This is a genomic window from Pseudoalteromonas sp. S3785 (assembly GCF_005887365.1).
Lineage (GTDB): Bacteria > Pseudomonadota > Gammaproteobacteria > Enterobacterales > Alteromonadaceae > Pseudoalteromonas.
On the sequence record NZ_PNCT01000005.1, the window covers coordinates 57,069 to 114,739 of the forward strand.

The 57,671-nt window shown below is 41.6% G+C and carries 54 protein-coding genes, 1 other RNA gene and 1 pseudogene (2 of these 56 cut by a window edge); 32 read left to right on the forward strand and 24 right to left on the reverse strand.

Annotated features, from left to right (window positions below):
• On the forward strand, positions 1 to 709 hold the 3' portion of the coding sequence (gene murA, locus CWC17_RS01760) for a UDP-N-acetylglucosamine 1-carboxyvinyltransferase (protein ID WP_138611927.1). 551 nt of this gene lie to the left of the window's left edge; the window shows 709 of its 1,260 coding nt (coding positions 552-1,260); the start codon falls outside the window, past its left edge; the stop codon is at positions 707 to 709.
• A 147-nt stretch (positions 710 to 856) separates the two neighbouring features.
• Here murA and CWC17_RS01765 read toward each other — a convergent pair whose 3' ends face one another.
• From CWC17_RS01765 to CWC17_RS01775, 3 genes are all read right to left on the reverse strand, one after another.
• Complete coding sequence (locus CWC17_RS01765; RefSeq protein ID WP_138611928.1) at positions 857 to 1,939, reverse strand: trypsin-like peptidase domain-containing protein; 1,083 nt, start codon at positions 1,937 to 1,939, stop codon at positions 857 to 859.
• Positions 1,940 to 2,039: 100 nt separating this feature from the next.
• The gene (locus tag CWC17_RS01770; RefSeq protein WP_055014201.1) at positions 2,040 to 3,392 is read right to left on the reverse strand and encodes a Do family serine endopeptidase; all 1,353 of its coding nucleotides are present in this window, start codon (positions 3,390 to 3,392) and stop codon (positions 2,040 to 2,042) included.
• A gap of 149 nt (positions 3,393 to 3,541) precedes the next feature.
• The gene (locus tag CWC17_RS01775) at positions 3,542 to 3,985 is read right to left on the reverse strand and encodes a Z-ring associated ZapG family protein (RefSeq protein WP_138611929.1); all 444 of its coding nucleotides are present in this window, start codon (positions 3,983 to 3,985) and stop codon (positions 3,542 to 3,544) included.
• Positions 3,986 to 4,120: 135 nt separating this feature from the next.
• On the opposite strand from CWC17_RS01775, the gene zapE reads away from it, so the two are divergent.
• The 8 genes from zapE to CWC17_RS01815 all read left to right on the forward strand — a co-directional run bounded on the left by zapE (position 4,121) and on the right by CWC17_RS01815 (position 10,631).
• The gene (gene zapE, locus CWC17_RS01780; protein WP_138541398.1) at positions 4,121 to 5,209 is read left to right on the forward strand and encodes a cell division protein ZapE; all 1,089 of its coding nucleotides are present in this window, start codon (positions 4,121 to 4,123) and stop codon (positions 5,207 to 5,209) included.
• Positions 5,210 to 5,497: 288 nt separating this feature from the next.
• Positions 5,498 to 5,926, forward strand: a complete 429-nt coding sequence (rplM, locus tag CWC17_RS01785; protein WP_004589103.1) for a 50S ribosomal protein L13 — start codon at positions 5,498 to 5,500, stop codon at positions 5,924 to 5,926.
• 8 nt (positions 5,927 to 5,934) lie between these two features.
• A complete protein-coding gene (rpsI, locus tag CWC17_RS01790; protein WP_024600778.1) occupies positions 5,935 to 6,327 on the forward strand; it encodes a 30S ribosomal protein S9 in 393 nt (130 codons plus the stop codon).
• Positions 6,328 to 6,882: 555 nt separating this feature from the next.
• Complete coding sequence (gene petA / locus CWC17_RS01795; RefSeq protein ID WP_138611930.1) at positions 6,883 to 7,473, forward strand: ubiquinol-cytochrome c reductase iron-sulfur subunit; 591 nt, start codon at positions 6,883 to 6,885, stop codon at positions 7,471 to 7,473.
• Positions 7,473 to 8,738, forward strand: a complete 1,266-nt coding sequence (locus CWC17_RS01800) for a cytochrome b (RefSeq protein WP_138541397.1) — start codon at positions 7,473 to 7,475, stop codon at positions 8,736 to 8,738. The genes petA and CWC17_RS01800 overlap by 1 nt, the downstream gene beginning before the upstream one ends.
• Positions 8,735 to 9,484 (forward strand): cytochrome c1, encoded by a 750-nt coding sequence (locus CWC17_RS01805; protein ID WP_138541396.1) that lies wholly within the window; start codon positions 8,735 to 8,737, stop codon positions 9,482 to 9,484. Before CWC17_RS01800 ends, CWC17_RS01805 begins: the two co-directional genes overlap by 4 nt.
• Positions 9,485 to 9,564: 80 nt before the next feature.
• Positions 9,565 to 10,191, forward strand: coding sequence for a stringent starvation protein SspA (gene sspA, locus CWC17_RS01810; RefSeq protein WP_055014195.1), 627 nt, complete (start codon positions 9,565 to 9,567; stop codon positions 10,189 to 10,191).
• Positions 10,191 to 10,631 carry a ClpXP protease specificity-enhancing factor gene (locus tag CWC17_RS01815; RefSeq protein ID WP_138611931.1) on the forward strand — a complete coding sequence of 147 codons (441 nt, stop codon included), beginning with the start codon at positions 10,191 to 10,193 and terminating at the stop codon, positions 10,629 to 10,631. Before sspA ends, CWC17_RS01815 begins: the two co-directional genes overlap by 1 nt.
• A gap of 48 nt (positions 10,632 to 10,679) precedes the next feature.
• Here the strand turns inward: CWC17_RS01815 and dolP are convergent, their stop codons facing one another.
• From dolP to CWC17_RS01835, 4 genes are all read right to left on the reverse strand, one after another.
• Positions 10,680 to 11,246 carry a division/outer membrane stress-associated lipid-binding lipoprotein gene (gene dolP, locus CWC17_RS01820; protein ID WP_004589110.1) on the reverse strand — a complete coding sequence of 189 codons (567 nt, stop codon included), beginning with the start codon at positions 11,244 to 11,246 and terminating at the stop codon, positions 10,680 to 10,682.
• The gene (locus CWC17_RS01825; RefSeq protein ID WP_138541395.1) at positions 11,239 to 11,832 is read right to left on the reverse strand and encodes an SIS domain-containing protein; all 594 of its coding nucleotides are present in this window, start codon (positions 11,830 to 11,832) and stop codon (positions 11,239 to 11,241) included. Before CWC17_RS01825 ends, dolP begins: the two co-directional genes overlap by 8 nt.
• Positions 11,833 to 11,902: 70 nt before the next feature.
• Positions 11,903 to 12,274 (reverse strand): YraN family protein, encoded by a 372-nt coding sequence (locus CWC17_RS01830; RefSeq protein WP_138611932.1) that lies wholly within the window; start codon positions 12,272 to 12,274, stop codon positions 11,903 to 11,905.
• A gap of 12 nt (positions 12,275 to 12,286) precedes the next feature.
• A complete protein-coding gene (locus CWC17_RS01835) occupies positions 12,287 to 14,170 on the reverse strand; it encodes a penicillin-binding protein activator (RefSeq protein WP_138611933.1) in 1,884 nt (627 codons plus the stop codon).
• A gap of 61 nt (positions 14,171 to 14,231) precedes the next feature.
• Between CWC17_RS01835 and rsmI the strand changes: the two genes are divergently transcribed.
• Positions 14,232 to 15,089, forward strand: coding sequence for a 16S rRNA (cytidine(1402)-2'-O)-methyltransferase (gene rsmI / locus CWC17_RS01840; protein WP_138611934.1), 858 nt, complete (start codon positions 14,232 to 14,234; stop codon positions 15,087 to 15,089).
• Between the two features lie 43 nt (positions 15,090 to 15,132).
• Positions 15,133 to 15,511, forward strand: an RNA gene (rnpB, locus tag CWC17_RS01845) — RNase P RNA component class A.
• 74 nt (positions 15,512 to 15,585) lie between these two features.
• Here the strand turns inward: rnpB and CWC17_RS01850 are convergent.
• From CWC17_RS01850 to CWC17_RS01870, 5 genes are all read right to left on the reverse strand, one after another.
• Complete coding sequence (locus tag CWC17_RS01850; protein ID WP_138611935.1) at positions 15,586 to 16,998, reverse strand: sigma-54-dependent transcriptional regulator; 1,413 nt, start codon at positions 16,996 to 16,998, stop codon at positions 15,586 to 15,588.
• Complete coding sequence (locus tag CWC17_RS01855) at positions 16,995 to 18,701, reverse strand: transporter substrate-binding domain-containing protein (RefSeq protein ID WP_171042063.1); 1,707 nt, start codon at positions 18,699 to 18,701, stop codon at positions 16,995 to 16,997. Before CWC17_RS01855 ends, CWC17_RS01850 begins: the two co-directional genes overlap by 4 nt.
• A gap of 335 nt (positions 18,702 to 19,036) precedes the next feature.
• The gene (locus tag CWC17_RS01860; protein ID WP_138611937.1) at positions 19,037 to 20,098 is read right to left on the reverse strand and encodes a putative porin; all 1,062 of its coding nucleotides are present in this window, start codon (positions 20,096 to 20,098) and stop codon (positions 19,037 to 19,039) included.
• A gap of 33 nt (positions 20,099 to 20,131) precedes the next feature.
• Positions 20,132 to 21,403 carry a dicarboxylate/amino acid:cation symporter gene (locus tag CWC17_RS01865; RefSeq protein WP_138611938.1) on the reverse strand — a complete coding sequence of 424 codons (1,272 nt, stop codon included), beginning with the start codon at positions 21,401 to 21,403 and terminating at the stop codon, positions 20,132 to 20,134.
• 526 nt (positions 21,404 to 21,929) lie between these two features.
• Complete coding sequence (locus tag CWC17_RS01870) at positions 21,930 to 23,000, reverse strand: mechanosensitive ion channel family protein (protein ID WP_138611975.1); 1,071 nt, start codon at positions 22,998 to 23,000, stop codon at positions 21,930 to 21,932.
• 130 nt (positions 23,001 to 23,130) lie between these two features.
• Here CWC17_RS01870 and CWC17_RS01875 point away from each other — a divergent pair, with 130 nt between their 5' ends.
• Entirely contained in the window at positions 23,131 to 24,093 is a 963-nt protein-coding gene (locus CWC17_RS01875; protein WP_055014185.1) for a YihY/virulence factor BrkB family protein, read from the forward strand.
• On the opposite strand, the gene CWC17_RS01880 is transcribed toward CWC17_RS01875, so the two are convergent.
• Together CWC17_RS01880 and CWC17_RS01885 are read right to left on the reverse strand one after the other, a co-directional pair.
• Positions 24,090 to 24,980, reverse strand: a complete 891-nt coding sequence (locus tag CWC17_RS01880) for a LysR family transcriptional regulator (RefSeq protein ID WP_138611939.1) — start codon at positions 24,978 to 24,980, stop codon at positions 24,090 to 24,092. The two genes, CWC17_RS01875 and CWC17_RS01880, sit on opposite strands and share 4 nt — an antisense overlap.
• A 73-nt stretch (positions 24,981 to 25,053) precedes the next feature.
• Entirely contained in the window at positions 25,054 to 28,074 is a 3,021-nt protein-coding gene (locus CWC17_RS01885; RefSeq protein WP_138611940.1) for a bifunctional diguanylate cyclase/phosphodiesterase, read from the reverse strand.
• Between the two features lie 345 nt (positions 28,075 to 28,419).
• On the opposite strand from CWC17_RS01885, the pseudogene CWC17_RS01890 reads away from it, so the two are divergent.
• A pseudogene (locus CWC17_RS01890) lies at positions 28,420 to 29,262 on the forward strand (pirin family protein).
• 21 nt (positions 29,263 to 29,283) lie between these two features.
• On the forward strand, positions 29,284 to 30,264 hold the full coding sequence (locus tag CWC17_RS01895; RefSeq protein WP_138611941.1) for a glutathione S-transferase family protein: 981 nt from the start codon (positions 29,284 to 29,286) through the stop codon (positions 30,262 to 30,264).
• Positions 30,265 to 30,334: 70 nt separating this feature from the next.
• On the opposite strand, the gene CWC17_RS01900 is transcribed toward CWC17_RS01895, so the two are convergent.
• The 3 genes from CWC17_RS01900 to CWC17_RS01910 are packed head-to-tail and all read right to left on the reverse strand — an operon-like array spanning position 30,335 to position 31,378.
• A complete protein-coding gene (locus CWC17_RS01900; protein WP_055017502.1) occupies positions 30,335 to 30,577 on the reverse strand; it encodes a hypothetical protein in 243 nt (80 codons plus the stop codon).
• A gap of 10 nt (positions 30,578 to 30,587) precedes the next feature.
• Positions 30,588 to 31,034 (reverse strand): threonine/serine exporter family protein, encoded by a 447-nt coding sequence (locus CWC17_RS01905; RefSeq protein WP_138611942.1) that lies wholly within the window; start codon positions 31,032 to 31,034, stop codon positions 30,588 to 30,590.
• A gap of 5 nt (positions 31,035 to 31,039) precedes the next feature.
• A complete protein-coding gene (locus CWC17_RS01910) occupies positions 31,040 to 31,378 on the reverse strand; it encodes a DUF883 domain-containing protein (RefSeq protein WP_082422669.1) in 339 nt (112 codons plus the stop codon).
• Between the two features lie 862 nt (positions 31,379 to 32,240).
• Here CWC17_RS01910 and mraZ point away from each other — a divergent pair.
• From mraZ to lpxC, 16 genes are all read left to right on the forward strand, one after another.
• Positions 32,241 to 32,699, forward strand: a complete 459-nt coding sequence (mraZ, locus tag CWC17_RS01915) for a division/cell wall cluster transcriptional repressor MraZ (protein ID WP_004589407.1) — start codon at positions 32,241 to 32,243, stop codon at positions 32,697 to 32,699.
• Between the two features lie 28 nt (positions 32,700 to 32,727).
• Positions 32,728 to 33,666 carry a 16S rRNA (cytosine(1402)-N(4))-methyltransferase RsmH gene (rsmH, locus tag CWC17_RS01920; RefSeq protein WP_055014178.1) on the forward strand — a complete coding sequence of 313 codons (939 nt, stop codon included), beginning with the start codon at positions 32,728 to 32,730 and terminating at the stop codon, positions 33,664 to 33,666.
• On the forward strand, positions 33,663 to 33,989 hold the full coding sequence (ftsL, locus tag CWC17_RS01925; RefSeq protein WP_055014177.1) for a cell division protein FtsL: 327 nt from the start codon (positions 33,663 to 33,665) through the stop codon (positions 33,987 to 33,989). Before rsmH ends, ftsL begins: the two co-directional genes overlap by 4 nt.
• Positions 33,986 to 35,803, forward strand: coding sequence for a penicillin-binding transpeptidase domain-containing protein (locus CWC17_RS01930; RefSeq protein ID WP_138611943.1), 1,818 nt, complete (start codon positions 33,986 to 33,988; stop codon positions 35,801 to 35,803). The genes ftsL and CWC17_RS01930 overlap by 4 nt, the downstream gene beginning before the upstream one ends.
• The gene (gene murE / locus CWC17_RS01935) at positions 35,796 to 37,274 is read left to right on the forward strand and encodes a UDP-N-acetylmuramoyl-L-alanyl-D-glutamate--2,6-diaminopimelate ligase (protein ID WP_138611944.1); all 1,479 of its coding nucleotides are present in this window, start codon (positions 35,796 to 35,798) and stop codon (positions 37,272 to 37,274) included. The genes CWC17_RS01930 and murE overlap by 8 nt, the downstream gene beginning before the upstream one ends.
• Complete coding sequence (locus tag CWC17_RS01940) at positions 37,271 to 38,653, forward strand: UDP-N-acetylmuramoyl-tripeptide--D-alanyl-D-alanine ligase (protein ID WP_138611945.1); 1,383 nt, start codon at positions 37,271 to 37,273, stop codon at positions 38,651 to 38,653. Before murE ends, CWC17_RS01940 begins: the two co-directional genes overlap by 4 nt.
• Entirely contained in the window at positions 38,653 to 39,735 is a 1,083-nt protein-coding gene (gene mraY / locus CWC17_RS01945) for a phospho-N-acetylmuramoyl-pentapeptide-transferase (RefSeq protein ID WP_138541374.1), read from the forward strand. Before CWC17_RS01940 ends, mraY begins: the two co-directional genes overlap by 1 nt.
• Positions 39,736 to 41,070, forward strand: coding sequence for a UDP-N-acetylmuramoyl-L-alanine--D-glutamate ligase (murD, locus tag CWC17_RS01950; RefSeq protein WP_138611946.1), 1,335 nt, complete (start codon positions 39,736 to 39,738; stop codon positions 41,068 to 41,070).
• Entirely contained in the window at positions 41,067 to 42,242 is a 1,176-nt protein-coding gene (ftsW, locus tag CWC17_RS01955) for a cell division protein FtsW (RefSeq protein WP_138611947.1), read from the forward strand. Before murD ends, ftsW begins: the two co-directional genes overlap by 4 nt.
• Positions 42,239 to 43,315: an undecaprenyldiphospho-muramoylpentapeptide beta-N-acetylglucosaminyltransferase gene (gene murG, locus CWC17_RS01960; protein WP_138611948.1), complete on the forward strand. Its 1,077-nt coding sequence runs from the start codon at positions 42,239 to 42,241 to the stop codon at positions 43,313 to 43,315. The genes ftsW and murG overlap by 4 nt, the downstream gene beginning before the upstream one ends.
• 42 nt (positions 43,316 to 43,357) lie before the next feature.
• Positions 43,358 to 44,767: a UDP-N-acetylmuramate--L-alanine ligase gene (gene murC / locus CWC17_RS01965; protein ID WP_502704905.1), complete on the forward strand. Its 1,410-nt coding sequence runs from the start codon at positions 43,358 to 43,360 to the stop codon at positions 44,765 to 44,767.
• Positions 44,764 to 45,684, forward strand: coding sequence for a D-alanine--D-alanine ligase (locus CWC17_RS01970; RefSeq protein WP_138611949.1), 921 nt, complete (start codon positions 44,764 to 44,766; stop codon positions 45,682 to 45,684). The genes murC and CWC17_RS01970 overlap by 4 nt, the downstream gene beginning before the upstream one ends.
• Before the next feature lies 1 nt (position 45,685).
• Complete coding sequence (locus tag CWC17_RS01975) at positions 45,686 to 46,471, forward strand: cell division protein FtsQ/DivIB (protein WP_138541369.1); 786 nt, start codon at positions 45,686 to 45,688, stop codon at positions 46,469 to 46,471.
• Positions 46,468 to 47,700, forward strand: a complete 1,233-nt coding sequence (ftsA, locus tag CWC17_RS01980) for a cell division protein FtsA (protein WP_004589420.1) — start codon at positions 46,468 to 46,470, stop codon at positions 47,698 to 47,700. Before CWC17_RS01975 ends, ftsA begins: the two co-directional genes overlap by 4 nt.
• 23 nt (positions 47,701 to 47,723) lie before the next feature.
• Positions 47,724 to 48,971, forward strand: a complete 1,248-nt coding sequence (ftsZ, locus tag CWC17_RS01985; protein ID WP_138541368.1) for a cell division protein FtsZ — start codon at positions 47,724 to 47,726, stop codon at positions 48,969 to 48,971.
• Positions 48,972 to 49,077: 106 nt separating this feature from the next.
• Positions 49,078 to 49,989, forward strand: coding sequence for a UDP-3-O-acyl-N-acetylglucosamine deacetylase (gene lpxC, locus CWC17_RS01990; RefSeq protein WP_004589422.1), 912 nt, complete (start codon positions 49,078 to 49,080; stop codon positions 49,987 to 49,989).
• 82 nt (positions 49,990 to 50,071) lie between these two features.
• Here the strand turns inward: lpxC and yjjG are convergent, their stop codons facing one another.
• The 3 genes from yjjG to CWC17_RS02005 all read right to left on the reverse strand — a co-directional run bounded on the left by yjjG (position 50,072) and on the right by CWC17_RS02005 (position 52,251).
• Entirely contained in the window at positions 50,072 to 50,746 is a 675-nt protein-coding gene (yjjG, locus tag CWC17_RS01995) for a pyrimidine 5'-nucleotidase (RefSeq protein WP_138541367.1), read from the reverse strand.
• The gene (gene yjjX / locus CWC17_RS02000; protein ID WP_138541366.1) at positions 50,746 to 51,288 is read right to left on the reverse strand and encodes an inosine/xanthosine triphosphatase; all 543 of its coding nucleotides are present in this window, start codon (positions 51,286 to 51,288) and stop codon (positions 50,746 to 50,748) included. The genes yjjG and yjjX overlap by 1 nt, the downstream gene beginning before the upstream one ends.
• Before the next feature lie 63 nt (positions 51,289 to 51,351).
• The gene (locus CWC17_RS02005; RefSeq protein ID WP_055017496.1) at positions 51,352 to 52,251 is read right to left on the reverse strand and encodes a phosphoribulokinase; all 900 of its coding nucleotides are present in this window, start codon (positions 52,249 to 52,251) and stop codon (positions 51,352 to 51,354) included.
• A gap of 116 nt (positions 52,252 to 52,367) precedes the next feature.
• Here CWC17_RS02005 and CWC17_RS02010 point away from each other — a divergent pair, with 116 nt between their 5' ends.
• On the forward strand, positions 52,368 to 53,240 hold the full coding sequence (locus CWC17_RS02010; RefSeq protein WP_138611950.1) for a TolB-like translocation protein: 873 nt from the start codon (positions 52,368 to 52,370) through the stop codon (positions 53,238 to 53,240).
• Positions 53,241 to 53,303: 63 nt separating this feature from the next.
• Positions 53,304 to 53,669, forward strand: a complete 366-nt coding sequence (locus CWC17_RS02015; RefSeq protein WP_138541364.1) for a hypothetical protein — start codon at positions 53,304 to 53,306, stop codon at positions 53,667 to 53,669.
• 65 nt (positions 53,670 to 53,734) lie between these two features.
• On the opposite strand, the gene CWC17_RS02020 is transcribed toward CWC17_RS02015, so the two are convergent.
• From CWC17_RS02020 to CWC17_RS02035, 4 genes are all read right to left on the reverse strand, one after another.
• Entirely contained in the window at positions 53,735 to 56,308 is a 2,574-nt protein-coding gene (locus CWC17_RS02020) for a M1 family metallopeptidase (RefSeq protein ID WP_138611951.1), read from the reverse strand.
• 148 nt (positions 56,309 to 56,456) lie between these two features.
• Positions 56,457 to 57,137 (reverse strand): site-specific integrase, encoded by a 681-nt coding sequence (locus tag CWC17_RS02025; protein ID WP_138541362.1) that lies wholly within the window; start codon positions 57,135 to 57,137, stop codon positions 56,457 to 56,459.
• Between the two features lie 153 nt (positions 57,138 to 57,290).
• Positions 57,291 to 57,641 (reverse strand): DUF2750 domain-containing protein, encoded by a 351-nt coding sequence (locus CWC17_RS02030; RefSeq protein WP_055014159.1) that lies wholly within the window; start codon positions 57,639 to 57,641, stop codon positions 57,291 to 57,293.
• 17 nt (positions 57,642 to 57,658) lie between these two features.
• Positions 57,659 to 57,671, reverse strand: partial view of a glutathione S-transferase family protein gene (locus tag CWC17_RS02035; protein WP_138611952.1) — the final stretch only. 566 nt of this gene lie beyond the right edge of the window; 13 of the gene's 579 nt are visible here — the last part of the coding sequence; the start codon falls outside the window, past its right edge; it ends in the stop codon at positions 57,659 to 57,661.

A 57,671-nucleotide genomic window follows, 5' to 3' on the forward strand; every position in this document is an offset into this window, starting at 1 on the left:
AAACGCAGCATGCGAGCCCGAAATTATTGACCTTGCCAATTGCCTAATAGCAATGGGTGCAAAAATTACTGGTGCAGGTACAAGCCGTATAGAAATTGATGGCGTAGAGCGTTTAGACGGCTGTGAGCACAGTATTTTACCTGACCGCATTGAAACGGGCACTTTTTTAGTTGCAGCAGCAATGGCTGCAGGCGAAGTACTGTGTAAAAAAACAGATTATCATTCACTTGAGCCTGTTATTGAAAAATTACGTGCCGCGAATGCATTAGTTGAAGTAAACGATGACAGCATTTATTTAGATATGCGCAATCGTGAGCTTAAAGCCGTTAATATTAAAACCATGCCTCACCCTGGTTTTCCAACCGACATGCAAGCGCAGTTTACCGCGTTAAATGTAGTGGCCAATGGCAGTGCAACAATTACCGAAACCATTTTTGAAAACCGTTTTATGCATGTACCTGAGCTACAACGCATGGGCGCTAATATTCGTTTAGAAGGGCACACGGCTATTTGTGGTGAAACGCAAAGTTTAAGTGGTGCACAGGTAATGGCAACCGATTTACGTGCCTCTGCAAGCTTAATTTTAACCGGTATTGTGGCGCAAGGTGAAACGGTCGTCGATCGTATTTACCACGTAGACCGAGGCTATCAACGCATTGAAGACAAACTCAGTGGCTTAGGCGCTAATATTAAGCGCAGAAGTAGCTAATACCCATTCGCGATAATATTTATTTGCTTTGAGGTGAGGGCAAACTTGCTCGCTAAATTAAGTACACTGGGTTAAAGACAGTTTACTTTAGACATAAAAAAGGTCGGATACGCGTATTGCTATCCGACCTTTTTATTGTCACTTTGGTTAGAGTTTAGTCTCGAGTTCTGCAACTCTAACCATTATTTTTTTTATTTTACCGTTTCGATACAGCTCAAATTCTATTTCTTTACCGGGCTGTGTATTGCCTATTTTTTCGAGTACTTTTTGCGGTTTGGCAACGCTTAATCCTGCAATTTTAATAACAATATCTTGCTCTTCAATGCCAGCTTGCCATGCAGGGCCTAATGGGTCTAAATTGGTGATTCGCATGCCTGCAACCGGTGTTAGACTGTCGTTTACTTCTTTGCCTGTGCTATCAACAGCCGTGCCTTCAAACCCTAAATAACCACGTACTACACGGCCATGGCGTATCAGCTTTGCCATTACTTCTTTAGCCAGCGAATAGGGAACAGCAAAAAATATTCCTTGGATATTTAGGTTTTCACGGGTTTTAAACTGCGCAGAAGTAATTCCCACTAAATCACCATTAGAATTAACTAAGGCGCCACCAGAGTTACCTACATTTATAGCGGCATCCATTTGTAATAGGTTGTTGTAAGGGCTATCGGTAATTTTTTGTTTACCGGTGGCGCTGATAATACCTTGAGTGATGGTTTGCCCTAAATTGAGTGGGTTACCTATGGCTAGTACTACATCGCCTACACTTGTGGTGTAATTGTCGTTTACCGGAATAACGGGCAGGTGATCGGCGTTAATTTTTAATAAGGCTAAGTCGGTAATAGTGTCAAAGCCAATTAACTGCACATCAAAAAAGCGTCGGCCATCGGTTAATATAACCAAAATTTGATCTGCATTATTTATGACGTGGTAGTTAGTTAAAATGTAACCATCTTGGGTCATAATAACCCCAGAGCCCAGCTCTTGAACGGTGTTTTGTTGCTTATACCTAGGCTCTTTAGAAATACTTTCTGAAAAAATAGTCACCACCGACGGTGCAGCACGTTTAACCGCGTCAGCAAAACTAAGATGATTTGAGCTCATAGCACTGGGCAAGGGAACATTAGGGAGTAAAGAGGCGCGCATATTAGGGCTGAAAAAAACCACTAAAAAAGCGATACCTAAACCGACAAACAAGGGGGGAAGTACAAATTTTAGTAATTTCAGCACGAGATTCTTATTGTTAGTGAGCAATTCTTTATGATGGCACAAAAAAAATAACAGCGGCAAGTGCTGCTGTTATTTTTATTGCTTATTTATAGTGTGTTACTTATTGAATAAGTACAAAGATAGACTCTCTACCACGTTTAACGCCAAGTACAATATTACCTTGGGTATCTTCGATAATTTTGTTCATTTGACGAATGTTTTCTACACGTTGGCGGTTAACTTGTACAATAATATCACCTTCTTCAAGACCTACGCGTGCCGAAGGAGAGCGCGGATCTACTGTGGCGACTTCAATACCTTTAGTGCCATTTTTTTGCACGTTTTCAAGCGTTGCACCTTGGAATGCAGGATGCAGTTCATCGCCTGCAGCTGTTACACCCGATGCGCCATCAAGGGTCACTTTAATGGTTTTTACTTTGCCATCGCGGTAAATACCTAATTTAACTTCACGGCCTTCACCTAAAGTCGCTATTTTGCTACGCAGCTCGTGGAAGCCACTAATATCGCTACCATTAATACTAATAATAACATCGCCTGCTTTAATACCTGCTTTACTTGCTGCGGTATCATCCATTACTTGCATAACGTAAGCCCCTTGTTTAACGTCAAGTTGCTGTGCTTTTGCAAGGCCTGCATCAAGTGGGCGGCCAGAAATACCCAGGGAGCCACGGCGAACTTCGCCATGTTCAATAATTTGGTCAACTAGGTTTTTCATCATATTTGATGGAATAGCAAAGCCAATACCTACATTTCCACCCGAGGCACCTAAAATAGCAGTATTAATACCAATGAGTTCACCATTTAGGTTTACTAAGGCGCCTCCTGAGTTACCTTGGTTAATAGCCGCATCGGTTTGAATAAAGTCTTCGTAGCCTTCAATATTTAAACCACTACGCCCTAATGCACTTACAATACCTGAGGTTACGGTATGGCTTAAACCAAATGGATTACCGATGGCCACTGCAAAGTCGCCGACACGCAATTTATCTGAATTGGCTAATTTAACCGCGGTTAAGTCATCTGCATCTATTTGTAATAATGCAATATCAGACTCTTTGTCTGTGCCTATTTTAGTCGCTTCAAATTCACGGCCATCTTCTAGCGTCACCACCATTTTTTCGGCATCTTGAATTACGTGATTATTTGTTACGACATAACCTTCATCGGCATCAATAATAACCCCTGAACCCAACCCGCTAAATTGACGTTTTTGGCTACGTGGTTGAGGGTTGCCAAAAAAGTATTCAAGGGGGTCTGCACGACGACGTACTTCTTTTGACCCAGAAACCTGAATGCTCACAACGCCTGGAGTAATTTGCTCAAGCATAGGCGCCAGTGTAGGTAATTGTTGGCCGTTAACAGCAATAGGTAGTTTTGCATAAGAGGCCATAGGGCTTAATAATAAGCTTGTAGATAAGATTGCAGCACTAATAAGTGATAATTTCATTTTCATAGTCAGGGTGTACTCCACATCACAGGAAAAGCAAAAAGGCTGCATAAGCAGCCTCTTCGAATTTAAATATAAAGCTGTTACATTTAAAGACTATGGGGTCAAAAAAAAGTTCCTCAAGATAGCACTAACATTTTAGCGTGCATCGTATGTTAAGAGGCTTTTGCTGTTTTTGAATCGCTATCTTGCCCTGCAAACAAACCAGACTCGCCCGATACGTAATCGGCAGGTTGTGCCTGTGCAGATGAACGGTCAACTTCGCGTTCTTTTAAAGACGCTTGTAATTGCTCGGTTGTTTCTTTAGAGAAAAACGGCTCACTAGGGGCTTTGTTTTTATCATCAAGTAATAGTTGATTAGTTTCTTCAACATGGCTGAGTAGTTGGTCGTAATTTTCTTTCATTTTATTCACAAGCTTACCGGTGCTTGCTAAATGATCAGCCACATCTTGGCGATACTGCTCAAGCGCGTTTTGTGCTTGCTCGGCTTGTTCTTTTAATTCATCTTGCTTAAATTGTTTTTTAGTAACGAATGCACCAACAAAAAATGCCACTACAGCAGTAATAACAATTAAACCTACCCACGTAACTGTGCCCATAACTTTACCCCTTTGGGAAAAAATATCTAATAATGCCTGATTCAAATATAAATCATCCTGTAGGTAATATACCCCGAGTTAAGATGCGTGTTAATATGCTGAGCAAATTAAACTGTGTTTAAAATGTAATTAGATATGACTCCTTGGCAAACTTACCAGCAAGATCTTAAGCGCGATGACTTTGTACATGACCAAGCACAAGAAAATGCAGTGCGCCATTTACAACGTTTATACGATGACCTGACAAATAAAAAACCGCAGCAGCAAGGTTTTTTTGCAAAGTTGTTTAATAAAAACAAACCTGAGCCAATAAAAGGGCTTTATTTTTGGGGCGGTGTAGGGCGTGGTAAAACCTACCTAGTCGATACCTTTTATGAAGCACTGCCAGGTGAGCGTAAAATGCGCGTGCATTTTCATCGCTTTATGCATCGAGTTCACGATGAACTAAAAAAACTCAATAATAAAAGTAACCCGCTAGAAATTGTTGCCGACATATTTAAAGCCGAAACTGACATTATCTGTTTTGATGAATTTTTTGTGCAAGATATAACCGATGCCATGTTACTCGGCGGCTTAATGCAGGCATTATTTGCACGCAATATCGTATTAGTCGCTACCTCTAATATAGTACCTGATGATTTATATAAAAATGGCCTGCAACGTGCGCGTTTTATTCCGGCCATTGAACTGGTAAAAGCGAACACAGAAATAGTAAATGTAGACTCTGGTATTGATTATCGCTTGCGTACACTTGAGCAAGCCGAAATATTTCACAGCCCGCTAGATGAGCAAGCCGATAAAAACTTATTTGAATATTTTGATAAACTCTCGCCAGAGGCGGGGGAGCTTGATCAACCCATAGAAATAGAAGGGCGCTTAATCAACACGCGTAAAGTAGCTAAGTGCGTAGTGATGTTTGAATTTAGCGAACTGTGCGAAACCGCACGTAGCCAAGTCGATTACATGGAAATTAGCCGTTTATATAACACCGTTATACTTTCTAATGTAAAGCAGCTTGGGCAAAATAATGACGATGCAGCTAGGCGCTTTATAGCCTTAGTGGATGAATTTTACGAGCGCCATGTCACCTTAATTATTTCGGCTGAAAAGCCGATTACTGAGCTATATACGCAGGGCAACCTTAACTTTGAATTTAAACGTTGTATTAGTCGCCTTCAAGAAATGCAGTCATTAGAGTATTTAGCAAAAGAGCATTTATCGTAGCGCCAGTTAATAAGCGCGTAATAACTCTTTTTACTGGCCTTATTATGTTTTTATATCAATACATAATTTTTTGTAATTTTCTTGTGGAAAAAACAACCGCTCGGTAGCAATGTGTTTTAAGTGCTGGTATACTCCCGCGTCTGCCACGTTGCGTTCTATGTCCTCATATAGTTTAGCCACTTGTGAGCGGCGCTAAAGTCTAAAACTCGAAGGGGTTATAGCATACTTAGAGCGGTAGTTAATAATAACTGCCTGTGGTTTTAATTGAAAAACATTGGATTTTTATAAATGAAAACGTTTGTTGCTAAACCAGAAACAGTAAAACGTGACTGGTACGTAGTTGACGCTGAAGGTAAAACTTTAGGTCGCATCGCTACTGAAATCGCTCATCGCCTACGCGGTAAGCATAAAGCTGAATACACTCCACACGTAGATACTGGTGATTACATCATCGTTATCAACGCTGAGAAAGTTACTGTAACTGGTAACAAATTCAAAGATAAAGTGTACTACGCTCATACTGGTTTCCCAGGTGGTCTTAAGTCTACTACTTTTGATAAACTTCAAGCTGCAAAGCCTGAAATGATCATCGAAAAAGCTGTTAAAGGCATGTTGCCACGTGGTCCTTTAGGCCGCGCAATGTACCGTAAACTTAAAGTTTACGCAGGTACTGAGCACAACCATGCTGCACAACAGCCTCAGGTTCTAGACATTTAAGGAGCACTATCATGGCAAATCAATACTACGGTACAGGTCGTCGTAAAAGTTCAAGTGCTCGCGTATTCTTACGCCCAGGCACTGGTAACATCGTAATCAACAAGCGCTCTTTAGAAGAGTACTTTGGTCGCGAAACAGCACGCATGGTTGTTCGTCAAGCTCTTGAGCTTGTTGACATGACTGAAAAATTTGACCTTCACATCACCGTTGCCGGTGGTGGTACAACTGGTCAAGCTGGTGCTATCCGTCACGGTATCACTCGTGCACTTATGGAGTTTGACGAGTCATTACGTCCACAACTTCGTAAAGCAGGTTTTGTTACACGTGATGCACGTAAAGTTGAACGTAAGAAAGTGGGCCTTAAGAAAGCGCGTAAGCGTCCACAGTTCTCAAAACGTTAATTTTTACGTTATCAAGAATTCAAAAACCCAGCTTATGCTGGGTTTTTTGTCTTTGGCATTTAAATTTAAGTACTTACCTACCTCCAGCCGCCTTTTTTAAGGCCAGGCGCTGATCATATTTTGTATTTACCGCGTATTTAATGTACGAAAGTTAAAAAATACCCATTTCACTGCAAAAAAGTTAAATAATTATCGTAATTAGTGTAAATCCATCAGTTAATTGGTGGAATTTTTTGCTACAATTGGCTGGCAAGTAGTATGAGCAAGTTCAACATCACCATGTACAGTTTATCTGTTTCCTCTTAGTGGGGTTGATCTTGGTCAGTATATTGTTTTTACAGAAGCGCTATTATAGTCATTCGGCTTTATTCTCGAGCTTACTTTATCAACCTGTTGATCAAGTCGGGTTATTCGAGCGTGAGGCTGTGAATAACCTTGTTTTAATCAAGGGTTTTAATTATGATCGCTTCTATTTTAAAAATTTCGAAAAATTAACCTGCTGTAACTGATGTTCTCAATATAGCAAGTGTTGAGAATCATAGTGGAGATAAGTGGATGAGCAATGCGCCTGTAGACAATGGCCGACGTCGCTTTTTAACCATAGCTACCTCTGTTGTAGGTGGTGTTGGTGCGGCTGGGGCTGCTGTTCCTTTTATTGCGTCTTGGAATCCAAGTGAGCGAGCTAAATCTGCGGGTGCGCCTGTAGAAGTAGATATCAGCAAACTTGAGCCAGGGCAATTAATACGTGTCGAGTGGCGTGGTAAACCTGTATGGGTTGTATCACGTACCCCTAAAATGCTTGAGCAGATGAAAGAACATGAAGGTCAACTTCGTGATCCGCAATCGCAAGAGCCACAACAACTAGAATCATCAACAAATGATTACCGTTCATTACGCCCAGAGGTTTTTGTCGCTGTGGGTATTTGTACGCATTTAGGGTGTTCTCCAGGCTTTTTCCAAGGTAACTTTAGTGAAAAAGTTGAAGGGACAGATGATGGTTTTTACTGTCCATGTCACGGTTCTAAATTTGATATGGCTGGGCGAGTATTTCAATCAGTTCCTGCACCATTGAACTTAGAAGTACCACCTTATACTTTTCTTGATGAAACCACTATTTTAGTGGGCGAAGAAAAAGGGGTAGCCTAATGTTTGGTAAAATTGTTAGTTGGATTGACGACCGTATCCCAATGACACGTGTTTGGAACATGCACATTGCACAGTATCCAGCACCTAAAAACTTTAACTTCTGGTACTTTTTTGGCTCGCTAGCCATGTTAGTACTAGTAAACCAAATACTTACTGGTATTTGGTTAACGATGAACTTTGTTCCCTCTTCTGAAGGCGCTTTCGCATCAGTAGAGTACATCATGCGTGATGTTGAATACGGTTGGTTATTGCGTTATTTACACTCAACGGGTGCATCTGCGTTCTTCATCGTTGTTTATATGCATATGTTCCGTGGCATGATCTACGGCTCTTACCAAAAACCACGTGAATTACTGTGGTTGTTCGGTATGTTTATTTTCTTAGCATTAATGGCTGAAGCCTTCATGGGTTACTTACTACCATGGGGTCAAATGTCGTTCTGGGGTGCGCAGGTAATCATTTCGTTATTCGGGGCTATTCCGGTAATTGGTGATGACTTAACACTTTGGATCCGTGGTGACTACGTAATATCGGGTGCAACGCTTAACCGCTTCTTTGCATTACACGTTATTGCACTACCATTGGTTATTGTAATTTTAGTGTTCTTACACATTGTTGCGCTACACGAAGTGGGCTCTAACAACCCTGACGGTGTTGAAATAAAACGCAAAAAAGGCACTGTGGCTGAAGAAGATAAGCCTAAATTTAAATTCCATGAGTATTACACCAACAAAAAAGACATTGTTGATGCGATACCGTTCCACCCGTACTACACAGTAAAAGATATTGTGGGTGTGGTTGGTTTCTTAATCTTGTTCTGTTGGGTTGTATTCTTTATGCCTGCGATGAATGGTTTCTTCCTAGAAGCGCCAAACTTTGAAGCAGCAAACCCACTTAAAACGCCAGAACACATTTTCCCAGTTTGGTACTTTACGCCATTCTATGCAATCTTACGTGCAATCCCTGATAAGCTTATCGGTGTTGCGGCAATGGGTGCGTCAATTGTGGTACTCGCATTGTTACCGTGGATTGACCGTGGTCGTGTTAAATCGGTTCGTTACCGTTGTGGTTTCCACAAATGGAACATTGCAGGTTTTGTTGTAACTTTCGTTCTTTTAGGTTGGGTGGGTGCAACTCCACAAACTGATATGAAAACGATAATTTCTCAAATCTGTACTGTGACTTACTTTATGTTCTTCGTACTGTTGTTTATATACAGTAAGAATGAAAAAACTAAGCCATTGCCTGAGAGGTTAACGAAATGATGAAAAAGCTACTTATTGGTGTATTTGCTTTATCAGTAAACTTGCTGCCTAATATGGTTATGGCTGCGGGTCCTTCGGTTCCTCTTATGGAAGCAGGTAACGATATATCTGATCAGCCTTCTTTACAGCGCGGCGCAAAGTTGTTCATGAACTACTGTCTTGGTTGTCACCAAATGCAGTATCAACGTTATGAACGTACTTTCCGCGATATTGGTATTCCGACAGAGCTTGGTAAAGAGCAACTAATTTTTGACGGTTCAAAAGTAGGTGGTCATATCCTTAACGCTATCGCAAAAGACGATGCTGCAAAATGGTTTGGTGCGGCTCCGCCGGATCTAACAAATGTGGCACGTGTGCGTGGTAGTGATTGGATTTATACTTACTTAAAATCGTTTTACAAAGACGAATCACGTCCGTTTGGTGTTAATAATACGTTATTTCCATCAGTAGGTATGCCGCATGTTCTTCAAGAGCTACAAGGTTTACCTACACCTATTACTGAAGAAGTAGAACAACATGGTGAAACAGTCATCAAGGTTGTTGGTACTGAAACAGATGGTAAGGGCGAGCTAAGCGTTGATGAATACGATCAAGCTGTTCGTGATTTAACGAATTTCTTAGAGTATGTAGGTGAGCCTACACGCCTTGAGTCAGAAGCGTTAGGTATTAAGGTAATCGGGTTTTTAGTTATCCTGTTTATCTTGGCATTTATGCTTAAGAAAGAATACTGGAGAGATGTTCATTAATTTGAGCATTTTACAAGGTAATTTTGCAATAGGGGCTTAAGCCCCTATTGCTGTTTTAGTTATTTAATGGAGGTATAGGCATGGCCGTAGCTGCCAATAAGCGCCCTGTAATGACCCTTTTTTCTGGTGCTAACTGTATGTATAGCCACCAAGTACGTATTGTACTTGCAGAAAAAGGTGTAAGTGTAGATATTCATTTGGCTGAAAAGGATAACTTGCCAGAGGCACTTCACGAAATTAACCCTTATGGTACAGTACCAACACTGATTGACCGTGAGCTTGGCTTATATCAGGCAAACATCATCATGGAATACCTTGATGAACGTTTCCCTCATCCTCCACTAATGCCTGTTTATCCGGTAATGCGTGGTCGTAGCCGTTTAATGATGCACCGTATTGATACTGATTGGTACAGCTTAGCTGAAAAAATCAATAACAATACTGCAGATGCTGAACAAGCTCGTAAAGAGCTAACAGAAGCACTACTTGCAATTGCACCAATCTTTAACGAAGCACCTTACTTTATGAGTGAAGAGTTTAGCTTAGTAGATTGTTACCTAGCACCGCTATTATGGCGTTTACCAGAGCTTGGTATTGAGCTGAATGGCTCTGGCGCTAAAGAGCTTAAAGAGTACATGATACGCTTATTCGAGCGTGAGTCATTCCAAGCTTCTTTAACTGAAGCAGAGCGTGAGATCCGTTTATAATGACGCCTAATCGTCCTTATTTATTACGTGCTTTTTTTGATTGGATCGTAGATAACGAGTGCACACCGCATTTAGTAGTGGAAGCAGATTATCCAGCAGTGCAAGTGCCTACGCAGTTTGTACAAGATGGCCAAATAGTGCTTAATATTAGCCCTTCAGCCGTAACTGGGTTTTCGTTAGATATGGAGCAGCTAAGCTTTAATGCGCGCTTTGGTGGGCAGCCAATGCAGGTATATGTGCCTTTAGGTGCAGTTCTTGCTATTTATGCGCGTGAAAATGGCGAAGGAACAGTCTTTACCGCAGAAGAGTTTTTAGAGGACGAAGACGATTTTGCACCTGAGCTTGAAAGTGTAGAGACATCAGATGAACTTATTGATGAGACTCCGCCGCCAGAAAAGCCAGAAAAGAAAAAAGGTTCGCATTTACGCGTTATTAAGTAACGTTTAAATACAAAAAAACCGCTAATTTAGCGGTTTTTTTATGTGCTTTTATAAATATTCAAACACTTTAATAACGCGCTCTACACCCGATACATTGCGTGCAATATTAACCGCTTGGTTAGACTCAGATTCAGATACTAAGCCCATTAAAAATACTTCAGCGTTTTCTGTTACCACTTTAATATTATTACTTGGAATATCTTTCGCTGTTAGAAGCTGCGCTTTTACTTTAGAAGTTAGCCATGAGTCGTGTGTTTGTGTGGTAATACCAATATTAGAGCCAATCCTAATTTGATTGTGTATTTTACGTATACCTGAAAGCCCCTCAATGCTTTGTTGAGCTTGGTTTTTCATTTCTTGATTGGCAACTTGCCCAACTAATAAAACAATGCCATTTACGCTTATAGCGTCTACATTAGCAAACTTTTCTAATCGTTCAACTTCACTCAGCGCAATACTGGCTTTAATTTCTATATTATTATCATCTATTTGAGAGCCGATTGTGCGGCGGTCATTTGCTGCAGTTACTGCACCAGCTGTTCCTGCAACCACTGCGGCTGCACAGCCTTGCAGTAAAACAACAGTACCTAAAACAATAAGAGAGCGTTTAAACATAATTTTCATCCTGCGGGAAAAGAGTTAAATCAACCAGTTCACTTAAACAATGTAAGTTAACTAAGTGAGATTCAATAATGCGGCTAGGTCGCTTAGAAGGCGTACGAATTTCTACATCATTAGGGCCTAATAAGCCAACAAGTTCTCCACCGTCATCACCTACCATCACTATGACCTTCATATCTTTAGTAAGTGCAGCCTCTACAGCAGAAATAATATGTTTTTCGTTACCATTAATGGCAAGCGCAAGTAGTAAGTCGCCTTGTTGTGCAAAGGCGCGTACTTGGCGAGCAAAGGTATCATGCTCATCCACCTGGCTATTTTGTCCTAAATTAATGTTTTCTTGAGATAGTGCAATAGCAGGCAAACAGGGGCGCTCTGTTTCGTAATGATTAACTAATACGCCGGCCATGTGCTGCGCTAACATATGGCAGTTTGTTGTGCCGCAGCAAAGAAGTTTATTCCCATTAATTAAACTTTGTGCAATGGTAAATGCAGCAGACTCTAGTGCACTTGGCAGTACTTCGCCTGCCGCTATTTGTACTTGTATGCTCTCTGTAAAAATTTCTTTAATTGTATCTTGCATAGACTACCAATAATTTATTCGTCATTTTTGTTTGTTGCTGGGCGTTTTATTTACTTGTTTGTGGATGATTCTAAAGTACGTTTTTAATCCAGTTTATATTGCCAGCCCGTTCACCAGTAATGGCTACATAGTCGACCCTGATAGGCTGATTAGTTAAGCTTTTTACTGCCAAGTAGTGATAAATAGTGCGTTTTAACCGTGCTTGTTTTTGTGCGCCAAGAGCATAATTTGCACCGCCTCTGGCATTGTTTTTACGAAACTTAACTTCTACAAATACCAGTGTATCGCCGTGTTTCATAATCACATCAAGCTCACCAAAGGGGCAATAATAATTACGCTCAATAGGCGTTAGACCCTCACTGATTAAGTATTTTTCTGCTTGGCGTTCATAGTACTGGCCTTTTTCTCGGCTATTTTGCCACAGCGCTTTAAACCACGACATAGCCGCTCCAGATTAATCAAACGTAAGCGTATTGCTTTCGTTGGCTGATTGCATAAATAAAGGCACGGGCTGCTTTGTTTCTAGCTGTACAGCTTTTATGCGTCTATTTGTGTATTGTGCCCAATCAAGCGTACGCTCTATGTGCCCACTGGTATTAACCGAAAGCTTTCCACTTAAACCGGTAAACTTATTACCGGGCATTAGACTCAGTTGCCTAATGTCGCTTAGCACCGACACGGCATCGTAAGCCATGGCAAATAAGCGTTGGCTTATATCGGCATTTTCAGGCCACAGGGTGTTGTATTGGTTGCGTAAATTATGTTGTTTAACTGTTGAATTGAGCATCCACGGCAGCTCTGTAAAGTAAAGTCCTTCTAAATCGCCTTTGTCGGTACGATCGATTTGTTTACTGTGGCTTTTTGAGCTGGCGTATAATGGAATACGCTCTGCAAAAGTACTGACATTTACATCTAAATAAGGTTTGATCAGGCGTGTTTCTATGGCATCACCTAAAATGTAAATAGCATCGATATCGCTACGTGAGCGGGTTTCACTTTCTACTTCTTGTTTAAATAAAGACTTAACCGTTTTAATACGCTGTTTAGACTTATCAACTTCCAATAAACTGGTGATTGTGTTTGGCATGTCTTTGTTATCGTTGTAAAAACCAATTTGCGGTTTGGTTTCGCTATAGCGTTGCCACTGAATATTAAAGTAATCAACCAAGCGTTGGCCATTAGCATTATTAGGCGCTAATAGCATGGGCTTTTGATAACCTTTAGCTAAAAAGTGCTCCAGCGCTTGCTGTACTTCATGTTCAGGATTTAAAGCAAAAAAGTAGTGTTGCAACGAGAGTCGTTCGCCATCAAACGTATTTAAGTGTAATGTTGGCGTATCGATAAGTGTTTTAGCTTGCGCAAGTTTATCAATATTCGCTTTTAATAATGGCCCAATCACAAAGTCTGGATTAAATTGGCTTAGCTGTTCGTTTAACGCTTGAGTTGAAAGGTTTTCATCAATAAAAACGGTATCATTAATAGTTTGCTTATCAAGCCCTGCTAAAATGCCTGCTTTAAGGGCGTCACCTAAACGCTCATTGGCGCCTGATTGCGGTAAAAGTACAGCTAAACGCTCAATGTTAACTGGGGCTAGGTTGGCTAGTGCTTCATCTTGCTCTGGTAAAATAGCCACTGCAGGGTGCCCTGGGTAACGGCGACGCCAGTTATTAATGGCTTGGTCAAGCTCTACACCGCTATTTGCATAGACTTGATGATACAAAGCTAAATTAGTCCAACCTTGTTGAATAGCAGAGCCACGATTAAAGCGCTCTAGCGCATAAGAAGACAGCTTAGTTAAGTTATCCCAAAGCGCTTGTTGCAATGAAGGAATTTCAATATTGTTTTTATTCGCTGTTTCTGAGGCCCTAAAAAAGTAAGGTGCAGCGCGCTTAGGAAAGTTTTGTGATGCATAAATGCTAGCAGTTAAATATTGATGCCAAGCAAAGTGCTCAGGCTGTTTAAGTTGGCCATCGAGCGATTGTAAAATAACGAGTGCTTGATCGTTTTTATTTTGCTGCTTTTGCGCATAAGCAATGTATAAGCGGTTTTGAATTTTATCAACGCTTGGGGTTTGCTCAAGCTCATTACAAATATTTTCAAGTAACGGCCAGCTTTGCTCCGAAATTGCGGCATCTCGGGCACTGTAAAGTAATTGAATTTTGTCTGCACCGGTGCGGTTTAAGGCTAATTTATAAATAGCATCGGCACTGGTTGCTTGATTTTGCAGCGCATTAGCACTGGCATTAGTACTATCGCTATTTTTAGTTGGTTTTTCGGTTGTGCTACAGGCCGATAACCCTGACAATATAATTAATAGACTAACAAGTTTAAGTCGCACAATGATTTCCCAATACGTTAACGCGATTTGCTTATATTACTGACTGACGCAGGAGACCTCAATGTTAAATGAGGAGAATTCAGAGAAAATTGGCACTCTTTACATTGTAGCCACCCCAATTGGCAATTATGACGACTTAAGCCAGCGTGCCATCGCGACATTATCGCAGGTTGACTTAATCGCTGCTGAAGACACGCGCCACACCGGTAAGCTGCTAAGCCACTTTGGTATAAAGGCTAAAACCTTTGCACTACATGACCATAACGAAAAACAAAAAGCGCAGCAGATTATTGATTGGCTAAACGAAGGCAAAAATATTGCGCTGGTGTCAGATGCCGGCACACCGCTAATAAGCGACCCAGGTTATGCCGTTGTAAACCTGTGCCGCGAGCAAGGTGCACATGTAACACCCGTGCCCGGTGCGTGTGCTGCAATTACCGCGGTATGTTGCTCGGGCCTGCCAACCGATCGATTTCAGTTTATTGGCTTTACACCGGCTAAAAGTAAAGCGAGGCAAGACTTTTTTATTGAGGCTGTTAATTCAGGCATTACCAGCATAATGTACGAAAGTACGCACCGTATTATGGCAAGCCTAGATGATTTAGAAGCGGCACTTGGTAATGAGCAACAAGTGGTATTTGCAAAAGAGCTAACCAAAACCTTTGAAACCTTTTTTAACGGCACAGTGAGTGAGCTCAAGCAATTTTTAACTGATGACCCAACTAAGCAACGTGGCGAAATTGTTTTAATGTTGCCAGGCAAACCTAAGCTTGTGGACGATATTCCACCCGAGGCACGTAAAATGCTGGCGCTACTTGAAAGCGAAATGCCGATGAAAAAAGCGTGCGGCATAGTAGCTGAATACTTTGGAATGAAGAAAAACGCCCTGTATAAAACAATTATTGACGAAAAAGCGTAAATCTTTACTGCGTACAAGGCACAGCTCATGTATACTGCGCGCCGAGTTAGCCAAGATAATCGCTGCCTGTGACGAAAATGATCAGGGGGAGGAAAGTCCGGGCTCCACAGGGCAGAGTGCCAGCTAACGGCTGGGGGGCGTGAGTCCACGACAAGTGCAGCAGAGAGGAGACCGCCAGCTTTCGGGTTGGTAAGGGTGAAAGGGTGCGGTAAGAGCGCACCGGGCCGCTAGTAATAGTCGGTTGCAAGGTAAACTCCACTCGGAGCAAGACCAAATAGGGTTCTATCATTTTAAATAATGAACGCGTGGCCCACGTGAGAACCGGGTAGGTTGCTTGAGCCATAGAGCGATTTATGGCCTAGACGAATGATTATCACTTTCTTCGGAAAGGACAGAACCCGGCTTATATGGCTAACTCACTCATTCAACAAAAAAGCCCGCAGTTAACGCTGCGGGCTTTTTTGTGTCTAAAATTTGATTAAGTATTGTGTTGTTTTTAAGGTTCTGGCTGGCCTTTTTTAAGTCGCTTACTTAATGCTGGTTGCGATATACCAAGTAACTGTGCGGCAAATGATTGGTTTGAATTGGCGCGCTTCATTGCCTCGGTGACTAATAACTCTGCCGCTTGTTTTAGTGTAGGCAAAGTGGATGACGACTCAAACAGTGGTTTTGAAAGCTGGGCATGCATATCTATTGTGGGCACGGCGCTGCGCACACTTTCAAAGGCTTTCATCGATAAATCCCCTGATTGGTGGGTGCTCATTGCATCAAATGCCATAGCGCGTAGCTCTCTGATATTGCCAGGGAATGTATAGTTTTCGAGTAAAATTAATAGTTCTTTTGGAATACTTGCCACCGGTTTATTAAATTCTTGCGCAGCTAGCGTTAAAAAGTGCTCTAGCAGTAAAGGGATGTCTTGTTTGCGCTCTCTAAGCGGTGGAATATTTACATGATGAATTTTTAAACGGTAGTATAAATCGTTTCTAAATTCGCCGTTTTCTTTTTTAGTGAGTAAGTTTTGATGCGTGGCTGCAATAATGCGCGCATTGATGCGCTTTGGCGTGTCGCTACCTACGGGGTAATACTCGCCTTCTTGCAAAAGCCTTAATAACTTTACTTGTGAGGCGAGGTTTAAATCGCCAATTTCATCAAGAAATAATATCCCACCTGATGCACGCTCTATCATACCTTTACGGGCTTGCTCTGCGCCTGTAAACGCGCCTTTTTTGTGGCCAAATAAGGTATCTGAAAATAAGTTATCGTCAAGGCCGGCTACGTTTACACACACAAGCTCACCACTACAACCACTGGTTTCGTGAATAGCTCTGGCTATGAGCTCTTTGCCTACGCCACTTTCACCGGTAATTAAAATAGGTTGCTGGCTGTTTGATATAGATTGAATGTAATTAAACACCGAATGCATTTGATGATCCACACTAATAATTTTAGAAAACGCAGGATCCAGGCTTGTTTGATTTTCTAGTAGGTAGCCGCGCATGGCTTGGTTTTCTAAGTTTAGCTCTTGAAAACGCACCACCTGCATTATGCTATTACTTAGGCGTTCGGGATCTTCTGTTTTTACATGATAACCATAAGCGCCTAATTTTATACATTTTACAGCGGCTTCTACTTGATTAATGCCGCTGATGATCACCACCGAAATGTGAGGAAAAAGCTCGGTAATTTGCGCTATAAGCTCATCACCACTGATATGTGGCATGTTTAAATCAAGCAATACAACACGAATATTTCCTTGGTTTAGTTTGGCTATTACATCACGGCTATCGTTACATTGTACAATGTTGTTAATGCCGCAGTAGCGCTCTATTGCAAACGATATGCTTCGTAGAAAGCTGTTGTCGTCATCACAAATAAGGACCTCAAAACTAGGGTATAAATTAGTATTCATAGTTCACTCTCGTGTTGTAATAAGGGTAGTGAAAGCTTTACTTTTGTGCCTTTACCAAGTGTTGATTTGAAGGTGAGTTGGCCTTGGTGATCCGCCACGATCCCCGCTGATACAGAAAGCCCTAAACCGGTGCCACCCGATTGCCGTTTGGTGGTATAAAACGGATCGGTAAGCTTAATTAAGTGCTGTTGATCAATACCTACACCTTGATCTTCAATGCTCAGCACAACTTGATTGTGTTTAGTATGGAAATAGCTGGTGATAATGATTTTTTGCGATTTGTCTTCAAGCGCTTGGCAAGCATTTAAAATCAAATTAACGATTACCTGTTCGATGCGGCTGCCGCTGCCTTTAAACAAAGGTAGCGAATTGGCTAAGTTAACCTCTAAGTGGTTGGTAGCGTTTTTAATTTGGTTTGTAACTAAGCGAATAGAGCGGTTTGTTAGTAAGTTTAAATCTAATTGCTCTGTTTTTTCGTGCGATGTTTCACCTTTTACCGCAAAGCTTTTTAAATCTTCTACTATGCCTTTTACTTTGTTACTGGCGATGTGCATATCGTCTAAAATTTCTGGCAACATTTGTTTAAAACGTGGGTAGCTTACACCCGCAATAAGAAAGTCGCCTTGGCGTGCTTGGTGCTCATCGAGTATGTCTGTTGCATCTTCAAAGGCTTCTTTTATAAACGGAAAATTCAAAGTTAAAATGCTACAAGGGTTATTAATTTCGTGAGCCACTCCTGAAACCAACACCCCTAAGGAGGCCATTTTATCTGCATGAAGTAGCTGTAACTGCTGCGCTTGTAGCGCTTTGGTACGGCTTTCTACTTTTTTTCGCAGTGCTTTGTTCCATATTATCACCACGATACTAATGAGTAGCAGCACCACTACACATATACCTGCGATTACCCCAGCTTTTGACCACGGCGACACGTTTAACGGGCCAAACCATTTGTCGTAAATTTCTTGCTGGCGACCGGTATTTTTTAAAATAGCTAAACCTTGAGTAAATTGCGATAACAGTGCTTCATCTGCGGTTTTAGTGGCATAACCATAAAGCCTGTTTCTTTCTAGGCTAGAAATAGCCGTAATGTTTGATAGCCCTAGTTTTTTACTTAAATACAAACCAGGTAGGTTTGAAACTACAGCAAAATCATAGCGCCCAGAGGCAAGCAAGCGCAGAGCATCGGCGTGCGTTTCAACGGGTATTAGTGTTATTTTTAGGCCAGAGTCTTTTAGCATATCAAAGGCTGAGCCATTATTTTGAACAATCACACGAAAGCCTTCAAGCTCTGTGTAATTAGTAATTTTAGGGCTATTGTCACGCGCAAAAATAGAGTGGTTCACAAAGGTATGCGGGCTAAAGTTATACAGGTCGGTGCGCTCGGGTGTGGCGGCCATGCCTTGCAAAATATCTACATTTCCGCGGTCAAACTCAGCTCTTATTTCGGCCCAAGGCATCAGCTTTATTTTTATATTAAGCCCCATTACCGCCGCTATTTCTTGGCTAAGCTCTACGTTATAGCCTGTAAGCTCGCCATCTTCGTTAATAAACTCATAGGGTGGGTAGTTAAAATCGCCGCCCACTATAATTTGTTTAGGCTCAGTTAAATTAGCCTGCGCTAAACTGCTTACGCTATTGATCGCCACCAGGCTTAGTAGCGCTATTTTTAGTACATAAAACCAAGCGTTTTGTTTGTTGAGCAAGTGTGTAAACCTCTGCATTTTTAGTTGTGTTAGGTCCGTTAGTTAATTGTGTAAGCAATACAAAAAAATGGTGTGTATGCTCCTTTTACAGCTGCAAAATGGTTATTTTTATTTGGCGGAAGGGGACTATAGTCTGTATTTTAATTTTATATAAATTAGGTACTAACGAATTTGGCATGATTTTAGGTCTTATTTATTTGCATTATAAGGTAACTAAAAATAAGTTATCCATGAGTTTTGATGCTAACTAGGTAGGTTATGTCTTTTTACTGCTAAAAATAAAAGCGATTTAATAACAGCTATTAAATCGCTTTTATTTGGTTGGGAGAGAGCGCTTAAAACTTCATGTTTAGATTTACTTGAATGCGATCGCGGCCATTGTTGTTTGTAGGTAAATCGTTATTAATATTATCCACGCTGTACCACCTTAAATCGGCATTTAAGTTATCTGCAATTTTATAATCTAGTTGTACGCGTGTGCCTTTAATATTGGTGTACGAACCCGGCGTATTGGTTTGCGTAAACGCGCCGTTCATCGGTAATGCATAGGCTTCGGTACGTAGCACATAAAAGCGCAGGCCAAACTCTTTATTTATTTGATAGCGTGCGTGTACGGTATAGGCGGTGTTTTCAGTGTCGGCTTCACTGGTGTAGTAATCAGTTGCAAAGCGCACTGGGCCATAACGTACAACAAGGTTGTAGGTCATTACATTACCCGCCTGGTCATCATCAAGGCCTGATTCAGCACTGGCGTAGGCCGTATCGGAGGCACTTACAAAAATGCCGCCGATACCTGCTTTCACTTTTACGTTATTAAATTCAGTAGTGTATACACCTTGCAGCTGTTGCCAGCTGGCATCGCGCTTGCCTTCGCCATTATCAACGTTTTCTTCAAGAATAATATGCCCTGCATTAACGCTAAAGGTGTTGTTACTCCAATTAGCTTGTACACCTTCGAGCGCTATATCGTCACGAAAAAGTAGCTCTGATGAGTGCATATAAACGGGGGCCGCTTTACCAATATATACTTGGGTGTTACTAAGCCCTGTGTATTTCATAAAGGCGCGGTCTAATCCAAAGTCATCGTTATCGCTGGTATTGGTGATGCCAAAGGTTTGGTGGGTTGAATCGTGCTGGCTTGAGGTTGTTCTAAAGCGCATTTGTGCTGACCAGTTTTCGGTCGCTGCGTATTTTATGCCAAAACGGGCACGCAAACGAGCGCGGCTTGTTGAGTCAATTGTATCGCCTTCGGTGCGCTCAAAACGCATACGCATATCGCCAAATAGCTTAACGGCTTCAAGGCCATTTAAACCTTCAATTGTAATATCTGCATGAGCAGGCTTTGCTAAGGCAATAACACCTAGTGCAACGGGTAAATATATCAGTTTACTAGTCATGGTTTGTTCTCTATAAAATTACTAAAACGAGGGTTATTGCTTAGCGGGTTGAGCCGCAGTGGTGTTTTGGTTGTAAAGGGTTTCGTCAAGCTCGTTTTCGCTTTTGCCAATTAATAAAGTAACCATTAAGTCGCCCGTTACATTTATGGTGGTGCGTGCCATATCTAAAATTCGGTCAATACCTGCAACTATTGCAATGCCTTCAAGTGGTAGGCCAACGGTGGTCAGTACTAGCGAGAGCATGATAAGGCCAGCGCCGGGTACACCAGCGGTGCCCACAGAGGCTAAAGTAGCTGTAGCTATAATGGTTAAGTAATCTGTTGTGGTGAGGTCAATGCCAAAGGCTTGGGCAATAAACAGAGCTAGCACACCTTGGTATAAAGCGGTGCCATCCATGTTAATAGTGGCGCCTACTGGCAGTACAAAGCTTGATACAGTACGTGATACCCCTAAGTTTTGGGTGGCGCATTTAATGCTGGCAGGCAAAGTACCTGAGCTACTTGTGGTGGTAAAAGCAATAATTTGCGCTTCAATAATACCTTTATAAAAATGCTGTGGATTAAGCTTGCCTAGTAGGCCTACAAAGCCGCCACCCAACACTAAAACGTGAATAATGCAGCCTAGGTACACTAAGCCAATTACTTTTATAAGTGGCAGTAAAACATCCAGTCCGTACTTGCCAGATACCCACGCCATTAATGCAAATACACCGTATGGTGCTAGCTTCATTACAAGCTCAGTTAATTTGTACATTGCATCGGCTAGGCTTTCAAACATTTTGCTAGCGGGTTCGCCTTTTTCACCAATTAGGTTTAAAGCAATGCCTAAGCTCAACGCAAACACTATAATTTGTAATATATTACCTGAAGCGAGCGAGCCCACTGGGTTTTTTGGTACTAAACCTACAATGGTGTCTACTAGGGTAGGGCTTGGTTTAGCATCAGCCACTGTGGTTGCAACCATATTTAAGCCTGCGCCAGGTTCAAACAACAGCCCAAGGCCTAAACCAATCGAAATAGCTACTGCGGTGGTGGCTAAATAAAATACGATTGATTTAACACCAATACGACCCATTTTGGTGGTGTCTTTCATTGAGGTAACGCCAACAATTAATGAGCAAAATATAAGCGGTACAATTAACATTTTTATGGCGCTAATAAATAGCTGGCCAATTGGTTTTATATATTCAGCATTATTGCCAAGCAGCATGCCAGCAATCATACCTGCTATCATACCTATGAGTATTTTTAGCCAGAGCGCCATTTTTTTAGGCTCGTTGTTATTAATACTTGTTGTACTGGTCATAATGTTATTCCAATTATTTATAATTTTAGTGGGAGCTATTTAACTTTTGCTTAGGACGTCAACGCGTATACGCTTACCGCACAGGCAAGTGCACAGGCCATACAAGGGGCTTGCAATGATATGGGTAAGCGCTCGTTAGCCTTTTTAGATAGGGGTTGTTTGTACACGTGCATAATTAAGCTCTAAAGTTGTTAGATTATTGTTATTGCATTAATAATGCCAAGCACTGTTTTGTTAATAACGTATTGAATGTTATTGATTTTATTGTTTTTGGTTGGTGGTTTGTTAATATAACTTTTTGAATAATAATTAATAATGAAAGGCGGGTTAAAGGCGGCTTAAATGATGGTTTATAAATAACTCATTTAAAATCAAGGGGTTGATTGGAGTATAACTTTTGTTATTGATATAACAAAAGTTATACTCCCTGCATTAATTAATCATATTTCTCATTTTGAAAGAGTTTAAAACATTATTAAGTTGCAAATAGGCTATTTATGGCTGTATTTTTTCTTGTACCTTGAACTTAGATAATATTTTTACCCTGTTCAGGATCGCGCGACTTTTCAGCTTGGTCGCGAATTTCGTCGGTATCGCTACTTACATCATCAAGGGTTTCATTTTGTTGTTGCAGCTGTTTAGTGGTTTGCTGAGCAGTTGAAGGTTGCTCAGTTTTGCTGGTGGGCTTTTGTGTATCACTCTCATCGGGTGTACTGAGTAAAATACGCTCACGTGCATCATCAGGCATGCTAATGCTTTGATTAGTAAACTCGGTTACAAGCTCACGCATTAACTGCGAGGCCACTTTTAAAGGGCTATGCTGTTCGCTGTTAACCCAAAAAAATAGATTAAAGTTAATTGTTGAACTGCCTAAATTGTTAATCAGTACTTGGGCTGGTGGCTCACTAAGCACACCCGTTTGCTTGTTAGCGATTTCAAGTGCGAGTGTTTGGCAATAACGAATATCGTTATCGTAACCTATACCAATCACCACCTTTGCACGCATTTTTGGATTTGCTGTTAGGTTTTTAATGGTATTTTTGTAAACCGTGGCATTAGGTATTTGTATATGGTTGCCATCGTAATCAACTAAGGTGGTTGCGCGGGCTGTGACCTTTTTAACCACCCCTAAGCGGCCATCTACCTCTATTACATCGTCTATTTTAAATGGCCGCTGTACGCTTAATAGTAAACTAGCAATAAAGTTCTCTGCTATGTCTCTAAAGGCAAAGCCTAATATTAAGCCTATTAATCCGGTACCGCTCATAATGGCAATAGCAAATTCGGTCAGCCCTGCTAAACGTAAAAATAAATACACACCCAGTAATAAAATTAAAATACTAATACCGCGTTTGGCCACAAGATGTACAAGTTTACTGTCGGTCATATAATGAAGTGGCTTTACTAATAGTTTAGACAATGGGCTTGCAGCAAAGTAGCTAAGAGTTAAAAGAATAAAACCTAATAAAAGAGTGGGTAATATTTGCGCTGTTGCGTGAAGTAATTGCAAGCATTGGCTATATAAATACTGCCAACTTAGCACGTTTTGTTCGGTGTTTAAGGCATTAACAGCCGTGGTGTTCAGTGCAATTAGCATGGTTATAGGGCTGTTCATGGGGATTTACCTAAAATTTGTAATAATCTTACAATCAGCAATTTTAGTACCAATGTTAAGCGTGCAGCTTGGCAGACTTTTTGCTCAATAATAGGCTAAAAAGGAGTAGATGATGAGCAAAGCAAAACGAGGACAACATGCCGAGCAACCAGTACACATTCCAGTTGTCGGTTGGTGGGACATAGCCAAACGCATTTTTAAGCAAATGAGCCAAGATAACTTATCGTTGGTTGCAGCGGGCGTTGCATTTTATGCCTTGCTTGCCATTTTTCCTGCTATTGCTGCCATGGTTTCTGTGTATGCGTACTTTTCATCGCCCACCGATATTAGTGAACACTTGAGTAAAATAGTTACCTTATTACCACAAAGCACCAGCGATTTAATTTTATCGCAGGTCTCGAGCTTAGCTCAAACCTCTAACGCCAGTTTAAGCTTAAGTGCAATTGGTACACTTATTCTAACTATATGGAGTAGCTCCAAAGGCAGTCAGGCGCTGATTACGGCGTGTAATATTAGTTATCATGAATATGAAAAACGCTCATTTTTTCATGCTCAAGTTGTGCGTTTTTTATTTTCGGTAGGGGCTATTTTAGTGGCTATTTTTGCTTTGCTAATTATAGGTATTTTGCCCATAGTACTTAATTTGGTAGGCTTAAAAGAAAGTATAGACTTACTAATAAAGTTAATATCGTGGCCATTGCTCGCCTTTATGTTTAACTTTGCATTGGTGCTTTTGTATCGCTATGCACCACACAGAAAACCCGCTAAGTGGCGGTGGATCACTCTTGGCTCTTGTATTGCAACTGTATTATGGATTTTAGCCTCAATTGGTTTTTCGTTTTATGTCTCTCACTTTGCAAGCTACAACGAAACCTATGGTTCGTTAGGTGGGGTAGTGATTATGCTAATGTGGCTCTATATAAGTGCCTATATTATTACGCTTGGGGCGGTAATCAATGCGGCAACCGAACAACAAACAGCGAAAGATAGTACCAAAGGCCCCGCTAAAGAACGCGGTAAACGCGGCGCCTATGTAGCTGATCACCTTGATGTAGATGAACCAACAAACTCTTAGTTGTGTTTGTTATTACACAAGCTTATTAAATGCTGAGTAAATGCTTGGCCAACAGGACCTAAACGGTCACTGTCGTTGCACATTAAGTAAAGCTTTAGAGAGCGGGTTGTTCCTTGCTCTAAATTTAGGGGCTTAAGTGTATTGTTTTTAAGGTGGGGTTGAATCTGCGCGCTAGGCAACCACGCATAACCAAAGTTTTGGCTAACCATATCGATAGAGTTACGTAAGTGGCTTACTGTCCAGCGCATATCAGCGCCAAGCCAGCCATCGTCGTGGCTGGTGAGAGTGGCTGAATCGCGAACAACTATTTGCCTGTGTAATTTAAGCTCTCTGAAGGTTAGAGGCTCAGTGCGCTGATGTAAGGGGTGGTCAGGGTGCGCAACAGCAATAAATTCTATATCGCACAGGCTATGGCAATTAATACCATAAAGCGCAATAGAGGTTATAGCTAGGTCGACCACTGCATTTGTAAGTAATTCGTTTGCGCCGTTAAGTACGCTCTCTATTAATTCTATTTTTACCAGTGGGTATTGCTCATTAATATGGCGTAGCGCTTGATACAATAAATGCTGCGGAAACACTTCATCTACCGCTATTTTTAATGTGCTTTCAATGCCTTCGCTCAACGTTGCGGCAACCGACTCTATTTTACTGGCTTCGTCTATTAAAAACTCGGCGCGGCGTAATATAAGCTTACCGTTATCGGTTAAATACGCTTTACGGCCTTTTACTTCAAGCAATTTTACTTGCAGTGCCGACTCTAACTTTTGCACTGCATGGTGCACGGTTGATTGGCTTTTAAATACTGCGTTGCTAGCACCAGCAAATCCACCATGTTCTACAACAGCTTTAAACATTCTCCATTGCTCGAGTGTTGCCTTTGCCATTTTAAACCTTGTTACTACTTACTATTGATTACATTACCTGACCGTGTAGACACTTTATTTATTGCGTAACGACTTATTTATTATTGGCAATTACCATTTTTTTGCTGATCAGCAATGACATAAACTCTTTTTTAGGCACTGGCTTTGAGAATAAATAACCTTGTCCGTAGTCGCATCCTGCTTTTAGTAGTAGCTGCATTTGTTGCTGTGTTTCAATTCCTTCGGCAATAACTTTAAGACCAAGCTGGTGGGCCATTACAATAATGGCTTCGCATAAGGCAAGCTCTTGGCTTCCTGCTTTTATATTGTCAACAAAGCGCTTATCTATTTTTAGGTAATCGGTATCCATTTCTTGCAGGTAAGCAAGTGATGAATAGCCGGTACCAAAGTCATCTAGAGCCAGTTGCATTCCTGATTGCACTAATGTTTTTAAGCGACTTTGTGTGAGTGGCTCAGGGTTGACCATAAGGCCTTCTGTGATCTCAGCTACTATGGAAGAAGCGGGCAGTTTTGCAGCCTTTAGCATATCGCACCAATCATCAATTCCGCTGTCGGATGTCGATAGCTGCACAGGTGAGACATTGATACTAATTTGAAATTGCTCGCCCATGGTGGTGTTTATTTCTTTTAGGGTGTGTATTGCTTGTGTAAATACAAATTGACCCAGCGCATTTATTTGCCTAGTTTCCTCTGCAAGCGGTATAAATGTCGCCGGCGAGACTAACCCCTTTTTAGGGTGGTGCCAGCGAATAAGCCCTTCGGCTTTGTGAATGTGTAAATCATTTAAGGCCACAATAGGCTGATAAAATAGCTCAAATTGTTCAAGCTCTATGGCGGAGCGTAAATCTTTTAAAAGCTGCATACGCGCTTGTGCGTGAATACGCATATCTTTTGAGAAAAATTCAAAGCCGTTACGGCCGTTATTTTTAGCCTTGTACATGGCTTGGTCAGCAGCTTTTAATAGCAGCTCTGTGCTTTGGCCATCGTTAGGTGCGCATGCAATACCCATACTAGCGCTGATAAACAGCTCTTCGTCTTCAAGCTGTATGCTCGATGAAAGACTTTGCAGTACATTGCTGGCAATTTGGTTTATATGGCGAGCGCTTTTAACTTGATCGTAAACAATTACAAATTCGTCCCCGCCAATACGCGCAACAAAGCTGGCGTTTACTGCTGCTTGAATTATTCGCTGAGAAACTAATTTAAGTAGATTATCGCCATAATGATGGCCTAACGTGTCGTTAATATCTTTAAAGTGATCAATATCGAGCAACATCACGACAAGTTCGCACGTTTCATCAGTTACATTTTCAAAGCGTTTATTTAAACGCTCTTTAAGCTCTAACCTATTAGGTAGGTCGGTTAAATGATCAAAGTGAGTTTTTCGCCATATGGTTTCATCGGCTTGTTTTTTTTCTGTTAGGTCGGTAAATATAGCCACCCGGCGAGTAGGCATGTTTTTATCGTCGTAAACGGTATCTATGATCAGAAATTCGGTATAGGTGTCGCCATTCTTTTTGCGATTAATTATCTCACCCTGCCAACGGCCTGTTTCCCTGAGCTCTTCCCACATTTTTTCATAAAATGCTTTTGAATGTTTGCCCGACGCTAAAATGCGACTGGTTTTACCAATCGCTTCTTCTTTGCTGTATTGTGTTGTTTCGCAAAACGCAGGGTTTACATCATAAATAACGCCATCAGGGTCTGTAATCATCATCCCTTCACTGCTATTACTGTATACAAGCGACGCTAGATGAAGCGCTTTTTCGTTGACCTTTTTTTGGCTAATATCTCTAAGCACAATAATGTATTCATTATTAGTAAGGGTATTAATTCTTGCTTCGAAAAAGTGCTCTTTAGATTTTTTACTTAATGAAAGCTCAAGTGTTCGCGAGCTCTGTAAACTCCCTAAATGAGAAAGTAATAACTCGGCACTGGCCTTTGGCAGTACATCGGCTAATTTAAGCGCGGAGCTAGGGTCAACGCTTAGCACAGGGCTAATATGCCCGCCAATATAAAGTACTTTACCTTGGGTGTTTATACGTATGTAGGTATCGGGTAAAGCATTTAATAAGCTCATTAATTCGTTGTGCTTGTTTTTTAATTTTGCCTCTGCAGATAGTCGGGTTTGTGCCATAACAGCAAAACGGTCGTAAAGTGCTTTTAGTTCTGGGCTATTGGGCTTTTTAATATGTTTAGGCATAGCGCCATCTGCAAGCTCATCAGTGGCTTTAGTTAAATTAGCGATAGGCTTAAATATACTTTGTTTAATTAAGCGCCTAGCGAGTAACACTAATAAGGCAATAGCCGATAAAAACGCAAAAATGGTTTTAGCAAAGCTTTCATTAACCTTATTAATAAAATCCTCAACTGAAACTGCAATATGAATGTCTAAATTATTAGCATGCCCGTCTTCATATATAACTGAGCGATGAAAAATTTGGTTTTCGCCTTTTGCATTTTTAAATACGGTTAACGAGCTTTTATCGTGAAGTAAATCTACATCGGTAATTTTTTGGCCTAAATCACGTGGTTGATTAGGGTAATTGGCCAGTATTAAGCCGTTAGAGTCGGCAATAACAGCTTTAGCGTTGTTAGGTAATTTAGCTTCGCTTAGTACTATGTTCCACCAGTTCAATGCTATAACAGTAACTAGTGTGCCTTTTAGTTGGTTATTAGAGTCTATAATCGGGTAGGCAAAATTGACACTTTGCGCTTGAATACTTCGGTCGTATTGAAAATACCCCACCGAAAAGCTTTTATTATTAATAGCATTTTGAAAATAAGTACGATCGCTAATATTAATATTCTTACTACGCCCATTTGTTACACACTGAAGGTCGCCGTTTTTATCAACAATACCTATATTTGCAATATTTTTATAAAGGGCTTTTATTTCATAAAAGTAACCAGGGCAGGTCGTAGGGAGCGTGTTACTTTTTGCCGTTTTATCGGCTAGATAAATAGTCACCCGTTTAACATCATCAACCATCGTTTTTTGATGCTGTGTCAATTGCTTAGCTATATTTACTATTCTTTCTTCACTTTTTTCTATAGCAGCATCACGCTCATACCATAGCGTAAATACCGTCACTGCAGCGCCCGGAATGCTAAGTAGGATAAGTAATCTATAGAGCTGGCATTTAAGCGATGAAGTAAAGATAAGTTCTCCTTGGACTTTATGTTCCTAAAAAATGATTGTAGACATAAAAGCTGAAAATAACCATACAAAATATAGGGTTGTATTAAAAAGTTATTATAAATCAGCTCAAGCCTGAGCTTTTAATCATTAAGCCTATTATGCAACATAACCGAATTATCGCCATTATCAAGAAGGCTTCTAAAAATTAGAACGATTTACTCGATTTAAAGACATGGTTGTCTGGTTTTATCAATGTTTTAATTAGCTCATTAATTAATCTACTACAGTATTTTAAATATGAATATAGTAAAAGTGTTAACAGCTTATGCAACACAAGATGGGGATGGTGTAAATATCAGCCGAATACCTGGTTTTGATGGCAAATATCTCGACCCCTTTTTAATGATTGATGAGCTAAAGTCTAATAATGAAAGTGACTATATTGGTGGTTTTCCACCGCACCCTCATCGTGGCATAGAAACCTTTACATACATTATTAAAGGTGGTTTTGAGCACCAAGATCAAATGGGCAATAAAAAAGCGATCCGCTCTGGCGATGTACAGTGGATGAGTACAGGTAGAGGCGTTATGCACAGTGAAATGCCATTGGCAGATACAAAAGAGGGGCTGCATGGCTTTCAAATTTGGATCAATATGCCCAGCGGCGAAAAAATGCGTGCGCCACGCTATCAAGATACAACACAAAATCCAGCTCCTGTAGTAACTAACAAGCAAGGGGTTATCTTTACTGCACTTGCGGGGAATTGGGAGTTTGACAATTACACGCTAACGTCGAGTTTGCAAAGCTTAGCGGCCAATGCCGCACTGGCTAATGTTAGTCTCCCTATTAATACACGCATACAGTTAGCAGGGCTTAAACAGCGTAAAGTAATGGTTTATGTTCATACAGGCGAGCTTATTTCGGGTGATGGGCAAACCTTTAATGCTGGCAAGTTACTTATATTAAATGAAAACAGTGACATTGACGTTTCTTCAAAAAAAGGCGCGGGAATACTTATTTTAGCGGGTAACCCGCTTGAGTAGCCTATTGCACATATGGGCCCGTTTGTGATGACCACGCAAGAGGAAATTAAACAAGCGGTGCGTGATTATCAAAATGGCGAATTTGGCACCATTTAATCGTTAACTGAGGAGGTTATTATGGGTTTATTAGTTGATGGCCAATGGCAAGATAAATGGTACGACACTGACTCGAATAATGGTAAATTTAAACGTGAGGCAGCAAAGCTTCGTAATTGGATCACAAAAGATGGTAGCCCCGGCCCTACAGGAAGCGGCGGGTTTAAAGCGCAAGCAAATCGTTACCACTTATATGTTTCTTTAGCATGCCCGTGGGCGCATCGCACACTTATATTTAGACAGCTAAAAGGCCTAAGCGATATCATTAGCGTATCGGTCGTCAGCCCTGATATGTTAGATAAGGGCTGGAGCTTTGATTTAGATAAGCTAAGTAGCGGTGATGATTTATTTAATAGTGAATACTTACATCAAATTTATACTAAGCACGATGCAAATTACAGTGGGCGAGTAACTGTCCCTGTACTTTGGGATAAGCAGCAAAATAAAATTGTTAGTAATGAGTCTGAAGATATTATTCGTATGTTTAATAGTGCGTTTAACGAAATTACTCATAATACGGATGACTATTACCCGCAATCACTTCAAGCTGATATTGACGAAATTAACGACCTTGTTTATGCCAATATTAATAACGGGGTATATAAAGCGGGTTTTGCAACCACGCAAACAGCATACGAAGATGCATTTACTGCGTTATTTAAAGCACTTGATAAAGTAGAGGACATACTAAGTAAAAACCGTTACCTGACGGGGGGCAGATTAACCGAGGCAGATTGGCGTTTATTTACAACACTCATCCGGTTTGACAGCGTGTATGTAGGGCATTTTAAGTGTAATTTACGCACTATAGAAAGCTACCCAGCGCTCAGTAACTATGTTCGTGAATTATACCAAATAGAGGGAGTGGCCAGTACGGTAGACTTTAAGCATATTAAGCGACATTACTATTTTAGCCACAAAATGATTAATCCAACGCGAGTTATCCCAGAAGGTCCTGCCCTGAACTTTAGCCAAAACCATAACAGATCGTCGTTAGGCTAAGTGCTATTTGAGTACAGCACAATAAGTAGCAATTGCACTCATAAAAAAGCGTGTATGCTTGCAATTGCTGCTATGCAAATAATTTTACTAGCCAGCCGTATTTACGCACAAAACTGTTTTCACTTTTACCTGCCTGCAGCGTTGCACCAGCTAAAAAAGCAGAGGCCAATCCTACCTTAGTCGCTGCAAAACGTTTAAAGCGGTACTTTATTGCTGCATGGTGCTGGCGCTTTAATGCGTGCTGTAAATCCATTTGCTTATTTAACGTGTCAACGTTCTCATTGGGTTCTTTAATTAGAAAATTAACGAGCATGGTTATTTCCTTATAGATTTAAAAGTTGCCTCACACTTTTAATCGTTTTACTAAAACCAATTTTGTTGCTTAGGTAAACGGTATTTCGCCAAAGCCAAACTAAACAGATTATCTGCGCTAGTGCTGCCGTAGCAAAACTCAGCCAGACTGAGCCAAATAAATCGTATACACCGTAACCAATTGCACCCAGTAAGCCGGCCCACAACAAAATCAAACCACTGGCAAAACATCCTAAAAATATAGTGATCAACGCCATTGATCGTAACGACAGCTTCCACTCAGCCTTTGCAAGTTGGTGGGTAAGCTTTCCTTGCGTTTTATAATCCTCCTTGAGCTGGTCAGAGTATTCAATGATCTTTGCTATATGATCCTGCCAATCGTCCTTTTGAGTAGGGTCTTCAGTCGTTTGATTTTGAGCATTACCATCCGTGGTTGCTGTTGTTTGTGAGCTACTCATTATTTTTACTTACGACGAAATAATGACGTTACAAGCATACCAGCCGCAAAAGCAATACCTGCTGTTGCTAGAGGATTTTCTGAAGCAAAGGCACGTGTTTTAGCGCTGCACTCAGATAATTTTTCGCGGGCAATAAGTTGTTTTTCACTTAGCGCTTCTGCAGAGCTTGAAGCACCTTTGCGAACGCTAGATTCAGCAATCGAAGCCTTACTTGAAAGCGCATCTACCGCATCATGTGCCACAGAGGTTGCTTTTTCTGTAAGCGGAGCTTCACTTTCTTTTTGTTTAAGATCAGGTTTCATGTTTGTTTCAGTATTCGGTTTTGTATTTGTTGCAGTAGCCATAATCAATCCTTAATAAATAAAATAAAAAATTTAACTGGTGCTATAGCAGATGCAACGATTAAACCAACCATTAAAAATATTTTAACTGTTTGATTTAGTTGTTTTTATTGTTTTATGGCAGGGCGCGGTAGATTAAATTAAAAGCAGCATGAAGTAAGTATTGCTGCCGTGCTAAGTAAATTTTACATGGCTATAAACCTAGGGCTGTTTACCTTTCGAGATTTAATTTGCAGCAGTCTGTTTGGGATTTAGGCAAGGTAGAGCCTATGTAGTGTGGTTATTCCCCATAAATAGGCGATAACGACGTATAAATGTCAAACAGGCGCTGCCCGAAGGGTTCTGCCTAGGGGGCATTTACGCTTTGTTGCCTACATGGATGTAGGTAAGAGGCGTGAGCAGGACGCGGAAGCTTTACTCGGTTTTTACTTATTCTTACATGGATGTAAGTCATTAGAATAACGCAGGAGCAGTTATCGAGCCCACTAGGTTACAAACCTCACGCCGCGATTAAATGCCCCCTAGATTGAACAAATTATAATCCTTAAAGGTCAACAGGCCCTAGATTCATTTTTTTGTAATTATTCATCGATTATTCAGTAAGCAAATTATGTAAACCAAACGTTATTAGTAACGCTTAAAGAAAATTTTATCTACTACCTCCACTTTTTCCCACGTAATTCAATCGCTTTGCATAAAGCCTTATTTTTTCTAGCTTAGCGAGACGTTAAAGCTGGTCAGCTTACTTGACAAAAAGGCTTGTCAAGCCCTAAACTGGAGCACTGTGGTAAAAAGTGGTTTTTAGTGGATCTAACTGGATCAAATTAATCGAAACGCGATTACACAATTTAAAAGTAGGCTTTTTATGTTTCGTGGCGCTAGTTCACTGAGCTTGGATGATAAAGGACGTTTTGCGGTACCGACTAAGTACCGAGACGCTTTGCTGTCTGAAGATCAAGGAACGGTAATATGTACCATTGCGCTAAACGAACCGTGTTTATGGTTGTATCCTCTTGCACAGTGGCAAGAAATAGAAAGCCGCTTGTCTAAAATCTCTAATATGAATCCACGTGCTCGCCGAATGCAACGTATGTTGTTAGGTAATGCCACAGAGTATCAACTTGATAAAAATGGTCGGATTTTGCTGGCGCCTTCATTGCGTAGCCACGCAGAACTTGGCAAAAAGATCATGCTAGTTGGTTTAATGAATAAATTTGAAATTTGGGATGAAGCGCGTTGGCACGAACAAATGCGCCAAGACACTGAGCTGGAAAGACTCGGCGATTTTGAAGCAAACCAAGATTTAGATAATTTCACACTCTAACGGCACTAAAAAAGGCAAACACAAGCTAATGACTGCGCAATTTGAACACGTATCCGTATTAATGGACGAAACCATCGATGCTCTTGCAATTAAGCCAGACGGCATATACATGGATGGTACTTTTGGACGTGGCGGACACTCGGGTCAAATACTTGCTCGCCTTGGAGAACAAGGGCGTTTACAAGCCATTGACCAAGACCCTCAAGCGATAAAATCGGCTGAAAAGTTTGCCGATGACAGTCGCTTTGCTATAGCTCACACCCGCTTTTCCAATTTGTACGATGTTGCAGAGCAAAACGATCTGTTAGGTAAAGTTGATGGCATTTTGTTAGATATTGGTGTTTCTTCACCTCAACTTGATGACGCAGAGCGTGGCTTTAGTTTTATGAAAGACGGCCCCCTCGATATGCGTATGGACCCAACAAGTGGGCGCAGTGCAGCACAATGGCTGGCCGAAGCTGAACTTGAAGACATTACCCATGTAATTAAAACCTACGGTGAAGAAAAGTTTGGCAAGCGTATAGCCCATAAAGTACTAGAAGTTAGAGAACACACACCCATTACCACAACCAAACAGCTTGCTGATTTAGTCGATGAAGCGGTGCCTGTAAAAGATAAATTTAAACACCCAGCCACACGTACATTTCAGGCAATCAGAATTTACATAAACAGTGAACTGGAAGAAATTCAAACCGCATTGCAAGCCGCTGTAAAAGTATTAAAGCCGGGTGGGCGTTTAGTGGTGATTTCTTTTCATTCACTTGAAGACAGAATTGTGAAGCAGTTTATTAGAAAACAGAGTAAGGGAGAAGCGATACCCAGAGGTCTGCCTTTAACCGACGCACAAATAAATAAAAACCTGACGTTAAAAGCAGTGGGTAAAGCTATTAAACCAAGTGCTGAAGAAATTGAGCGTAATCCTCGCTCTCGCAGCTCAGTACTTAGGATTGCACAGAGGCTTGGATGAACACTAAAGCGAATAATCGCCAACCCAATTTATTTTTAGAAATATTAAAAGGCCTAGGAGCTAATAAGCTAACCTCGGCCTTGTTGGTTGTGATATTCGCTTCAAGCCTTGCGGTCGTGCAGGTTACTCACTCTGCTCGTGCGCAGCTAATTAAACAAGATACGCTGTTACAAGAGCGTGATGAACTTGATTTAGAGTGGCGCTATTTACTTGTAGAAGAAGAGTTCTATTCGCAGCATGCGCGCATTGAAGAAGTGGCTACCACACAGCTTGAAATGAAGCGCCCTACCAGTCAGGACGAACAGGTAATAATAATACAATGAGAAATCGCGGCAAAAAGCAGGTCAATAACTTAATCACATGGCGTTTTATGCTGGTATGCACTGTGGTGTTTTTAGTGTTTGTAACACTGGTGTCGCGTGCTGCCTATTTACAAGTTATTGAGCCAGATAAAGCCCGTTCAGAAAGCGATAAACGCACCGTGCGCGTTGAAAAACTGCATGTACAACGCGGAATGATCTTCGACCGTCAAGGTAAAGAGCTTGCTGTAAGTGTGCCTGTCGTTAGTGTGTATGCCGATCCTAAAGCATTGCATAAGTCGCTTGTTGCTAAAGTTATAAAACAGGCGCGTAAAAACGGTGAAGATCATAAAACCTTGGCTGAAAATGTAGCCGAGCTAGATAAACGTACTTCAGCATATTACGAAAATGATCTACGCTGGCGTGAGCTGGCAGATGTATTACGTATTGATCCTAACAAAATTAACTCGCGGTTATTAAACGATCCCACCCGTCGATTTGTGTATTTAAAGCGCCAAGTAACCCCTGCTGTTGCCAACTACATAAGCCAATTACGTTTACCAGGTATTCATTTATTAGATGAGTCTAAACGGTATTACCCGGCAGGAGAGGTAACAGCGCACATCATAGGTTTTACAAATATTGATGGAAAAGGCATAGAAGGTATTGAAAAGCTTTACGAAAATGCCTTAACGGGCGAAGAAGGTCGCCGTACTATTCGTAAAGATGCCCAAGGGCGCGAAGTTGAAGTACTTGATGAGCGTGAACGCGTAGAGCCTGAAAACATTCAGCTAAGTATTGATCAGCGCATTCAAGCGATTGCTTATAAAGCAGTTAAATCTGCCGTGCTTACGTATAAAGCGACCTCAGGGTCAGCCATGGTGGTTGATGTCAAAACTGGTGAAGTACTGGCCATGGTAAATAGCCCATCATTTAACCCTAATAACTTAAACGACGCACAACCTCATAAACGTCGTAATCGTGCAATTACCGATTTGTTTGAACCAGGTTCAACCGTTAAGCCACTAGCCATTTTAGCTGGGCTAGACTACGGCGCAATTAAAGCCGACGACACCATTGATACCTACCCAGGTTGGATGCGTTTAGGCGGCAGTTTAGTAAAAGATACCCGTAACCACGGTGAAATGACGCTTCGCGAAATTTTAAAGTACTCATCAAACATGGGTGTGGCTAAAGTAACGCAACAAGTACCTAAAGATTACTTAGTTGGTTTATATCAAAAAGTGGGGTTTGGTAGCGATACGGGCACAGGTATGGTTGGCGAAAGCAGCGGCTTATTTTACCCAAACCGCCGCTGGTCTGATTTTGAAATTGCCACGTTATCGTTTGGCTACGCTATTTCGGTAAGTACGGCGCAAATGGCCCGTTTTTACACCATGTTAGGTGCCGGTGGGATTAATCGCCCACTTACTATTTTAAAGCAAGATGGTGTGCCAGAAGGCGAACGTATTTTTAAACAAAAAGACGTAGAAGCCGTTGTTCACATGATGGAAAGCGTGTTTGAAAAAGACGGTACAGCGCGTAACGTTAAAGTAGATGGCTACCGCGCAGCAGGTAAAACTGGTACATCTAAAAAAGCAGTTGCTGGTGGTTACGGTGATGAATACGTAGGTTATTTTGCAGGTGTAGCGCCGGCAAGTAACCCACGCTTGGCTGTGGTAGTGATGATCAATGAGCCTGGCGGCGATGTGTACTATGGAGGTGCCACCGCAGGCCCTGCATTTGCAGAAATCGTCTCTAACGCATTAAGAATATTAAACGTAGCCCCTGATAAGGAAGAAGTGGCGTACGTAAAAGGTAAAGATAACGATGCGTGATTTAAAGGCTATTTTAAAATACATCGACATAGATGCACCTTCGCAGCTAGTTAAAAATTTACGCCTTGATAGCCGTGATGTAACACCAGGTGATGTATTTGTGGCGATAAAAGGCCATGCACTTGATGGCGGCCAGTTTATTGCCAAAGCAATCGAAAATGGTGCTACAGCCATTATTGCCGATAGACTGTGCGAATTTGACGTTGAATTTGAGCCTCTTTATTTAGTAACAGAGCTTGATAAAAAACTCCCAGAGCTGGCAAGCCAATTTTATGAAAACCCAAGCCGGTCACTTGATTTAATTGGCGTAACGGGCACTAATGGTAAATCAACAACAACAGCCATGATGGCGCATTTAGCGCAGTTTTGTAGTACAGAATCGGCCATTATAGGCACATTAGGCTATGGCCACCCAGATACACTAACGCCACTTATTAATACCACGCCTTCAGCTGTTGATTTGCAGCACATATTGCATGACTTAAAGCAGCAGCATAAAAAGCTTGTCGCGATGGAGGTTTCATCGCACGGATTAGTGCAGCAGCGCGTGGCTCAATGCCAATTTAAAGCGGCGGTGTTTACTAATTTATCGCGTGATCACCTTGATTACCATGGTGATATGGCAAGTTATGGCGACGCTAAGCTAATGCTGTTTCGCGATTTTGACCCCGACCTTGTGGTACTAAATCAAGACGATGGGCAAGCAGAGCAATGGCTTGAAAAATACAGTTTTAATAACTTAATTTGCTATGGTCGGAAAAATTTAGCGCCGCAAGATGCGCGTTATGTTTATTTTTCTGATGTGGAATACTCTAAAAATGGTATTTCGGCGCAATTGAGCACAAGTTGGGGTGACGTTAGCGTAACATCGCCTCTATTTGGTGAGTTTAACTTATATAATTTAACGGCAGCACTGGCAACATTGCTAGGGCTTGGTTACCCGCTTGAGCAGTTAGCCGCCGGATGCGCGCATTTGCACCCCGTAGCAGGTCGTATGCAAGCGTTTAGCGAAGTGAATTTACCTACGTGCGTTGTTGATTACGCTCATACCCCAGATGCACTTGCATTGGCTTTACAGGCATTACAAAAGCATGTGCCTGGTGGGGTTAGCTGTGTTTTTGGCTGTGGCGGCGACAGAGATAAAGGCAAGCGTGCTTTAATGGCACAAGCTGCAGAGCAAAATGCAGATAAGGTGATTGTTACCAGCGACAACCCCCGTTCAGAAAACCCAGATGCTATTTTAGCAGATGTGGCTGCGGGTTTATCGCAGCCTGAAAAAGCCCATTTAGAAGCTGACAGAGCAAAAGCCATTCGCTATGCAATAGAAAATGCAAATGCGGATGACGTAATTTTAATTGCAGGCAAAGGCCACGAGGATTACCAAATTATTGGCGATCAACGTATCCACTTTTGCGATCGCAGTTATGTAAAAGAACAACTAAAAAAAGCAGTAAGAGGGATAACTCAATGATCCCAATGGATTTTGATTGGCTGGCAAATGTGCTAGCAACCGATTATCTAGGTGATAATCTCAATGTAGTAAATATTAATACCGATACCCGCAGTATTTGCGAAGGAGAGGTGTTTTTAGCGTTAAAAGGGCCTAATTTTGATGGCCATAAATTTATTGCTGACGCTAAACAAAAAGGCGCTATTGGCGTTATTGTGCAGCACAAAGTAGATGTAGATATACCGCAGTTTGTTGTTAGCGATACCCGTATTGCATTAGGCAATATAGGTGCAGCAGTTATGGCGCAGGTTAATCCTAAAACCATTGCTATTACGGGCAGTGTAGGTAAAACAACGGTAAAAGAAATGTGCGCTGCGATTTTATCGGTGCATGGAGATGTGCTTGCTACAAAAGGTAATTTTAATAACGATATTGGCGTGCCGCTTACGCTATTACGTTTAGAGCCGCAGCACCGTTTTGCTGTTATAGAGCTTGGTGCCAACCACTTAGGCGAAATTGCTTATACAACCGCCATGGCTAAACCCGATGTAGCTGTGGTGTGTAATGTCGCCGCTGCGCATTTAGAGGGCTTTGGTAGCCTAATGGGCGTTGCTAAGGCAAAAGGTGAGATTTTTGATGGCCTGAAAGAGGATGGCGTTGCCATTGTTAACTGCGATAGCGAATTTAGCCAGTACTGGCTTGATAAATTAAAAGGGCGCACTGTTAAGTGTTTTTCAAGTACTGAAAAACTTGATATTTGGGCTGAAAATATCAGCCTAGACAAAAACGCTCGCGCGAGCTTTTTATTGTGCACACCAGATCAAAAAGTACCCGTAACGCTTGCTCTTCCTGGTAAGCACAACGTAAGCAATGCGCTTATTGCCGCAGCTTTAACCAGTGAGTTTGACGTATCGCTTGAAGAAATAGCCACAGCACTTGCCACCATGGGGGATGTAAAAGGACGTGTAAATTTAATAAAAGTGAGTGAGTCACTCACTGTTATTGATGACACCTATAACGCTAATGTTAAGTCGGTAAAAGCTGCCATTGATTTATTAAGTGATATTCAAGGGCACCGTATTTTCGCACTGGGCGATATGGGAGAGCTTGGTGAAGATGCCAGAACTTACCATCAAGAAGTAGGTGAATACGCAAAACAGCAAGGTATAGATGAGCTGTATACGCTGGGTGTGTTAAGTAAATACGCAAGCGATGTGTTTGATAAGCCAAACCGTCATTTTTCTAATCGCGAAGAAATGCTCAAGCAAATTCAAACCAGTCTTAACAATACAAATAGTAAAACCACACTTGTGGTGAAAGGATCGCGCAGTTCTCGCATGGAATTATTAGTAACCGATTTAGTAAATGGCCAGCAACAAGCCATCAATGGAGCATCATAATGTTAGTTTGGCTGGCAGAGTATTTAACCCAATATTACAGTGGCTTTAATGTTTTTTCGTATTTAACCCTACGCGCCATTTTAGGGATATTAACAGCGTTAATGATGTCGCTTTATTTTGGTCCTAAGCTCATTCGATCATTACAAAAAATGCAAATTGGCCAAGTAGTGCGTGATGATGGACCAGAATCTCACTTATCTAAAAAAGGCACTCCTACAATGGGAGGCTTACTCATTTTAGGCGCCATATTTACCAGCACCTTATTATGGGCTGACCTATCGAATAAATACGTATGGGCAACTTTATTTGTAATTGGCTCATTAGGTTTAGTTGGCTTTATAGATGACTACCGTAAAGTAATACGCAAAGACCCTAAAGGACTAATTGCTAAATGGAAGTATTTTTGGCAATCGGTTATTGCTTTAGTGGTTGCTACTGCATTGTATACCTCCAGTACACACGCATCAGAAACCTCATTGGTTGTGCCATTTTTTAAAGATGTATTGCCACAGTTAGGCTTGTTATACATTGTGATTACTTATTTTGCATTAGTGGGAACTTCAAACGCGGTAAACCTGACTGATGGCTTAGATGGCCTAGCGATTGTACCTACTATTTTAGTGGCTGCCGCACTGGCCATCATTGCTTATTTAACCGGTAATATTAATTTTTCGGCTTATTTACATATTCCGCATTTACCGCTTGCCAGTGAGCTTGTGGTTGTATGTACCGCTATTGTTGGCGCGGGCCTAGGCTTTTTATGGTTTAACACGTACCCAGCCCAGGTGTTTATGGGCGATGTAGGGTCTTTGGCACTTGGCGGCGCGCTGGGCATAATTGCAATTTTAGTACGCCAAGAGCTACTGCTTATTATTATGGGCGGTGTGTTTGTAATGGAGGCCTTATCGGTAATTTTACAGGTTGGCTCATATAAACTACGCGGACAGCGCATTTTTAGAATGGCGCCTATTCATCATCATTACGAGCTAAAAGGTTGGCCAGAGCCACGTGTTATTGTGCGCTTTTGGATTATTTCAATTGTGCTAGTGCTTGCTGGCCTTGCGACATTAAAGATTCGATAAATGCAGTATTTAAACGAGATAAAAAACAAACATATAACAGTGCTCGGACTCGGTGTAACCGGTCTGGGCATTGTGCGTTTTTTATTATCTCATGGTTTTGCACCAAAGGTTGTTGATAGCCGTGTTGCGCCACCTGGTATGGACTGGCTTAGCGAACACGCACCTGAGCTTGATACGTATTTTGGTGACTTAGAAAACGCTGCACTTTGTAAAACCGACATGATCATCATAAGCCCTGGGCTTAGCTTAAAAATCCCCGCAATTGTTCAAGCAATAGAGTCAGGCGTTGAGGTCATTGGTGATGTTGAGCTGTTTGCTCGTATAAATACTAAACCCGTTGTTGCTGTCACAGGCTCTAATGGTAAATCAACCGTTGTTACGCTTGCGTATGAAGTACTTAAAGCTGCAGGTTACAAAGTGGCATTAGGTGGCAATATTGGTACTGCGGTACTTGACTTATTAAGCGATGATTTTGATGTGTATGTGCTCGAGCTTTCAAGTTTTCAGCTGGATACTTGCTCGAACTTAAAACCGATAAGCGCAGCGGTATTAAATATATCTGAAGATCATTTAGATCGTTACGACAGTTACCAAGCCTATATCGACTCTAAATTAAGTATTTATAACAATGCTGAGCTTTTAGTAACAAACGCAGATGACATTCAAACTAAGCCTATTAGCCACTCTTTAGCGCCACAAATGAGTTTTGGCACCGACCAAGGTGATTATCGCTTAGCCCAACATAATAATAAGCTGCACTTTATAGTAAAAGGTGAAGCGTTTTTACCTGTTAGCACGCTTTCGGTAGTTGGTAAGCACAATTACTTAAATACACTGGCGGTAATGGCGTTATTAAGCCCGTTTGATATTAGTAAAGATCAATATACTGCAGCGCTTGGCCAATTTAATGGTTTAGCGCACCGTTGTCAGTTTGTTGGTGAGCAAAATGGGGTCAAATATTTTAACGACTCTAAAGCTACCAATGTGGGTGCCACTATAGCAGCTATAGATAGTTTGGCCTCAGCTCATGAAAACCTAATTGTAATAGCCGGTGGTGATGCCAAAGGCGCTGATTTAAGTGCGTTAACGCCCTATATAAAAAATCATGTAAAAGCACTTGTTTGCTTTGGCAAAGATGCAGATAAACTTGCTGCATTAAGCAGTAAATCGCACTTAGTAAACACAATGCAAGAGGCGGTATCACTGGCTAAAGTGCTCAGTAAGCGCGGCGATATTGTATTACTTGCGCCTGCCTGTGCCAGCATTGATATGTATAACAACTACATGCAACGCGGTGATGACTTTGTGCAATGTGTTAAGGAAGGGCTAATATGATTGCCTTTGCCGATTTAAAAGAAACGCTCACTCCAAAACCTTCAGCACAGCTTTATGACGTGCCACTGCTTTATTGCATGTTAATGCTTATAGGGGTGGGTTTTATAATGGTGACCAGCGCCTCAATGCCCACAGCCGAAAGGCTGTTTGATAACTCATACCATATTACCATTCGCCACAGCATGTTTTTAGCAATGGCATTTATTTTATTTTGGATTGCCGCCAGTGTCCCTATGGATTGGTGGAAACGCTCAAACCCGTATTTGTTATTGCTTGGCATGGTGCTGCTTATTGCGGTGTTAATAATAGGCCGCGAAGTTAACGGCGCAAAACGTTGGATTCCCATTGGACCTGTTGGTTTTCAGGTGGCTGAGGCCGCCAAATTATACTTTTTCAGTTATATAGCTGGCTACTTGGTAAGAAAGCGTGAAGAAGTACAAGAAAATATTAAGGGCTTTGCAAAGCCTATTGCTGTATTTGCGGTGTATGCCTTACTCATTTTATTGCAGCCCGATTTAGGGACCGTAGTAGTTATGTTTGTAACAACAGTGGGGCTGTTATTTTTGGCCGGCGCGAAGCTGTGGCAGTTTTTTGTACTCATTTTAACGGGCATAGGGCTTGTTGTATTACTGATTATTGTAGAGCCATACAGAATGGCGCGAGTTGTAGGCTTTTTAGACCCTTGGGAAGACCCATTTGGAAAAGGGTATCAGTTAGTGCAGTCGCTTATGGCCTACAGCCAAGGGGGCTGGTTTGGCCAAGGGTTAGGTAACAGCGTTCAAAAGTTACAGTATTTACCCGAGGCTCATAACGACTTTATTTTTGCTGTTATAGGTGAAGAGCTAGGCCTTGTAGGTGTAGCAAGTATTTTATGTGTGTTGGCTGTGTTTGTATTTAGGGCGCTTTTAATAGGCCAGCAAGCGTTAAAGTGTGGCAAAGAATACGAAGGCTATTTTGCGTTTGCTATTGGCATTTGGTTTGCGTTTCAAACCATGGTTAATGTAGGCGCCAGTGCAGGGTTATTACCGACTAAAGGGTTAACCTTGCCGTTTATTTCGTATGGTGGTTCAAGTTTATTAATCATGACGATTGCCACCGGTATTTTATTGCGTGTTGATTTTGAAACTAAAATGGCAACCAAACAAGCCACCTCACGCGGAGGTAAACGATGAGTAAAAAATTAGTAGTTGTGGCTGGCGGTACAGGTGGGCATATATTCCCTGGTATTGCTGTAGCCGATTATTTAAAAGAGCAAGGCTGGCAAGTAAGCTGGATAGGCACGCCAGACAGAATGGAAGCGGATGTTGTACCAAAGCATAACATTGAGATTGATTTTATTAATGTAAAAGGCGTTCGCGGTAATGGTTTAAAGCGTCTTATTAAAGCTCCATTCATGGTACTTAATGCAATATTGCAAGCGCATAAGGTATTGAAATTTCAGCAACCAGATGTTGTGCTTGCTATGGGCGGCTATGTAACTGGACCAACGGGGATTGCGGCTAAAAGTTTAGGTATCCCACTGGTGATTCATGAGCAAAATGCAGTGGCAGGTATGAGTAACAAATGGTTGGCAAAATTTGCTAACAAAGTACTTGCTGCGTTTCCAAGCGCCTTTGCACCAGGGCAAGCTGAATTAGTCGGTAATCCAGTACGTGCAAGCGTTGCTAATGTCGCTAAACGTGATGTTTCAAGCCCTGTAAATATTTTAGTGGTGGGGGGCTCGTTAGGCGCACAAGTGCTTAACCAAACACTACCAGAGGCATTTAGTTTACTTGCTAAAATAGCGCCAATTAAAGTGTGGCACCAAACAGGTAAAGGCCATATTGAGGGTGTACAAAGTGCGTATGCGCAAAACAACATTGCAGATGAAGACCTAAAAGTTGCTGAATTTATAGATGATATGGACGCCGCCTACGCGTGGGCCGATATTGTTATTTGCCGTGCTGGTGCACTTACTGTTAGTGAAATCGCCGCCGCAGGTAAAATGGCTGTGTTTGTGCCGTTTCCACATGCGGTAGACGATCATCAAACCGCCAACGCAAAGTATTTAGTAACCGCAAATGGCGCGCTTTTAATGCCTCAGCCCCAGTTTAATAAAGACTCGATAGTTGAGCTATTAAACCCGTATTTGGCAAAGCCTATATTAATTAAACAAATGGCCAGTAATGCTAAGCAACAAGCCATTTTAGATGCCACAGCAAGCGTTGCCTCGCACTGTGAGCAAGTAACAAATAAGAGAAAATAAGTGAAAGATAAGTCAATACAAGAACAACAAACTCGACCTGCTATGCGTCGAATAGAGACCATCCATTTTATTGGTATTGGCGGTGCGGGTATGGGCGGCATTGCCGAAGTACTGGCTTTTGAAGGCTACCGTATTACAGGCTCAGATATAGCGCACAGCGCAATGACCGAACGTTTAATTAAAGCGGGTGCCGAAGTATTTATAGGCCATCACGAAAACAACGTAAAAGATGCCAACGTCGTTGTTGTTTCAAGTGCTATTGACGAAACAAACCCTGAAATTATTGCAGCAAAAGCGGCACGTATACCGGTAGTTCGCCGTGCAGAAATGCTTGCCGAATTAATGCGTTTTCGCCATGGCATTGCCATTGCGGGCACACATGGTAAAACCACAACAACGAGCTTAATTGCCAGCATTTATGCTCAAGCAGGGCTTGATCCTACCTTTATTATTGGCGGCTTATTAAATAGCGCAGGCAGTAACGCAAAAGTAGGCAAGAGCGACTTTTTAATTGCTGAGGCAGATGAAAGCGATGCATCATTTTTGCATTTACAGCCAATGGTATCGGTGATCACCAATATTGAAGAAGATCACATGGAAACCTATGGCGGCAGCCTTGAAAAAATGAAAGACACTTATGTGGACTTTATTCATAACCTGCCATTTTATGGCTTAGCCGTTGTGTGTATAGACTCGCAGGTAGCCAGTGAGTTGATCCCACGTTTTGCTCGCCCTGTAATTACGTATGGCGAGTCAAAAGATGCCGACTACCGCATGAGCGATTTTAGTCAATCAGCAAGTACTTGTACTTTTACAGTGACTAATAAGAATGGCGATAGCCTAACAGCTACGCTTAACATGCCGGGTAAGCACAATGCACTTAATGCCACGGCGGCAATTGCAGTGGCTAAAGATCAAAACATTGCTAACCACGCAATTTTAGAGGCACTGCAAAAATTTGAAGGCATAGGGCGTCGTTTTCAGCACTACGGTGAATTTGAAAATGAGCGCGGCAATGTCATGCTGGTGGATGACTACGGACATCATCCATCAGAAGTTGCAGCCACCATTGCAGCTGTACGCGAAGGCTGGCCAGAAAAACGCTTAGTTATGGTTTATCAACCACACCGATTTACCCGTACACGCGATTTATACGAAGACTTTGTAAAAGTACTGGCTGATGTCGATCAACTTTTATTACTAGATGTGTACAGTGCCGGTGAAGATCCTATTGTGGGCGCAGACAGTAAAAGCCTGTGCCGCAGCCTACGCCAACGCGGAAAAGAGCCTCTACACGTAGCAACGAGCGCAGAGCTTGCTGGTGTGCTGGCCGATAACTTACAAAATAACGACTTAGTTTTAACGCAAGGCGCTGGTAATATAGGACAATTGGTTAAAACATTAGCGGCAACAGGTATGTCGGTTGAAAAATTAAAGCAAGGTGAAGTATGACGCAGCAAAACGCGCAATTTGGTAAAGTAGCAGTACTGCTAGGGGGTAACTCAGCAGAGCGCGAAGTGTCACTACGTTCAGGGCTAGCAGTGCTTAATGCACTACAAAATGCTGGCGTTGATGCCATTGCTTTTGACCCGCAAAATCGTTCATTGTGGGAATTAAAAGAGTTAAACATAGATCGTGTCTTTATTGCATTGCATGGCCGTGGTGGCGAAGATGGAACAGTGCAAGGTGCGCTTGAATTTATGAACTTGCCATACACAGGCAGTAATGTATTGGGTTCAGCCTTAGCAATGGATAAAGTCCGTTGTAAGCATTTATTTAAATCTGCAGGACTAAGCACAGCGCCTTATGCAGTTGTTGATGCTAAAAAAGGCTTTGATGCAAAAGCCATTATGGATGAGTTTAAAAAAGTAATGGTGAAGCCATCACACGAAGGCTCAAGCATAGGTATGGCGCAAGCAAGTACCGCTCAAGAGCTTGAAGATGCACTAACACACGCTTTTAAGTTTGATAGCCAAGTGTTAGTGGAGCAGTGGATAACCGGACGCGAGTTTACAGTGACTGTATTAGGCGACGAAGTGCAACCTGTTATTGAAATGACGACCCCAAACGGCTTTTACGATTATCAAGCTAAGTATCAGTCAAACACAACGCAGTATCATTGCCCTGCCGATTTATCGGCGCATGATACACAGTGTATACAAGCTATGTCATTAGAAGCGTTTGATTTAGTAGGTGCAAGCGGCTGGGGCCGTGTAGATGCGATGCAAGATGAGCAGGGAAATTTTTATTTGTTAGAAGTAAATACAGTCCCTGGCATGACCGAAAAATCGCTGGTGCCCATGGCGGCAAAAGCAAACGGGGCAACATTTGAGCAATTAGTTATTCGCATTTTGGAGCAAACGCTTTAATATGCACCCCCTTTTAGAAAAAGCTCAACAGTTAAAACAGCAACTTAACTTTAATTGGTCGCTAATTTTTGGTGTGAGCTTTTTTCTAGTGGTAGTGATAGGGCTGGTGCAAATAACGAGCGGTGTATCTGATTGGCTAGTAGAGAACAAAGATGCACAAATAAAGCACTTAACGGTGCTAGGAAAGCCCAAATACACTGACGAAAAGGCCATAATAAAAGCAATAAAAAAGGCCGATTTAAGCAGTTTTTTTGAGCTAGATGTAAAACGCGTACAGAAACTAGTAAAAGATTTACCTTGGGTTGCAACTGTATCGGTTCGCAAGCAGTGGCCTGATACAATACAAGTGTACGTAGTTGAACACGAAGCCGTAGCCCATTGGAATAGCGATTTACTGCTAAACCAAAGTGGCGATGCTTTTGAAGCAAGCAGCGATAAACTTGCCAATGATTTACCGCAACTTTATGGCCCAGAGGGTAGCGAAAAAGAAGCGTGGATTGCTTTTAAGCAATTTGACGAAATGCTAAAGGTAAATGCGTTAACATTAAAAAGCTTGGCACTTTCGGAGCGTTTTTCGTGGCAGTTGTGGTTAGATAATGGTGTGCGCCTAAATTTAGGGCGCAAAGATAAAGCAAAGCGAGTACAGCGGTTTATAGATGTGTACCCGCGCATGGAAAAGCGTGCAGATGCACAAATAGATGCAATAGATTTACGCTATGATACCGGCCTTGCAGTTAGCTATAAGCCTGTGCAAGAACAGCAATTACAAAATAAGAGTAAGGCATGACTAAGTCAGCAGAAAGAAACCTAGTGATTGGATTAGACGTTGGTACCTCAAAAGTGGTGGCCACGGTAGGTGAAATCACCGCAGATAACAAGCTCAGCATTGTTGGTGTGGGCAGCCAAGTATCTCATGGTATGGATAAAGGCGGCGTAAACGATTTAAACTTAGTGTCTGAGTCGATTCGCCGAGCAATAGATGAAGCCGAATTAATGGCTGATTGTCGTATTAGCTCAGTGTACTTAGGGATCTCTGGCAAACACATACAATGTCAAAACGAAAGCGGCGTGGTTGCAATTAATAATACCGAAGTAACTGATGAAGACATTGAAAATGTAATTCATATAGCGCGCTCTGTGCCTATTTCGGCCGAGCGTAAAATGCTGCATGCATTACCGCAAGAATATAGCATTGATATGCAAGAGGGCATTAAAAACCCCCTTGGTATGAGCGGTGTGCGTATGGAAGCACGTGCACACATTATTACTTGTTCAAACGATATGGCTAAAAATATCGAAAAATGCGTAGAGCGCTGTGGTCTAGAGGTTGATCAGCTTATATTTACCGCACTCGCATCGTGTTATTCAGTATTAACTGATGACGAAAAAGAGCTTGGCGTAGCGGTGCTCGATATTGGTGGTGGTACAATGGATATCACTATTTATATTAACGGTGCATTGCGCCATTCTTCAGTGATTCCGGTGGCGGGTAATCAAGTAACCGGTGATATTGCAAAAATATTTCGTACACCTATATCACATGCTGAGTCACTCAAAGTACAATATGCATGTGCAAGTAGCCAAATGGCCAGTAACGAAGACACCATAGAAGTACCCAGTGTAGGCGGGCGACCAGCACGTTTAATGTCGCGTCATACTTTATCTGAAGTGGTAGAGCCTCGTTTTAGAGAATTATTTGAACTAGCGATGGAAGAAATTCGTCGCTCAGGTTTAGAAGACCAAATTGCGGCAGGCCTCGTTATTACAGGCGGGACTGCTAAAATGACTGGCGCAATGGAAGTGGCTGAAGACATTTTCCAAATGCCAGTGAGAATAGGCAAACCAATCGGGATAGTTGGTTTGACAGACTACGTAGACGATCCTTCGTACGCAACCGCTGTAGGTTTGTTACAATACGGGCGCACTATGCAATCGATGAATGCACAAAAGTCGAAAGCAGAGGATAATAATAATTGGTGGAACCGCATTACTAAATGGTTCCAAGGCGAGTTTTAAAGTACTCAAGTCGGAGAGTAAACATGTTTGATATGATGGAACAACACAGCGAAGAAGCTGTAATTAAGGTAATTGGCGTGGGCGGTGGCGGCGGTAACGCTGTTGAGCACATGGTAAAACAACAAATAGAAGGTGTGCGCTTTATAGCCGCAAATACGGATGCACAAGCATTACGTAATTCCGCTGCCGATATTACCGTACAACTAGGCACGCAAATTACCTCAGGGTTAGGTGCAGGCGCAAACCCAGAAGTAGGCCGTGAGTCGGCTGAAGAAGATGCAGAAACAATCCGTGCCAGCCTTGAAGGCGCAGATATGGTATTTATTGCTGCCGGCATGGGCGGTGGTACAGGTACCGGTGCTGCGCCTGTGGTTGCTAAAATTGCTAAAGAGCTCGATATTTTAACGGTTGCTGTAGTAACGCGTCCTTTTGACTTTGAAGGTAAAAAACGCGCCGCAGCGGCTGAACAAGGCATTAACGAATTGTCAGAAATTGTAGACTCACTTATTACAATTCCGAACAATAAATTGCTTAAAGTTTTAGGCAAAGGGACTACACTGTTAGATGCCTTCGCTAAAGCAAACGATGTACTTTTTGGTGCGGTTCAAGGTATTGCGGAGCTAATTACACGTTCTGGTTTAATTAACGTGGATTTCGCCGACGTACGTACCGTAATGTCAGCAATGGGTACTGCCATGATGGGCACAGCTTCAGCATCAGGCCCAGATCGTGCTCAAGAAGCTGCAGAAGCGGCTATCTCAAGCCCATTACTAGAAGACGTTGATTTAACCGGTGCTAAAGGTATTTTGGTTAATATTACCGCAGGTATGGACATTGCGATTGAAGAGTTTGAAATTGTGGGTAACCACGTTAAAGCGCTAGCGTCTGAAAATGCAACTGTGGTTGTGGGTGCAGTTATTGACCCTGAAATGAGCGACGAGTTACGTGTAACCGTGGTTGCTACAGGGTTAGGCGGCGATCGTCGTCCGCAGTTTGGTATTGTTGATAACGGCTTTAAAAAGGCATCAGGCTCTGATGTAGCAAGTTCATCAAACCAATCTAGCAGCATGTACGTACCAAGCTTTGCAAGCCAAGGCACAAGCACTGAAGAAACGACGCCAAGCACGCAAGTAGAAAGTAAAGAACAAGCGCCATCTACAAGCTCAAGCAACACGGCAAGTTCATCAGCGCAAAGCAGTAAAAAAGCGGATAAATCAGAAGGCGGAGATTATTTTGATATTCCGGCTTTTTTACGTAAGCAGGCTGATTAACATTTACTAATGCTTTTGTTTGAAATATGTACAAATATTGAAAGGCAAAAGGATTTATGTTAAACTCCGCCGTCTAACTGTAACTGATTTAAAAGTGAGCGAACCTATGATTAAACAGCGTACGATTGCACAAGTAGTCAAAGCCATAGGAATTGGACTTCATAAAGGTGAGAAGGTCACAATAACTCTCCGACCTGCGAGCGCAAATACCGGGATTGTATTTCGTCGTGTGGACCTTGATCCGGTTGTTGATTTTGAAACAACACCTGAAGCCGTTGGTGATACGCAATTATGTACCTGTTTAATTAACAAAGATGGTGTTCGCTTATCAACGACTGAGCACTTAATTGCAGCGGTTGCTGCAATGGGTATCGATAATTTAATTGTTGAATTAGATAGCTCAGAAGTGCCGATTATGGATGGTAGTGCATTACCGTTCATTTATTTGTTACAAAAAGGCGGCATTGAAGAGCAAAATGTTGCGAAACGCTTTATTCGTATAAAAGAAAAAGTACGTATTGAAGAAGGCGATAAATGGGCCGAAGTAGAACCATATGATGGTTTTCATATCGACTTTGAAATTGCCTTTGATCACCCGGCCATTAACGAAAGCCGTCAGCGCATTGGTTTAGATATTACTGCGCAAAGCTTTACTGAAGAAATTAGCCGTGCACGTACGTTTGGCTTCATGAAAGATATTGAATACATGCATGCTAATAACCTAGCACTGGGTGGCAGCATGGACAGCGCAGTAGTACTTGATGACTTTAAAGTACTAAACCCAAATGGTTTGCGCTACAGCGATGAATTTGTAAAACACAAAATATTAGACTGTGTGGGCGACATGTTTATGACAGGTCATAACCTACTAGGTAAAGTAACGGCTTATAAATCGGGTCACGATTTAAATAACAAGTTACTTCGCAAAATTATGGCAACTGAGTCAGCATGGGAGTGGGCAACATTTGAAACGCCTGTTACGATGCCTGCACCCGGCCTTGAATTAGCGACTGCCTAATTTAGTATTTTTTAAAATACACGCTCACAAACAGTTATAAAAAATGACGCTAACAGCGTCATTTTTTTTGCTTTTAATTTAGCTAAATTTTAAGAATAGACTGCAATTGATCTAAGTTAGCTATTGTGTAAGTAGGAGTTATGCCTTCAGGTAACTGCTCGCCTGGGTGCTGTAGCCAACAGGTATCAATACCGGCATTATTGCCTCCCAAAATATCGCTAGAGGCAGTGTCGCCCACCATCAATATTTTGCTTTTATCTGGATTACCCATAAGCTTAAATGTGTGCTCGAAAATAGCCTTGTTAGGTTTAGCAATGCCTACTAGTTCAGAAATAACCAACCAATCAAACATCTCTTTTAAACCTGTGTGTTCTAAACGCACCGTTTGCAAGCGGGCAAAGCCGTTGGTTATGATGCCTAATTTAGCATGTGGCTTTAGTTTATTTAACAGCGCTACGGCGCCGGGTAAAGGTTCACAAATTTGTGCCATAGCATCTAAAAATGCATCGTTTAGCTCTTTAGCGGGTACCCCTAATTTTACAGCCCACTCGTTAAAGCGGGTTACTTGTAAGTAATCGGCGCTAATTTTTCCATCTTGATAATCTATCCACAGCTGCTTATTAGTTTTTTGGTAATGGATGTAATCGGCTTGAGTAAACTCAATATTGTACGCTTTAAACATGCGGGTCATTCCCGCTAAAATATCAAACCTGAATAGTGTTTCGTCTGCATCAAACAGTACATAACTGTATTTCATTAATTTTCCTGATAAAGGCTAGGGTGTAAAAAAGGCGCCATAGCTAAGGTAAGCGCTTGGGTGTAGGTGCTTTGTCGGGTTGCATGATTGTTTGTAAGTAGTCCTATTGCGCCGCCTTTTTGCTTAACATTATGGGTGTTAAATGTTTTATCCATCACATCGCCAAGCTCTTCACCTTTTAATAGCGCGTTATATAACACTTGCGGTAACGGCAGGTTACTGCTGCGTCCTATCGCTTGCTCAGAGCCATTATTAATAACAACATAGGCAAAGGTTGCAGCCCCATAGCTAAATTGCTCTGCACCGCCTTCCATTGCACAGTAGTAATCTGCTTGGTACATATTTTTGCAGTAAGTAACTCGGTTTTGTGCGCCTATACGGGTTTGCTCTTCGCCAATTGGTTGATCGGGAACATTTGAGGGAGCATCAACGCCTTGGCAATCAATTTCGTAACTAGGAAAGTACATTGCAAAAATATGTTTTGCAGCGTTAATTTTTACTGGGTTTTTAGAGCCCACAATAATTTTTAATGAGTGCGACACGTTTTCCCTCACTGTTAGCAAAAGCAGCAGTGTACGTCAGAAGTGTAAATCATAAAAGAGGGGCTAAATGGGTATATCTAATGGAGCAAGGTTTTCAAGCGCACGCTTTTTAACAATAATGTCTTTAATAAGCGGGGTAAGCACCAGCTCCATTGCTAAACCCATTTTACCGCCTGGCACCACAAGGGTATTTATACGCGACATAAAGCTGCCTTCAATCATTTGTAAATAATACGGAAAATCAACGTCATCAATTCCTCTAAAGCGAATAACAACAAAGCTTTCATCTAGTGAAGGGATATCTTTTGCGCTAAATGGGTTTGACGTATCAACCGTTGGCACACGTTGAAAGTTAATATGGGTGCGCGAAAACTGCGGTGTGATGTGGTTAATGTAGTCATCCATACTGCGTACAATTGAGTCCATTACTTTTTCGCGAGAGTGGCCGCGGTCTTGCGTATCGCGGATCAATTTTTGGATCCACTCAAGGTTAATAATTGGCACCATGCCTATAAGCAAGTCTACGTGCTTAGCTACATCGTGATCCTGATCAACCACGCCTCCGTGCAAACCTTCATAAAACATCAAGTCAGTGTTTGTTTCAAGATCTTGCCAAGGAGTAAATGTACCGGGTAACTGATTGTAAGGCACGGCTTCATCAAAGGTGTGTAAGTATCGGCGTAACTTGCCTTGGCCTGTTTCGCCATAGGTACTAAATAAGGTTTCTAATGCGCCAAAGTCATTGGCTTCGCGGCCAAAGTAACTAATGTGCTTACCTTCTTGCTGTGCTTCGCGTATTTTTTTGTCCATTTCTGGGCGTGTGTAACGATGAAAGCTATCTCCTTCGATAAAAGCCGCATCAATATTAAGGCTACGAAAAATATGTTTAATTGCATTGGTGGTGGTTGTAGTACCCGCACCCGATGAACCGGTTATTGCAATGATAGGATGTTTAGCAGACATGTTTTTTCTCTTTTTTAGGACCAAGACAGTTATAAAGAGTTGACTGACTGAGGTCAAGTGACGCCATCGGCAAATAACGTTATCATGAGGTGCTTAAAATTAAAACGAGAGAAAGCATGAAACTTATTAAACCATGGCTTGGGCTAGCTTCTATAGCGGCGCTAAGCCTAGCGAATGCACAGGCTAGCATGCTAAAAAGCCAAATTTTGTTGGCCGATTTAAATACACCTTACGGTATGCAAGTAAGTATAGTGAGCGACAAAAACAGCTATAACAACCAGCCTTATTTAACAAACCAAGGTATTTATTTTACGCACGAAGTTATTTCAAGCGAGCAAAGTCAAACCGATATTGCCTATTATGACTTAGCAACCAAGCAAGTAAGCAACATAACAAATACGCCAGTGAGCGAATATTCGCCCACTGTTATGCCCTCAAAACAAAGTTTATCGGCCATTGTGGTAGAGCAAGATAGCAAACAAAAGCTGTGGCAATACCCACTCGATACTGAGCAAGCTCCGAGCCGTATTTTTGATTGGATTGAACCTGTTGGCTACCATGCATGGGGCGCTCAAAGCGACTTAGTGATGTTTATTTTAGGTGAGCCACATACATTGCAATATACGTCGGTTGCTGCGGCAAAAGGCGAGGTGGTAGCAAGCAACATAGGGCGTACGCTTATTTATATCAGTAAAACCGCAACATTTTTATTTAGCTACACAAAAAATGAACAGCATATTTTAGCAAGTTTTAACCCCCAATCTAAACAGGTGGAAGATTTACTTAGATTGCCAGAGCAAGTACAAGACTTTATTTTAAAAGATGCTAATACAGTGGCTTATGCGGTTAAAAACCGTGTATATATGCGTAGTTTAAGCGGCACCAATGAAGTTTCTCAATGGCTTAACTTAAGCCCGTATTGCGAGACAAACATAACAAGAATGAGTTATAAAAACGACAAACTTGCCTTTGTATGCGATGTAAAATAATTCGGACTTTGCGGCGCGTATAGGCTAATGTAATGCACTATTAAACATTAAAGGGATCACCACGTGGCGTATAGTACAGATGAGTTAACAGAGCAGCTCATTCAGTTAAAGTGCAGAAGTAACTTTAAAATTAAAAACATTGCTGAGTACATGTTAGCAAATTCTAAAGAAGCCATTTATACCCACAGCGAAGCGGGTAAAGGCAAAATAATTATTCGCCCAGCCTTTGAGGTGTTTAGCGATGACTTTGCAACAATTGATGAGGTAACACGAGTACAAGGTTATTTTCATAGTAGCGAGATGACGCGCTTTCCTACACGTATTCACAAAAGTGCGCAGCCGATTCACTATGGTGTGGCCTTTAAAATTAACTCAGCGCAAGCAGCAAAAGACTTTATTGCCAAGCTAACACAGATTATTAACGGGTAAATAAAAGCCGCTGAGTGGATAACTCAGCGGCTTTTTTAATTATGCATATTTACTGTTAATTAAGCTTATTTGCTTTTTAAAAAGTCATTAACTGATGTAAGCTCTCGCGCTTTAAGCGCAATACAGTCGTTAGTACTTTCTTCAAGCTTGCTTAGCGTACGCGCGTAGCCCGGTGTTTCTTCAATTTTATCTTTAAAGAATGCTTGCGTGGTTGCTAAACTTTGTTGATCACAACGCGCGGTCGTAAAGTACGGTAAGTTAGGTACAAAAAACGGCGGTAAATTTTGTGTTACCTTGTCGTAATTGTTGTATATCCACTCAATAAATAGTGCTTGGCGTGACTCGCTATAACTTTGACCTGCTAAAATAGTACGCATGTCAGATGCCGTTACGTCGTCAGTGAGGGTATACGCTAACACTTGCTTTTGTAACTGCGGCTTGCCCATAAAACCCATTGCTGCCAACATGTTTGTGCGTACTTGTGGATCTTTAGTGGTTTTAAAGGTTGCCATAAATTGATCAAGTAAGGCTTTATCCCCATTATAGGCGGCAAGTTTTAAGTAGGTAGCTGCTAAATACGGATCCACTTTTTGCGGATCGTTTAAGTACACTTGCGTTTGCTCTTTTGCTTTGCTGATCACGCGTTGATCTTCGCCATCAAAACCAAGTAAGGAGACAACACCTGCACGTAGTTGTGATACTGCACCGTCTTCGCCAGCTTGTGCTTCAAGTGAATATTTTTTAGCTGCAGGCATTACTGCACTGCGTATAAACTCAGGCCATAACGCTTCGTTGCTTTCATCTTTAAAGGTATTTTTTTGCGATACTAAATAGCCCAGCGCTGTATTAGCAACACGAGGGTGATCATCGCTTACAAATACTTCTAGAGTTTGCATTAGTTTAGCGGCCGATATTACACCTGCATCAAGCAGTGCATCAGTGGCAGAAAGCAGCGCTAAACGCTCACGATCATTCAGTGCTTGCGGCGCATGTTTTATCAGTGAGTCAAACTGCGCGTCGTCCATTACCCAGCGGTAATAACCTAGTGCGCCTTCATCGGGGTAAATCCACTCTGGCTCAAAATCAAGCGTCAAAGTTTGGCTTTGCTGATTAAGTAAAATACTGGCTGTTTTTACTTTATCGCCAGCGCCATATTTTATCCCAACAGGGACATTCCAAAGCTGTGCAGGAGCATCTACACCGGCATTAGCAAAGCGACTTTGCGATACAGTAATTTTTTTACCGTCTTGTCTTACATTTACAAGCGGAAAAGAAGACTGTTCAATAAATGATTTTAAAACACTGGCAACATCTTTATTAGACGCTTTACCAAGTGCTTCCCATAAATCGGCTGCTTCGGCGTTTTTATATGAGAATTTTTTTAGATAACTTTGAATGCCTTTTTGGAATGCCTCTTCACCAATCCAGTTTTCAACCATAGCAAGCACCGCGCTGCCTTTACTGTAGGCAAGCCCTAAACCATCCATAATATCGGCTTCGGTTTTAATCGGTTTACGAATAGGCTTAGTGCTTAAGCGAGCATCTAATGCCATTACGTTGTTTTGTGGTAAATCAAGGTGAGATTCAAATTCAGGGTTAAGCTGTTTAGTAATTTTTGCCGCCATCCAGCTAGCAAATGCTTCGTTTAACCATAAGTCGTTCCACCACTTCATGGTCACTAAGTTACCGTACCATTGGTGAGCCAGCTCGTGCGCAATAATCGACACATTACGCTGTTTTTTACTGCGTGTAGCGGCTGCTAAATCAACCAGTAATATATCTTCGCGGTAGGTAACTAGGCCTGAGTTTTCCATTGCACCAAAAGGAAACTCGGGTACGGCTACCGAGTCGAGCTTTTTATAAATATAAGGAATACCAAAATACGCCTCAAGTGCAGCAAGTACTTTGGGCATGTTCTCTTTTGCGTAATCAGCTAAATGAATTTTACCCTGCGGGGTAATAACACGCCCTGGAATTGGCATGTCTTTTATTTCAAGCTCTTCAAAAGGGCCCACGGCCATAGCCACTAAATAAGAAGGAATAGGGGGCGTTTTATCAAAGTAATGTGTTGTCATATCGCCGTTGACTGTGGTTTTAAGCTCTGGCGTATTGGCATAAACCTTTTGAGACGTTGGCGCTGTAATCGTTAACTGAAACGGTATTTTATAACTTGGTTCATCAAATACCGGAAAGGCTCGGCGCGCATCATTCATTTCAAACTGAGTAAATAAATAAGGTGTGCCCTGATCAATTGTTTTGTATAAGCCCACACTTTGGCGATTATACGGCGCCGAAAAATCTATTTTAAGGGTGTACTTACCCGGTTGAATTTTCTCATCACAGCTAAATTTTACTTTTTCTGTTTTTAGCATTTCGTTGTTTAAGTCGCAGTTTTCATTGCCTAATAACTGCGCCATTTTAACAGCGTAAGCCACGCCGTTAAGTTCAATGTAATGAGTGGGTTTTAACACTTCTAGGGCTATTTCTGTCATCCCTGTAAAGGTGTCTTGGCTTGGGTCGAGTGTTAACGACACCTTTTGTGAACTTGGTTTAGCAAGCTTTTCGATAACGAACTCGTTAGCGTTGGCAGTAGTCATTGCTAAAGCAACGCTTACTGTTAATAGGCTTTTTAAAAACATAGTGATCCCTAGATTGTTGTTGTTAGAAACTGTCTCAAATAGGCATTTCTATGCCCTTAAAAGTTGAGATTTAGATATCCTAGCAGCTTTTTTTACGAGAGTAATTTAATAAAGTAGCTACTTGGATTTAAAATAGTAACAAATAGTGTCAGTGACTTTGGCGTTGGTTAAAGCGCTGCCAATGCAGTTGTGGATTAATAGTACGAATTTGCTGTATTACAGTGTTTAGTAGGGCTACATCATCAAATTTTTCATCAGGGTATTCGTTAAACCCCATTAAATAATTAAAAGCATCTTTTGAATTCGCTTGTAATGCATAAATACGCACTTGTTGCTCAAAATTAAGTCGCAGGCTACTTATGGCGGTTTTCATACCGAGTTGATCAACAGTGGGAATCGCACATTTTTGCAAATAACCCGCACGCTCACCTTCACCTGTAAACCAGATGCGCACTTTTTCGCTATAACGGCCAGACTTAGCTGGTAAATCAAATAACAATCGTGTGTGATTATGTGCTTTAACAAAGGCAATAAAGTCGTTAAGCCCTGCATCAACTAAGGCTTGATGCACCGGAACTAAGCGCGCTTTTATTTTTCCATTAGTATGAAAATTAAAACACAAAATGCCATTTTTAAGCTCAAGATCGTCAAGCGTTAAACAGCCAATTTCATCACTATATGCGCCACTGTAATAGGCAATTAAAGGCAACCAAAAATGCCAATGCTTTGCTTGCTCTCTTGCTACTTTAAAGTCGCTATAAATATAGCCGTTATAAAGCGTATGCAGTTCCATTGCTGAAAAAGGGCGGCGACCAAGATGGGTTTTCAACGTAATCCCTTGAAATTAATGACACGATATATTTTATACTTAAAACAGATAAACATGCGAGTGTCGATTCTAGTATTCATGTTTTTAGCTACAAAACAAAAACACCCACTTAAAAAGCAGGTGTTGTATTAACTATTATATAAAAAGCGATAATTATTCGCTTAGTGCGCGTGCTAAGCCAACAGGCTCAATTTCTACACACACTTGGTCGTCATTCCAATTTAAACCAACTAATGCGCTGTCTTCGTTTAAATCTTCTACCCACTCATCTAAAAATTCATCTAAATTAATTTCTACAGGCGTAAACTCTTGCCACTCTTCTTTACACTGGGCCTTTGCTGCCTCTTCACTTTCCCATAAAAGCAGTACATCTGTTTCAGCAAACTGGTTAGATTCGCACACTACAAAGCCGCCGTCGTCGCCACCTAGCGCCCACACTTGCTCGCTTAAACGTACTTTTTCTACAAAGCTAACTAGTTGTGATTCAATTTCAATATCGCTCATGTGTTTACCTTATTTGTTTAGGGTCTAGGA

Bases quoted from the DNA above. Each gene is read 5' to 3' on its own strand.
- ftsW (WP_138611947.1), top strand. From the start codon at position 41,067: ATGATTGCCTTTGCCGATTTAAAAGAAACGCTCACTCCAAAACCTTCA.
- CWC17_RS01975 (WP_138541369.1), top strand. From the start codon at position 45,686: ATGCACCCCCTTTTAGAAAAAGCTCAACAGTTAAAACAGCAACTTAAC.
- CWC17_RS01860 (WP_138611937.1), bottom strand. From the start codon at position 20,098: ATGACTAGTAAACTGATATATTTACCCGTTGCACTAGGTGTTATTGCC.
- CWC17_RS01970 (WP_138611949.1), top strand. From the start codon at position 44,764: ATGACGCAGCAAAACGCGCAATTTGGTAAAGTAGCAGTACTGCTAGGG.
- CWC17_RS01775 (WP_138611929.1), bottom strand. From the start codon at position 3,985: ATGGGCACAGTTACGTGGGTAGGTTTAATTGTTATTACTGCTGTAGTG.
- CWC17_RS02020 (WP_138611951.1), bottom strand. From the start codon at position 56,308: ATGTTTTTAAAAAGCCTATTAACAGTAAGCGTTGCTTTAGCAATGACT.
- CWC17_RS01830 (WP_138611932.1), bottom strand. From the start codon at position 12,274: ATGTCGTGGTTTAAAGCGCTGTGGCAAAATAGCCGAGAAAAAGGCCAG.
- mraZ (WP_004589407.1), top strand. From the start codon at position 32,241: ATGTTTCGTGGCGCTAGTTCACTGAGCTTGGATGATAAAGGACGTTTT.
- dolP (WP_004589110.1), bottom strand. From the start codon at position 11,246: ATGTTTAAACGCTCTCTTATTGTTTTAGGTACTGTTGTTTTACTGCAA.
- CWC17_RS02030 (WP_055014159.1), bottom strand. From the start codon at position 57,641: ATGAGCGATATTGAAATTGAATCACAACTAGTTAGCTTTGTAGAAAAA.
- rsmI (WP_138611934.1), top strand. From the start codon at position 14,232: ATGTTAAATGAGGAGAATTCAGAGAAAATTGGCACTCTTTACATTGTA.
- murE (WP_138611944.1), top strand. From the start codon at position 35,796: ATGCGTGATTTAAAGGCTATTTTAAAATACATCGACATAGATGCACCT.
- CWC17_RS02005 (WP_055017496.1), bottom strand. From the start codon at position 52,251: ATGTCTGCTAAACATCCTATCATTGCAATAACCGGTTCATCGGGTGCG.
- CWC17_RS01770 (WP_055014201.1), bottom strand. From the start codon at position 3,392: ATGAAAATGAAATTATCACTTATTAGTGCTGCAATCTTATCTACAAGC.
- CWC17_RS01905 (WP_138611942.1), bottom strand. From the start codon at position 31,034: ATGAGTAGCTCACAAACAACAGCAACCACGGATGGTAATGCTCAAAAT.
- CWC17_RS01870 (WP_138611975.1), bottom strand. From the start codon at position 23,000: ATGCTAATTGCACTGAACACCACGGCTGTTAATGCCTTAAACACCGAA.
- petA (WP_138611930.1), top strand. From the start codon at position 6,883: ATGAGCAATGCGCCTGTAGACAATGGCCGACGTCGCTTTTTAACCATA.
- CWC17_RS02010 (WP_138611950.1), top strand. From the start codon at position 52,368: ATGAAACTTATTAAACCATGGCTTGGGCTAGCTTCTATAGCGGCGCTA.
- murG (WP_138611948.1), top strand. From the start codon at position 42,239: ATGAGTAAAAAATTAGTAGTTGTGGCTGGCGGTACAGGTGGGCATATA.
- CWC17_RS01900 (WP_055017502.1), bottom strand. From the start codon at position 30,577: ATGCTCGTTAATTTTCTAATTAAAGAACCCAATGAGAACGTTGACACG.
- rplM (WP_004589103.1), top strand. From the start codon at position 5,498: ATGAAAACGTTTGTTGCTAAACCAGAAACAGTAAAACGTGACTGGTAC.
- CWC17_RS01895 (WP_138611941.1), top strand. From the start codon at position 29,284: ATGGGTTTATTAGTTGATGGCCAATGGCAAGATAAATGGTACGACACT.
- zapE (WP_138541398.1), top strand. From the start codon at position 4,121: ATGACTCCTTGGCAAACTTACCAGCAAGATCTTAAGCGCGATGACTTT.
- CWC17_RS01865 (WP_138611938.1), bottom strand. From the start codon at position 21,403: ATGACCAGTACAACAAGTATTAATAACAACGAGCCTAAAAAAATGGCG.
- CWC17_RS01940 (WP_138611945.1), top strand. From the start codon at position 37,271: ATGATCCCAATGGATTTTGATTGGCTGGCAAATGTGCTAGCAACCGAT.
- ftsL (WP_055014177.1), top strand. From the start codon at position 33,663: ATGAACACTAAAGCGAATAATCGCCAACCCAATTTATTTTTAGAAATA.
- sspA (WP_055014195.1), top strand. From the start codon at position 9,565: ATGGCCGTAGCTGCCAATAAGCGCCCTGTAATGACCCTTTTTTCTGGT.
- CWC17_RS01815 (WP_138611931.1), top strand. From the start codon at position 10,191: ATGACGCCTAATCGTCCTTATTTATTACGTGCTTTTTTTGATTGGATC.
- CWC17_RS01800 (WP_138541397.1), top strand. From the start codon at position 7,473: ATGTTTGGTAAAATTGTTAGTTGGATTGACGACCGTATCCCAATGACA.
- CWC17_RS01825 (WP_138541395.1), bottom strand. From the start codon at position 11,832: ATGCAAGATACAATTAAAGAAATTTTTACAGAGAGCATACAAGTACAA.
- murD (WP_138611946.1), top strand. From the start codon at position 39,736: ATGCAGTATTTAAACGAGATAAAAAACAAACATATAACAGTGCTCGGA.
- CWC17_RS01910 (WP_082422669.1), bottom strand. From the start codon at position 31,378: ATGGCTACTGCAACAAATACAAAACCGAATACTGAAACAAACATGAAA.
- yjjG (WP_138541367.1), bottom strand. From the start codon at position 50,746: ATGAAATACAGTTATGTACTGTTTGATGCAGACGAAACACTATTCAGG.
- ftsZ (WP_138541368.1), top strand. From the start codon at position 47,724: ATGTTTGATATGATGGAACAACACAGCGAAGAAGCTGTAATTAAGGTA.
- mraY (WP_138541374.1), top strand. From the start codon at position 38,653: ATGTTAGTTTGGCTGGCAGAGTATTTAACCCAATATTACAGTGGCTTT.
- CWC17_RS01875 (WP_055014185.1), top strand. From the start codon at position 23,131: ATGAGCAAAGCAAAACGAGGACAACATGCCGAGCAACCAGTACACATT.
- CWC17_RS01880 (WP_138611939.1), bottom strand. From the start codon at position 24,980: ATGGCAAAGGCAACACTCGAGCAATGGAGAATGTTTAAAGCTGTTGTA.
- CWC17_RS01805 (WP_138541396.1), top strand. From the start codon at position 8,735: ATGATGAAAAAGCTACTTATTGGTGTATTTGCTTTATCAGTAAACTTG.
- CWC17_RS01930 (WP_138611943.1), top strand. From the start codon at position 33,986: ATGAGAAATCGCGGCAAAAAGCAGGTCAATAACTTAATCACATGGCGT.
- rsmH (WP_055014178.1), top strand. From the start codon at position 32,728: ATGACTGCGCAATTTGAACACGTATCCGTATTAATGGACGAAACCATC.
- lpxC (WP_004589422.1), top strand. From the start codon at position 49,078: ATGATTAAACAGCGTACGATTGCACAAGTAGTCAAAGCCATAGGAATT.
- CWC17_RS01850 (WP_138611935.1), bottom strand. From the start codon at position 16,998: ATGAATACTAATTTATACCCTAGTTTTGAGGTCCTTATTTGTGATGAC.
- ftsA (WP_004589420.1), top strand. From the start codon at position 46,468: ATGACTAAGTCAGCAGAAAGAAACCTAGTGATTGGATTAGACGTTGGT.
- murC (WP_502704905.1), top strand. From the start codon at position 43,358: ATGCGTCGAATAGAGACCATCCATTTTATTGGTATTGGCGGTGCGGGT.